General features: G+C 43.2%; 44 protein-coding genes (1 of these 44 running past the window's edge). 10 read left to right on the top strand and 34 right to left on the bottom strand.

Annotation, left to right across the window (positions count from 1 at the left end; all coding sequences use genetic code 11):
• Positions 1-550, bottom strand: the 5' end (the start) of a protein-coding gene (locus AACQ83_RS10595) for a ShlB/FhaC/HecB family hemolysin secretion/activation protein (protein WP_112877569.1). 1,127 nt of this gene lie to the left of the window's left edge; 550 of the gene's 1,677 nt are visible here — the first part of the coding sequence; its start codon is at positions 548-550; its stop codon lies beyond the left edge, outside the window.
• A 304-nt stretch (positions 551-854) separates the two neighbouring features.
• Here AACQ83_RS10595 and tyrP point away from each other — a divergent pair, with 304 nt between their 5' ends.
• On the top strand, positions 855-2,060 hold the full coding sequence (tyrP, locus tag AACQ83_RS10590; protein WP_112877571.1) for a tyrosine transporter TyrP: 1,206 nt from the start codon (positions 855-857) through the stop codon (positions 2,058-2,060).
• Positions 2,061-2,116: 56 nt separating this feature from the next.
• Here the strand turns inward: tyrP and AACQ83_RS10585 are convergent, their stop codons facing one another.
• On the bottom strand, positions 2,117-2,659 hold the full coding sequence (locus AACQ83_RS10585) for a YfaZ family outer membrane protein (RefSeq protein WP_112877574.1): 543 nt from the start codon (positions 2,657-2,659) through the stop codon (positions 2,117-2,119).
• Between the two features lie 286 nt (positions 2,660-2,945).
• Between AACQ83_RS10585 and AACQ83_RS10580 the strand changes: the two genes are divergently transcribed.
• Positions 2,946-4,388, top strand: a complete 1,443-nt coding sequence (locus tag AACQ83_RS10580) for a catalase (RefSeq protein ID WP_112877576.1) — start codon at positions 2,946-2,948, stop codon at positions 4,386-4,388.
• Between the two features lie 148 nt (positions 4,389-4,536).
• Here the strand turns inward: AACQ83_RS10580 and menE are convergent, their stop codons facing one another.
• The 6 genes from menE to menF all read right to left on the bottom strand — a co-directional run bounded on the left by menE (position 4,537) and on the right by menF (position 11,659).
• A complete protein-coding gene (gene menE, locus AACQ83_RS10575) occupies positions 4,537-5,946 on the bottom strand; it encodes an o-succinylbenzoate--CoA ligase (protein ID WP_112877578.1) in 1,410 nt (469 codons plus the stop codon).
• The gene (gene menC, locus AACQ83_RS10570; RefSeq protein ID WP_112877580.1) at positions 5,934-6,905 is read right to left on the bottom strand and encodes an o-succinylbenzoate synthase; all 972 of its coding nucleotides are present in this window, start codon (positions 6,903-6,905) and stop codon (positions 5,934-5,936) included. Before menC ends, menE begins: the two co-directional genes overlap by 13 nt.
• Positions 6,905-7,762 carry a 1,4-dihydroxy-2-naphthoyl-CoA synthase gene (gene menB, locus AACQ83_RS10565; RefSeq protein WP_112877582.1) on the bottom strand — a complete coding sequence of 286 codons (858 nt, stop codon included), beginning with the start codon at positions 7,760-7,762 and terminating at the stop codon, positions 6,905-6,907. Before menB ends, menC begins: the two co-directional genes overlap by 1 nt.
• Positions 7,763-7,772: 10 nt before the next feature.
• Complete coding sequence (gene menH / locus AACQ83_RS10560; protein WP_192881010.1) at positions 7,773-8,543, bottom strand: 2-succinyl-6-hydroxy-2,4-cyclohexadiene-1-carboxylate synthase; 771 nt, start codon at positions 8,541-8,543, stop codon at positions 7,773-7,775.
• Positions 8,540-10,234, bottom strand: coding sequence for a 2-succinyl-5-enolpyruvyl-6-hydroxy-3-cyclohexene-1-carboxylic-acid synthase (gene menD / locus AACQ83_RS10555; RefSeq protein ID WP_112877584.1), 1,695 nt, complete (start codon positions 10,232-10,234; stop codon positions 8,540-8,542). The genes menH and menD overlap by 4 nt, the downstream gene beginning before the upstream one ends.
• A gap of 105 nt (positions 10,235-10,339) precedes the next feature.
• Positions 10,340-11,659, bottom strand: a complete 1,320-nt coding sequence (gene menF, locus AACQ83_RS10550; RefSeq protein ID WP_112877646.1) for an isochorismate synthase MenF — start codon at positions 11,657-11,659, stop codon at positions 10,340-10,342.
• A gap of 1,016 nt (positions 11,660-12,675) precedes the next feature.
• Here menF and AACQ83_RS10545 point away from each other — a divergent pair.
• Positions 12,676-13,902 carry an alpha-xenorhabdolysin family binary toxin subunit A gene (locus AACQ83_RS10545; RefSeq protein ID WP_112877587.1) on the top strand — a complete coding sequence of 409 codons (1,227 nt, stop codon included), beginning with the start codon at positions 12,676-12,678 and terminating at the stop codon, positions 13,900-13,902.
• Between the two features lie 45 nt (positions 13,903-13,947).
• Entirely contained in the window at positions 13,948-15,009 is a 1,062-nt protein-coding gene (locus AACQ83_RS10540; RefSeq protein ID WP_112877589.1) for an alpha-xenorhabdolysin family binary toxin subunit B, read from the top strand.
• A gap of 152 nt (positions 15,010-15,161) precedes the next feature.
• Here the strand turns inward: AACQ83_RS10540 and nuoN are convergent, their stop codons facing one another.
• The 14 genes from nuoN to hexA form a co-directional block, all read right to left on the bottom strand.
• Positions 15,162-16,619: an NADH-quinone oxidoreductase subunit NuoN gene (gene nuoN, locus AACQ83_RS10535; protein WP_112877591.1), complete on the bottom strand. Its 1,458-nt coding sequence runs from the start codon at positions 16,617-16,619 to the stop codon at positions 15,162-15,164.
• Between the two features lie 6 nt (positions 16,620-16,625).
• The gene (nuoM, locus tag AACQ83_RS10530) at positions 16,626-18,146 is read right to left on the bottom strand and encodes an NADH-quinone oxidoreductase subunit M (RefSeq protein ID WP_112877593.1); all 1,521 of its coding nucleotides are present in this window, start codon (positions 18,144-18,146) and stop codon (positions 16,626-16,628) included.
• A 20-nt stretch (positions 18,147-18,166) separates the two neighbouring features.
• Positions 18,167-20,014 (bottom strand): NADH-quinone oxidoreductase subunit L, encoded by a 1,848-nt coding sequence (nuoL, locus tag AACQ83_RS10525; protein ID WP_112877595.1) that lies wholly within the window; start codon positions 20,012-20,014, stop codon positions 18,167-18,169.
• The gene (gene nuoK / locus AACQ83_RS10520; protein ID WP_011147297.1) at positions 20,011-20,313 is read right to left on the bottom strand and encodes an NADH-quinone oxidoreductase subunit NuoK; all 303 of its coding nucleotides are present in this window, start codon (positions 20,311-20,313) and stop codon (positions 20,011-20,013) included. Before nuoK ends, nuoL begins: the two co-directional genes overlap by 4 nt.
• Positions 20,310-20,855, bottom strand: coding sequence for an NADH-quinone oxidoreductase subunit J (gene nuoJ / locus AACQ83_RS10515; RefSeq protein ID WP_011147298.1), 546 nt, complete (start codon positions 20,853-20,855; stop codon positions 20,310-20,312). The genes nuoK and nuoJ overlap by 4 nt, the downstream gene beginning before the upstream one ends.
• A 12-nt stretch (positions 20,856-20,867) precedes the next feature.
• Positions 20,868-21,410, bottom strand: a complete 543-nt coding sequence (nuoI, locus tag AACQ83_RS10510) for an NADH-quinone oxidoreductase subunit NuoI (protein WP_112877597.1) — start codon at positions 21,408-21,410, stop codon at positions 20,868-20,870.
• Positions 21,411-21,424: 14 nt separating this feature from the next.
• Entirely contained in the window at positions 21,425-22,402 is a 978-nt protein-coding gene (nuoH, locus tag AACQ83_RS10505) for an NADH-quinone oxidoreductase subunit NuoH (RefSeq protein WP_011147300.1), read from the bottom strand.
• Positions 22,399-25,125 carry an NADH-quinone oxidoreductase subunit NuoG gene (gene nuoG, locus AACQ83_RS10500; protein WP_112877648.1) on the bottom strand — a complete coding sequence of 909 codons (2,727 nt, stop codon included), beginning with the start codon at positions 25,123-25,125 and terminating at the stop codon, positions 22,399-22,401. Before nuoG ends, nuoH begins: the two co-directional genes overlap by 4 nt.
• A 75-nt stretch (positions 25,126-25,200) precedes the next feature.
• Complete coding sequence (gene nuoF, locus AACQ83_RS10495; protein ID WP_112877598.1) at positions 25,201-26,565, bottom strand: NADH-quinone oxidoreductase subunit NuoF; 1,365 nt, start codon at positions 26,563-26,565, stop codon at positions 25,201-25,203.
• Complete coding sequence (nuoE, locus tag AACQ83_RS10490) at positions 26,562-27,110, bottom strand: NADH-quinone oxidoreductase subunit NuoE (RefSeq protein ID WP_112877600.1); 549 nt, start codon at positions 27,108-27,110, stop codon at positions 26,562-26,564. Before nuoE ends, nuoF begins: the two co-directional genes overlap by 4 nt.
• Before the next feature lie 2 nt (positions 27,111-27,112).
• Entirely contained in the window at positions 27,113-28,912 is a 1,800-nt protein-coding gene (nuoC, locus tag AACQ83_RS10485) for an NADH-quinone oxidoreductase subunit C/D (RefSeq protein WP_112877602.1), read from the bottom strand.
• A 117-nt stretch (positions 28,913-29,029) separates the two neighbouring features.
• Positions 29,030-29,704, bottom strand: a complete 675-nt coding sequence (locus AACQ83_RS10480; protein ID WP_112877604.1) for a NuoB/complex I 20 kDa subunit family protein — start codon at positions 29,702-29,704, stop codon at positions 29,030-29,032.
• A gap of 17 nt (positions 29,705-29,721) precedes the next feature.
• On the bottom strand, positions 29,722-30,171 hold the full coding sequence (locus AACQ83_RS10475; protein ID WP_011147306.1) for an NADH-quinone oxidoreductase subunit A: 450 nt from the start codon (positions 30,169-30,171) through the stop codon (positions 29,722-29,724).
• Positions 30,172-30,876: 705 nt separating this feature from the next.
• The gene (hexA, locus tag AACQ83_RS10470) at positions 30,877-31,806 is read right to left on the bottom strand and encodes a transcriptional regulator HexA (protein WP_112877606.1); all 930 of its coding nucleotides are present in this window, start codon (positions 31,804-31,806) and stop codon (positions 30,877-30,879) included.
• 810 nt (positions 31,807-32,616) lie between these two features.
• Between hexA and AACQ83_RS10465 the strand changes: the two genes are divergently transcribed.
• Complete coding sequence (locus tag AACQ83_RS10465) at positions 32,617-33,831, top strand: pyridoxal phosphate-dependent aminotransferase (protein WP_011147308.1); 1,215 nt, start codon at positions 32,617-32,619, stop codon at positions 33,829-33,831.
• An 801-nt stretch (positions 33,832-34,632) separates the two neighbouring features.
• A complete protein-coding gene (yfbR, locus tag AACQ83_RS10460; RefSeq protein WP_041380177.1) occupies positions 34,633-35,226 on the top strand; it encodes a 5'-deoxynucleotidase in 594 nt (197 codons plus the stop codon).
• Here the strand turns inward: yfbR and AACQ83_RS10455 are convergent.
• Together AACQ83_RS10455 and yfbV are read right to left on the bottom strand one after the other, a co-directional pair.
• Positions 35,223-37,055, bottom strand: a complete 1,833-nt coding sequence (locus AACQ83_RS10455) for an SLC13 family permease (RefSeq protein ID WP_112877608.1) — start codon at positions 37,053-37,055, stop codon at positions 35,223-35,225. The two genes, yfbR and AACQ83_RS10455, sit on opposite strands and share 4 nt — an antisense overlap.
• Positions 37,056-37,232: 177 nt before the next feature.
• The gene (gene yfbV / locus AACQ83_RS10450; protein ID WP_112877610.1) at positions 37,233-37,688 is read right to left on the bottom strand and encodes a terminus macrodomain insulation protein YfbV; all 456 of its coding nucleotides are present in this window, start codon (positions 37,686-37,688) and stop codon (positions 37,233-37,235) included.
• A gap of 391 nt (positions 37,689-38,079) precedes the next feature.
• Between yfbV and ackA the strand changes: the two genes are divergently transcribed.
• The 3 genes from ackA to AACQ83_RS10435 all read left to right on the top strand — a co-directional run bounded on the left by ackA (position 38,080) and on the right by AACQ83_RS10435 (position 42,091).
• Positions 38,080-39,282, top strand: coding sequence for an acetate kinase (gene ackA / locus AACQ83_RS10445; RefSeq protein WP_112877612.1), 1,203 nt, complete (start codon positions 38,080-38,082; stop codon positions 39,280-39,282).
• A 71-nt stretch (positions 39,283-39,353) separates the two neighbouring features.
• Entirely contained in the window at positions 39,354-41,495 is a 2,142-nt protein-coding gene (pta, locus tag AACQ83_RS10440) for a phosphate acetyltransferase (RefSeq protein ID WP_112877614.1), read from the top strand.
• 182 nt (positions 41,496-41,677) lie between these two features.
• Entirely contained in the window at positions 41,678-42,091 is a 414-nt protein-coding gene (locus AACQ83_RS10435; protein ID WP_112877616.1) for a type II toxin-antitoxin system HicB family antitoxin, read from the top strand.
• Between the two features lie 90 nt (positions 42,092-42,181).
• On the opposite strand, the gene AACQ83_RS10430 is transcribed toward AACQ83_RS10435, so the two are convergent.
• From AACQ83_RS10430 to AACQ83_RS10385, 10 genes are all read right to left on the bottom strand, one after another.
• Positions 42,182-42,871, bottom strand: coding sequence for a hypothetical protein (locus tag AACQ83_RS10430; RefSeq protein WP_112877618.1), 690 nt, complete (start codon positions 42,869-42,871; stop codon positions 42,182-42,184).
• Between the two features lie 610 nt (positions 42,872-43,481).
• Complete coding sequence (locus AACQ83_RS10425; protein WP_112877620.1) at positions 43,482-44,132, bottom strand: hypothetical protein; 651 nt, start codon at positions 44,130-44,132, stop codon at positions 43,482-43,484.
• 412 nt (positions 44,133-44,544) lie between these two features.
• The gene (locus tag AACQ83_RS10420; protein ID WP_112877622.1) at positions 44,545-45,213 is read right to left on the bottom strand and encodes a hypothetical protein; all 669 of its coding nucleotides are present in this window, start codon (positions 45,211-45,213) and stop codon (positions 44,545-44,547) included.
• A 626-nt stretch (positions 45,214-45,839) separates the two neighbouring features.
• Positions 45,840-46,406, bottom strand: coding sequence for a methyltransferase domain-containing protein (locus AACQ83_RS10415; protein ID WP_240000768.1), 567 nt, complete (start codon positions 46,404-46,406; stop codon positions 45,840-45,842).
• Between the two features lie 486 nt (positions 46,407-46,892).
• The gene (locus AACQ83_RS10410; protein ID WP_112877624.1) at positions 46,893-48,347 is read right to left on the bottom strand and encodes an amino acid permease; all 1,455 of its coding nucleotides are present in this window, start codon (positions 48,345-48,347) and stop codon (positions 46,893-46,895) included.
• Between the two features lie 98 nt (positions 48,348-48,445).
• Positions 48,446-49,432, bottom strand: coding sequence for a succinylglutamate desuccinylase (gene astE / locus AACQ83_RS10405; protein ID WP_112877626.1), 987 nt, complete (start codon positions 49,430-49,432; stop codon positions 48,446-48,448).
• A gap of 12 nt (positions 49,433-49,444) precedes the next feature.
• On the bottom strand, positions 49,445-50,788 hold the full coding sequence (astB, locus tag AACQ83_RS10400) for an N-succinylarginine dihydrolase (protein ID WP_112877628.1): 1,344 nt from the start codon (positions 50,786-50,788) through the stop codon (positions 49,445-49,447).
• A 49-nt stretch (positions 50,789-50,837) separates the two neighbouring features.
• The gene (astD, locus tag AACQ83_RS10395; protein WP_112877630.1) at positions 50,838-52,313 is read right to left on the bottom strand and encodes a succinylglutamate-semialdehyde dehydrogenase; all 1,476 of its coding nucleotides are present in this window, start codon (positions 52,311-52,313) and stop codon (positions 50,838-50,840) included.
• Positions 52,314-52,315: 2 nt separating this feature from the next.
• Positions 52,316-53,347: an arginine N-succinyltransferase gene (astA, locus tag AACQ83_RS10390; RefSeq protein WP_112877632.1), complete on the bottom strand. Its 1,032-nt coding sequence runs from the start codon at positions 53,345-53,347 to the stop codon at positions 52,316-52,318.
• Positions 53,348-53,368: 21 nt separating this feature from the next.
• Positions 53,369-54,577, bottom strand: a complete 1,209-nt coding sequence (locus AACQ83_RS10385; protein WP_112877634.1) for an aspartate aminotransferase family protein — start codon at positions 54,575-54,577, stop codon at positions 53,369-53,371.
• Positions 54,578-56,316: 1,739 nt separating this feature from the next.
• Here AACQ83_RS10385 and AACQ83_RS10380 point away from each other — a divergent pair.
• The gene (locus tag AACQ83_RS10380) at positions 56,317-57,057 is read left to right on the top strand and encodes an SDR family NAD(P)-dependent oxidoreductase (RefSeq protein ID WP_112877638.1); all 741 of its coding nucleotides are present in this window, start codon (positions 56,317-56,319) and stop codon (positions 57,055-57,057) included.
• Positions 57,058-57,671: the final 614 nt, after the last annotated feature.

The raw sequence follows: 57,671 nt of genomic DNA, 5'->3' as shown, positions 1-57,671 counted from the left end.
TATCCCGAAGATTCAATGTCTTACCAACCATTCCCGGAAAGGCCATTTTCAATGAAAGTGGTGTCTCACCATCAAGTGTGATTGATTCAACTTTGCCTTCACTCACGGTAATAATGAGCATACCGGTGGATAAATCCTGTGCTCTGAGTCCAGCACGAGAAGTGACATAACCTCGCTCGATATAGGCATTCGATACTTTACGCACCAGTTCATTAATATCTGGCAAGGTTAAGCAACGGGATAAATAAGGCTGTATTAGCTTTTCCCGCGCTGACAGGGAAAGGCTCTCAGTGCCTTCAAATTGAATATGGTGAACGGTATGACAGACAGATTTAGCGCCATCAATTTCAGGCGCTAAATCTGGCGATAAAGTGATGTTGTTACGCAACGCCTCCCGTTGCTGCTGAGCCTGCTGCAATAACGCTTTTTGTTGTTGAGTGATAACCTCTTGATCCGCTGGGCTAATAAACGATGAAGCATAAGCTTCCCCTGATATAGCGAATAGAACGGATACAGCTAATTTCCTAAGACAAACAGATATTCTTTCCATTGATAATTTTTATTTCACAATACGTTTAATTGTTAAAAGAATGAACAATGTCTTAGTTTAACTGTAAATTTAGATTAAAATAAAAGTATATCTTACTTAAGTGTTGGTAAAATATTACTTTTTAAATACTTAATAGAATAAGTAACTTTTTATATTTAATTAAACACATAATTTAGGAACATGCAAAAACACAATTGTAATTATTTATTTACACTTAGTGTAACCGTAGTTTGACATAAATAAGTTAATCCTTTAGCCTGCCTTTCTATAACGATTTCAATCAGTTCAGAAACTAGGGGAAAGCGTGAAGAATCGTACTCTTGGCAGTATTTTTATCATAGCGGGCACGACAATTGGCGCAGGAATGCTGGCTATGCCGCTGGCAGCGGCCGGTGTCGGCTTTGGAACAACCTTTGTGATGTTAATCGCTCTTTGGGTTTTGATGAGCTATACCGCTTTATTGCTGGTGGAAGTTTATCAATACAGCCCGGCCGATACGGGTCTGGGAACAGTGGCAAAACGCTATCTGGGACGAGGAGGCCAATGGCTCACCGGTTTTAGTATGCTCTTTCTCATGTATGCCCTGACCACCGCTTATATCAGTGGCGCCGGTGAGTTGCTCTCAGGCAGCCTCTCTTCATGGCTGGATAAACCTATTTCTGTCTCATTTGGCGTGCTGATTTTCACCCTTGTCGCCGGTTGTGTTGTCACTATCGGTACTCAATCTGTCGATATGATTAACCGCCTGCTATTTACGGCAAAAATCATCTTTCTGGTTATTATGCTGACCGTCATGATGCCCCACATCAAAAGCACTAACCTGATGTCAATGCCTTTGGAACAAGGTTTGGTATTATCAGCTATTCCCGTGGTATTCACCTCTTTTGGTTTTCACGGTAGTGTGCCAAGTATCGTCAATTATATGGGAGGCGATACTCGCAAGTTACGTAAAATATTTGTTATCGGCAGTGCAATCCCATTAACTGCCTATATCCTATGGCAATTGGCAACATTGGGCGCCATCTCTTCCCATACTTTTGTCGGAATTTTAGCGGAACAATCAGGATTGAATGGGCTGTTAAAAGCGGTGAGAGAGGTTGTCGCGACGCCTCGTGTAGAACTTGCTGTCCGTCTGTTTGCTGATTTGGCGCTGGCAACCTCATTTCTTGGGGTCTCTTTAGGTTTGTTTGATTATATGGCAGATCTGTTCAAACGCCGTAACAACGCGACCGGTCGCCTGCAAACCGGAATCATTACTTTTGTTCCACCATTACTTTGTGCTTTGTATTATCCAAACTTTGTCATGGCGTTAACTTTCGCCGCAGTCGCACTGTCCATTCTCGCCCTGTTACTGCCTTCCATGCTGGCATGGCGTAGTCGTCAAATTGAGCAACGAGCCTATCGGGTAAAAGGCGGAAAACCCACTCTGATTCTGGTATTTCTTTGCGGAATTACGGTAATTGCTATCCAGATAGGTATTGTCAGTGGTTTACTGCCAAAAGTGGGTTAATTAAGAAGCCAAAACTGTCCGCATCAGCAATGGTGCGGACAAAATGCAAAAGTAAATTAGAAATTCAAACCAGCACCGATATAAAATCCATCAGCCAGTTTGTTATCCCTATTTCCCTCTTTCCCTCTCATGTTCATGATTCGATAACCTGCATCCACCGTCAGCGGTTTAAATACAGTGAAACGTAAGCCACCAGCAGCCTCAGCATAAGAATCAATACCCGAAGTTAATCTGGATGGAGCACCGTAAACTTCACCGTACAGAGCTAAAGAGGGCATAACTGTCCAACTCAACCCCACACCTGCCGCTAATGCCTCACCATTTTTCCCATCTTTAGGGGATAAATAGAGAGCCTTACCGCCAATGCTGGCCGTCAATGGACCAACAGGCAGGCTAAATGCGGTTCCCAAACTTCCCAACTGCCCATTATGATCACTGCGTGCCCAGTTGCCATTAAAGGATAATCCAGCACTGTTATCACCAATTGCCGCAGAAGTATGGGTGAAATGGCGGCCAGCCTGAACATTCACGGAAATTGCATTCGCTGATTCAGCAATCAACAACAAACCGGTTGCTACCGCGGCAAGATAAACCTTCATGATATTTCCTCTTTATTTACTTAATGTTAAACATCTTACGTAAATACAACTAAACCGATAGACAACAAAAAGAAATGAATCATCTATACTTACTAAATATGTGTGAATTTTTCATTTCATTTGCTTAATAATTAATTATGTAAATAGTTTTATTTTAAACAATAAATAAGAAAATAATAAATAAATTATAAAAAAACACAATATTTGCATTTCGCCATTTGACCAGAACATTTTTTCTTAATCAGCGATTCCGCTGTTTTTTTTCATGTAAAACAGGAGAAGTGTGATGAAAAAGAGAGGACTTACAACGAATGCTGGCGCCCCTGTCGTTGACAACAATAATGTCATGACCGCGGGTCAACGTGGTCCTATGTTGTTACAAGATGTTTGGTTCTTAGAAAAGCTTGCCCATTTTGATCGTGAAGTGATCCCAGAGCGCCGTATGCATGCCAAAGGTTCTGGCGCTCATGGCGTCTTTGTGGTGACTCACGATATTACTAAGTACACCCGCGCTAAGATTTTTTCTGAAATAGGCAAAAAAACCGAGATGTTTGCCCGTTTCTCAACCGTCGCCGGTGAGCGCGGCGCAGCAGATGCTGAACGTGACATTCGTGGTTTTGCGCTTAAGTTCTATACTGAAGAAGGGAACTGGGATTTAGTCGGCAACAATACCCCGATATTTTATCTTCGTGATCCGCTGAAGTTCCCAGATCTTAACCATGTTGTTAAACGCGATCCTCACACTAATTTACGTAATCCTGCCTATAAATGGGATTTTTTCTCTCATCAACCTGAATCACTGCACCAATTAACCATTGATTTCAGTGACCGTGGCGTACCTAAATCTTTCCGTCATATGCACGGTTTTGGTAGCCATGCTTTCAGCTTTATCAACGAAGATAATGAACGTTTCTGGGTGAAATTCCATTTCCGTTGTCAGCAAGGCATTAAAAACCTGATGGACGAAGAGGCAGAAGCGCTGGTAGGTAAAGATCGTGAAAGTTCTCAACGTGACTTGTTTGCAGCAATTGAGCAAGGAGATTATCCACGCTGGAAATTAAAAGTCCAAATCATGCCAGAGAAAGAAGCTAATCTGTTACCGTACAACCCATTTGATTTGACCAAAGTATGGCCTCACGGCGACTACCCGATGATTGATGTCGGTTATTTCGAGCTAAACCGTAACCCTGATAACTATTTCTCAGACGTTGAACAGGCTGCTTTCAACCCCGCTAATGTCGTACCAGGTATCAGTTTCTCTCCTGATAAGATGTTACAAGGCCGCCTGTTCTCTTATGGTGATGCTCAACGTTATCGTCTCGGCGTTAACCATCATCAAATTCCGGTCAATACACCTCGTTGTCCGTTCCATAATTACCACCGTGATGGAGCAATGCGTGTCGATGGTAACAGCGGAAACACAGTGACCTATGAACCAAACAATGCAGGATTGTTCCAGGAACAACCTGAATTCAAACACCCATCATTGTCTTTAGAAGGAGATGCCGATAACTGGAACCATCGTCAAGATGAAGATTATTTCAGTCAGCCGCGCGCACTGTATAACTTAATCAGCAGTAAAGAGCATCAGCGTATGTTCGACCGTATCGCCAGTGAACTGTCACAAGCACATGAAGAGACTCAACGCCGTCAGGTTGAGCTATTTAGAAAAGTTCACCCAGAATATGGCGCTGGTGTTGAAAACGCGCTGAAAAAAATCAAAGGCTAATGTCTAACAACACCATCTTTTAACCCTCTCTGCCCATTATTACACGATAAATAATGGGCAGTACGAAGTGTTTAATACCTCTTTCTCAACGGACAACTGTCTGAACATCAACACCGAACAAATTTAGATAAATGCTTTTGAAATAGATTCATTTCAACTCGTAAGAAACGAATTTTTTCTGTACCCATCTTTTAATTTGCTGGCGGGAAATTTTAATGCCGTTATTTTTAAACTGGTTAGGTAACAGATAGTAAGCTACCGGGCGCTGAAAAGAAGCCAGTTTATCAATCAACCATTCAGGTAATGCATCAATGACCTCAGATGAATTACTGTCTATCACCGCGACAGGGCGATAACCAAATTCAGGGTCGGGTACGGGAACAATAAAGTTTTGCGCGACCTGTGGATAGGTATTAATCACCCGTTCAATATCTTCCGGCTGAATCCCTTCTCCACCGCTGAAAAATTGATTATCCATCCGGCCAAGTATCTGCAACTCATCATTTTGTATCACTCCTCGATCACGGGTATGAAACCAGCCATCACGATCAGCTAACGGTTGTAATTTACCATCCAGCCAATATCCATTAGCAAGGCTGCCAGAACGAATCTGAATTTCCTCATTTATCAGACGAATTTCTTTGCCCGGTAAAGGATTGCCGACACCGGGAAGATCGTCTGCTCGTTTAATGCATACTGTTGAAGCCAATTCGGTCAAACCATAGCTACACCAACAGCAAATGCCTTGCTGCTCCGCTCTTTGAGTCAATTCAATGGGGATCATTGCTCCACCCAACAGCACTTGTTTCAAATTCAGTGTCTGATTTTGTGACTGTTCCAGTAACCGCCAAAGCTGAGTCGGAACCAATGAAGCGTGAGTACAATCTGCCAAAGCATGATCTAACAGATTGGTATTTCTGAGCACTAAAGAAGCCCCTTTGATTAGCCAGCGCCAAATGATCCCCTGACCCGATACATGAAACAACGGCAATGAGAGCAACCAGCTATCTTGTTGCTGAAATTCAATTACTGAAAGTACATCTTGCGCACTGGCAAGATGAGCATGAATTGAGTGAGCAGCCGCTTTAGGCAATCCAGAAGAGCCGGAGGTCAGTATCATACTGGCCGGGCGCATAGCATCCCAACCCACTGAATTATCATCAGAATTTAATGGTTCACTTTGCCAATCGAGGGATTTGGCATCCATCACAGGCAAGTTGTCACCACAAAAATCAGCCACAAAATCGATATTCAAATGTGGCAGTAATTTAGCCAAGAGCATTTCAGGCAGTTGAGGATTCAGTGGCAATACCCGCGCACCACACTGTAGCGCGGCAAGATAGCAAAACAACATCTCTTCACTGTTCTTCCCTCGCAGCATTACACCACTGCCTTCAACTATCCCCTGTTGGCGAAAATTGGCCGCTATCGTATCCAAAGAGATAACTAATTGATGCCAGGTTAGGGAACGATTACGCAACTTGACAGCAATATTTTCAGGGCTAAACGATGCCCAGTAGCGCCATGGCCACTGGGTAAATGAATTTAACTGCGCCATGCGATGTCTAACTCGTCCAATCTTGTTACTGGCATCGTGCTGCCCGGCCAACGGCGCACCAACTGAGACTGAACCAATTCCAGCGTATCCAGTCCAGGAATAGTCGCTGGCGTCAGCCAATGAGCAATACGGGCAAGCTGAGTCAAACCGAAGCTGGTTTCAATACTGGAGCTAATCACCGCCTCCAATCCAGCGTTGTGCGCGGCTGAAATCAACTGACAGCAACGGACAAGGCTTCCTATCAGAGTGGGTTTAATCACAATAGCAGTCACCCCTGCTTGTGCCTCTACGTTAAAACCTTCATCACGGACGCTTTCATCCCATGCAATGGCAATCCCTGTATCTCGGGCAAAAGCGAGCGATTGTTCCGGGGTTTGACAAGGTTCTTCCAAAAAGGCAATTCGGTTGCGGTAATCAGGATTGACATACTTAGCGAAACTGTCCGCTTTAGCACGGCTCCAACTACGGTTAGCATCCAGCCGCAAAGATAAATCCGGTACCGCTTCCAGTAAAACATTCACTACCATGCCGTCACGTACAGCTTCATACAGCCCGATTTTCACTTTGGCAACTTTTTGCCCACTCATGTCACTGAGACGAACAATCAACTCATCAGGATCACCGTTGCACAATAGCGCTTTCCGGTAATCAGCGTCTTCCGGTAAGTTACCCTGCAATTCAGCTAATGCACAGCTAATCCCAAATGCGACAGAAGGTAATTCACTTTCATCAGGTTCAGCACCAAGATGCCACTGTCTAAGCCATGCCATCGCTGCTTCACCTGCCTGTTCAACGGTTTCTTTGCTGAATTCCGGCAATGGTGCAATTTCACCCCATCCCTGTTGACCATTTTCCTGTAAGTGAACCAAAAAACCATCACGAGTTTTAAGCCGCTGATATCGCAGGATAACACCTGACTCCATTGGCAATCTGAACCGGTATAAAATTGCAGTACGCATTATGGGTTACGTTTAAATTTGCTGAAATCAGGGTGGCGTTTCTCAATGAATGCATTACGTCCCTCCTGACCCTCTTCTGTCATATAGAAAAGCATGGTGGCGTTACCTGCCAGTTCCTGCAATCCAGACTGACCATCACAATCCGCATTTAGAGCTGCTTTTAAGCAACGCAGGGCCATTGGGCTATTTTTCAGCATTTCACGACACCAGCGAACGGTCTCTTTTTCCAGATCCGCATAAGGTACAACGGTGTTAACCAGCCCCATTTCCAACGCTTGTTTAGCATCATACTGGCGGCACAAGAACCAGATTTCGCGGGCTTTTTTCTGACCAACAATTCGAGCCATATAAGATGCCCCCCAACCGCCGTCAAAAGAACCCACTTTAGGTCCGGTCTGACCGAAAATAGCGTTATCAGCCGCAATGGTCAGGTCACATACCAGATGCAGTACATGACCACCACCAATCGCATATCCAGCAACCATAGCAACGACGGGTTTTGGACAAGTGCGAATTTGGCGTTGGAAATCCAAGACATTCAGATGATGCATGCCGTTGTCATCCTTATAACCACCATGATCACCACGGACTTTTTGATCACCACCAGCACAAAAAGCTTTTTCACCCATTCCCGTCAGGATAATCACCCCGATATTGTCATCATAACGGGCATCATCCAATGCCTGCATCATCTCTTTAACCGTCAATGGCCGAAATGCGTTACGTACTTGTGGGCGATTGATGGTGATTTTAGCCATACCATCTGTGGATTTGTGATAAAAAATATCTTCAAACCCTTCAGAGCAGTCCTGCCATACAATTGGGGCATAGAGTTCTTCTTCGCTCGGGTAAATCATATTCGTATTCCTATACATTAAAGAGTGATAAAAAATGGTTTACTACCGCAGCAAACGCCGCCGTGTCCGCTCGGTGAGCATTATGCCCAACATGTGGAATAGTTTGCAGCGGCAAAGCGCAACGTTTCGCCAATTGTTGGAATTTCTTATCATTTTCGCCACACAGATAAACAAAAGGTAACGCCAGTTGTTGCAATACCGGTACTAACCAAGGTTGATGTCCAAGTGAAGTATTTTCCAGCATATTAGCCACACCATTGCCATTATTATGACGGCGTACTTTGATCAGTTGCTGACGCTGTGCAGGTAATAAATCAGAAAAAACCGGCTGCTGATACCAATCAGATAAAACCTGTTCCATCGGCTGAGAACGAAAACGTCCGGCCCAATTTCTATCGTGTTCGAGACGATTATTCCGCTCCTGTTGGGAAAATAACCCAGGATTTCCTCCTTCAACCAGCAATCCGCATAATCCCTGATTATCACCATAACAGGCATGATACATAGCAATACGGCCCCCTAAGGAGTAGCCAATCAGCCAGTATTTACTAATTTGCTGCTCTGCTAATGTTTCAGATAAAAGACAACTCATCTCCAGAAGATCTTTTACCCGCACGTCAGTGGAATCACCGTGACCAGGTAGATCGATAACCAATGAAGGATGATGATCACACAGATTCACTAATGGCAACCATTCATCACCACAGCCCAATAATCCATGCAACCAAACCAGCCACGGGCGGTCATTGTGACCGTTAAACTTACGATAAGCGAGGCTCACAACATAGCCACCTGTTTTAACAGTTGTTGCAAACACTCAGCTCCTTCTCTATCCGACACTTTTAGCTCAATCAGTGTGGTTTCATTTTGTTGCCATGCCTGTTCAATACTTTGTTGCAATTCCATCCAATTTTGTGGGCTGGCATATTTCAAGCCGAACATCGCCGCAGCATGATCAAAATTAACGTATTGAGGCATACAGTAAAAACGCTGCCTTGCTTCTTCCAGAGTGGGTAGTAAAGAGAAAATCTGCCCGCCGTTATTATTTACCACAATTAATACCATTGGAGCGGAAGGATGACGCAACAGAGCCAAGCTATTGAGATCATAAAGCGCCGATAAATCACCGATAATAGCCAAAGTGGGCTTTGCCGTTGCCCGTTGCACACCTGCCGTAGTGGAAATTAACCCATCAATGCCGCTAGCACCCCGGTTACTGTAAACCGGATATCCCGCCGGTAATTGCCCCAGTGCATCGATCAAACGAATAATCAGGCTGTTACCGACAAACAGCTGCCCGCGTTCAGGCAGTAATTCACACAATCGATAGGCCACCGTTGCTTCACCAAATTTCCCAGCCAATTCAGTTCTGACACAGTTAACTGCTTTTTCTGACCATACTTTGAGCTTTTCTGCCCACAATGTACACGATTGTGCCCACGGTATACGCGGCTGTGCCGGATGAGCCAGTAACCAGTCAGCAATATGACAGGTCAATTTTTTACCACGATGATTGGCAGGATCAAGCCGGCCTGGTATCGGATCAATAATCCAAAACTCCTGCGGCTGGCATTTCGCCTGCCACTGTAACAAGCGTTTCCCTATCAGGCTGGAACCAAACTGCACTACCAGTTGTGCTTGCGCTAAAATCTCCTGCACATGAGGATTATCCAACCATAAATCGGCACAAGGCAATGGCTGTCCAGTTTGTGAAAGCACATTGCCAATCAACGGCCAGCCCAATGCCTTTGCCCATTTAGCAACATTAACTCCCTCTTCGGCACTCATTCGACCAGCCAATACAACACCTTTTTTCTGTTGCCAACAGTCCCAATCCGCTACTTCTGCCACAACATTAGCTACTGGCTGGCTCAACCAAGGTGTTTTACTTTTCCACCAATCGCCTAACTGCTGCTGCCACTCATCATAAGCAGGCTCTTCATCACCATATAATGGTTCAGAAAATGGGCAATTAATATGCAAGGCCCCATGCCGCAAATTCGCCATACTATGATCGATGACAGAAGCCAGCCAGCTTGCCGGTATATCTATGGTCGGTCTTGGCAAAGAAATTGTTTGGCATGGATGAGAAGCAAAAATACCATTTTGACGGATAGCCTGATTCGCGCCACAATCCATCAATTCTGGTGGCCGATCAGCAGTAAGGAAAACCACTCGTTCACCCGTTAAACTGGCTTCAATTAATGAAGGGTAGAGATTGGCCACTGCGGTTCCAGAAGTAACGATAACGGCAACCGGCTCTCTACTTGCTTTGGATAACCCCAGTGCCAGATGCCCTAATCCACGCTCGTCAAAATGAGTATGACAAATCAGTTTGTTATTTGCCGCAGCAGCTATTGTCAAAGGCGTGGAACGTGAACCGGGTGCAATACAAACATGACGTAATCCATGACGAGTAAGTGCTTCCAATAAAAGTTCCGCCCAGCGGCGGTTAAATGCGCTGTTTGACATATTTTACTCAAAAAATTTCTATAAAAACTGGCTATTAGCCTAACGGTACCGATAATTATTTCTTTATCCTAGTTCAATGAATTGCCATTTAATCGGAGATTGTTTTCATTCACCTTTCAGCAAAGTGCGCAACCCGGCAGCTTTATTCTCTATCTCTATCCACTCCTGTTGTGGATCAGATCCCATCACAATCCCCGCACCGGCATACAGTGAAAGTAAGTTATTGTTAATTTGTGCGCAACGTAGCGAAACCGCAAACTCACTCTGTTCACAGGAAAGATATCCAGCGGACCCTGCATACCAATCACGACTGAATAACTCGCTATTACGAATAAAATCACGCGCCGCTTCACGAGGTAATCCAGCAACAGCGGCCGTTGGTTGTAAACGATGCAAGCAATCACTATCACTGGCATTCTTTAGTTCTCCCTGGATCCGGCGGCGCAAATGCTGAACCTTTCGCAGACGAATCACATCTGGCGGAGCAACATCGACAGAAACCACGGCGCCTTGAAGACGCTGGCAAATATCATCAACAACTAGCAGGTTTTCATGTTGATTTTTTTTATCACCTAGCAACCATTGCCCCAATTTTTCAGCTTGCTGAGTATCATCTGAATTGGTAACCGTCCCCGCCAGCGCTTCTGTATAAAGCTGAGTCTGCTTGCGGTAGTAAAGCCGTTCTGGCGAAGACGCCAAAAAAGCCTCATGCTGATTAAAAGCCAACATAAAATGATAACAACAGTGATTTATCTGGCGACTCGCTGCCATAAACTGTCCAGTCGCTAAAGATTCACTCAGTATTATCTGCGTTTTACGCGCCATCACTACCTTTTCCATCTTGCGATGAGTAATAGTATCCAAAGCCTGCTCAATCAAATCACACCACCGGGCGCGTTCCGGCACATTCTCCTCGTTCACTACCACCGCCTGTAACGCAGAGAATTCTTGGTGCGGTACTAACTGTCGCAGAAATTCCTGTGCATTCCTCATATCCTGCCGACCAGCTATATTCAAATACAATCTGCTTTCGTCACGGTAGCGACGTAATTCGATGCGGGGCAAAAACAGATAACCTGTTTCCCCTGCTTCGGATTGCGTAATACGGGCTGGTTGAATCCGATCCCAAGCATTCAGCCCCCAGATCCGTATCTGTGGAAACTGACCGTTTCTCTGCAAAAAATTTTCGGCTAAAGCGATATCACTGAAAAGATGGATTTGCCCACAAGCAGCAACTTCTTCATGGCCCTCTCTGTGATGCCAGTAGAATTGTGGATAATGAGACTGCGCTGCCAGCCATTCCAGCCAGTAAGCGCTGCAACCTTCTGGCAGAGGAAATGAAATCTGTTGAATACCAACTTCGCTAACTTGTTCATTACTCAGTGTTTTACATATATCAGCGACAACATTAGCAATTTGACTCACCACTTTCTGCCCCAAAAGACGTGATAAAAAGTAGGATTATACGGGGCATTAATAATAATTAAAGCCCTGATTATTTATGTAATTATACTTGTCCAATTCCGTTAACAGAATGCTATTATCTCAATACTGAAACAGACTAAATCAGATGTTTTGTGCCTCAAATAACGAATATAAGAGCCTATCCCAAGTATGATCCTCACCATGCAATTTATAAAAAAACGACTCCATTACTTACTACGAAAAATCTACTAAATAAATACCGTTATTATAAACAAAGAAATAAACATTTATTCTTTGTAAAAATCCACCTATAAAAAACATATCTTATTTTCATAATAGCTAAATAGAATTATAAAAAAATCCTCCTTATTTGTTAATTTGAACTATCATATGAACAATTAAGACTTTAATTAAAATATAGATCTAAAAATAGCAAAAACTTTTATTCAACAACACATAAAATAGAGTTCTATCTTATCTATTATTTAAACATGCCATAAACGACAAATCAAAAAACATCCGACTTATTCTTTATAAAAACACCACATTACCTATTTTTTAAATTAACAATATAGAAATTATATAACCGCCACATCACGAAATCAACGTAACAAATTGTTTTAAAATGCATTTTATAAAAATAACATTAAAATATTTTATATTTATTATCTTAACATCAATTAAAAAATGAAATACCAAACCATATAAACAAGAAAGACAAAATATTATTTTTACATTTGATTACTAAAATAATAAAAATTCATACTATTTAATTTCATATATTAGATATAAAAAAATCATAAATAATTTCATTTAAGATTGATAAAAATATAGACAATTATTTAATAAAACTCATGAATTAAACTATTTTCACAACAATTAATCATGAAAATATATGTATTTTTAATTCAGATTATTCAATAAAAAATACAACATTAATTTAACAACATGAGTATTATGACGTTCGGTTGTGCCTTGATGTATTTAATAATTTTTCAATAAAGCAAGAACCATTAATGGAGAAATATATGTTATTAGCTCAACTTCCAGCGGAAAAAACACTAAATGAAACAGATATTCCCTCGGCTACCTTGCAATTACTGACTGGTAAACAAGAAGGTGTTGCACGCCCCGGAGGAATATTTACCAAAGAAGACTTGATTAATATCAAACTGTATATTAAAAAAGGTCTATCACTCCCTTTTAATCTTGAGGAAGTGAAAAACTACTTGGGTTACCAAAAGATCGATATCGCTGGATTAGAACCAGAAGATATTCACACTTTGTTTGAAGAAATCCGCACTCACTCGTTTAGCTGGAGCGATGTGGAAAACGATATTCTGCAACAGAGCATAGACCTGGAAGTTGTTGGCAAACAAATTACCGAAACGGGTGAAAACATCATTAGCATCATTAATGAAATGCCAATTATCACACGTATAAAAAGGAGATTAGGAGAAATATCGGACAGACAACTCGCCGAGATCACCTATACCTATGAAGACAGAGAAGTATCCTATGTTCTAGGGGAAATCCTTGACACCATGAAAAGTGATATTAAGAAACAACAGGAAAAAACTGAAAAGGTCAAAGCTGAAGTATCCGATTTCAAGCTAAAGCTGATTGGTGGCAGGTTATCAAACGGCAGCATTGCCTTGGGCTTACAACCACAAGTCGAAAATAAGAGAAAGCTGATGAAAGACAATAAGATGTCGGTCAACATCGGAGATCTGGATGAGAAAATCATTGAGAAAAAAGAGGACATTGTCCAACTCAAGAAAGACTACGATAAATTCGTCGGCCTGGCTTTCTCTGGTATCGCAGGAGGGCTTATCGGCCTCGCTATTACCGGTGGCATCTTTGGTTCCAAAGCAGAGGAAGTGCGAAAACGGAAAAATATGCTGATCGAAGAAGTGCGAAGCCTGGAAGAGAGCATCAAAGGTAAACGCGCACTGCAAAAGTCTATTACTAGTTTATCCCTTGATTTTAGCGACATCGATACCCGTTTGTTGGATGCAGAAGTCGCGCTGAACCATTTGGATTACATGTGGCAATCCATGCTGACCCAGATCAATGCTTCCAAAGATAAATTCAGCCAAATTAACGATGCTCTGAACCTGACCTCTTTTATGACTAAATTCCAGCAAGTCATAAACCCTTGGAAAGAAGTAGAAGGTTCCGCGAAACAATTGGTCAAGGTTTTCGATGAAGCATTGAAAGAATACAAATCTCGCTATAACTAATCATTCACGTATTACATAGGACTTACGGAAAAAAGGAGTATTAAAATGACTGACGTCATCACTTTCCCTCAGAAAACGATCATTTATCCAGAAATTAACGTAAAAACTTTGAGTCAAGCGGTGAAAAACATCTGGCGTTTAACGCATCAGCAAAAATCAGGCATTGAAATTATTCAAGAAAAAACTCTACGGATAAGCTTATATAGTCGTGATATCGACGAAGCCGCTCGCGCCTCTGTACCTCAACTACAAACTGTTCTGAGGCAACTCCCGCCGCAAGATTATTTCCAGACCATCATCGAAATTGATACCGCTTTGGAAAATACCGAATTGGATGACGAAACACGAAATACCCTGTTGGAAGCACGTTTAGAGCAAGTACGCAGTTTAAACAAAGATGTTAAAAACGTCATTTCCAGCTTACACGAAGAAGCTAACATAATGACCAGCAAAATTGCCGACGTTAGTAATGTCGTTATTTTAGAACGTCTGGAAGAGCGCCTGAAAGAAGAACAGGAAAGAAAAGAAGAGCTGCAAGCCGATATCACGCAGAAAGAGCAGGATAAGACCAAATTAATCCCAGATCGCGACAAGCTCATCGAAAGCCAAAATATTATCCGTCAATATAATCTGGCCGATATGTTTAAGGATTATATTCCCGATGTCAGTGAACTGGACAAACTGAATCTGGCTAGCCCCAAAAAAGAACTCATTAAACAAGCGATCAAACAAGGAATTGAGATCACTAAAAAGATTCTGAGTAATATCTCCACAGGACTAAAATATGTTGAGCTAGCTGATGCCAGAATCAAATTGGATAAACAAATCGCTCAATTAACCACAGATTGCGACGATTTAAAAACTCAGTTAAAAGGCGTGGAACAACGGATTACCGGTATAGCTGATGTGCATCAAATCGACAAAGAACGCACTACCCTATTACTCCAGGCAACTCAACTGGAACAAGTATGGAACATCTTTGCCAGACAATTACAGGAGACCATAGATGATCAAACCCGTCAGCAAAACCTGACTAAACTCATACACGATCAACTAGACTACCTTGACAATCTGGAATCACAATATAGCGGGCTTCTAGTGAAATAAATATGGCTTATCCCCTGATCTTTGATCTTCATCAGGCAATTGAAACACTGATCAGGGAGAAGAAAGCGTTATCAATAAATTGCAATAACCCGGTAAGGATGATCTTACCGGGTTTTTATATTCCAAATAATCCGTAACAACTGACTGGCTATTTAGAGAATAATTTTCGCTTGCTGTATCACATCAATCAGCGGTTGAGGCCAGATACCTAACGCTAACACCAATAATGCAGAAATCAGAACAACGATCCCGCCAGCAGTCGATGCCCAGTTCCTTGGCGTGTCACGGTTAAGGGCCTTCGGCGCAGGTAGATACAAACTGACCATGACCCGCAGGTAGTAATACAAACCGATAGCACTACCCACAACCACAGCCCCCGTCAGCCACCACAGTTCCGCTTTCACACCCAACACAATGACGTAGAACTTACCAATAAAACCGAACGTCATTGGGATCCCCGCCAGTGACAACATCATCACCGTCATCACCGCAGACAGAATAGGTTTATGCCAAAACAGGCCACGGTATGAGTAGAGGGAATCTGCATCCGGCCCTTTATATGGGCTGGACATGAGGCTAACAACGCCAAATGCACCAATACTGCTAAACAGATAACCTGCCAGATAGATACCGACCGTTTCTTCTGAAAGCTGGTGGTTCTGTACCGCCACCAGCGCCACCAGCAGATAACCCAAGTGAGCAATAGAAGAGTAACCAAGCAGCCGTTTGATATTTGTCTGGGTCAGCGCCATCAAGTTACCGAACAGCATAGAAGCAATTGCAATAACGGTTAATACCGTACGCAGTGCTTCACTATCCGCCATTGGTGCTTCAACAAACAAACGCACTACTACTGCGAAAATCGCTATCTTACTGGCTGTTGCCAGAAAGGTGGAGACCGGAGCAGGCGCTCCCTGATAAACATCCGGTGTCCAGAGATGGAAAGGCACCAGTGATAATTTAAAGCCAAGGCCAACAACCAGCATACCCAAGCCTGACAGTATCAAAGGTTGATAGATATAGCTGTCAGACAAACGATGCCCCAGTGCGGCAAAAGAGAGATCGCCTGATTCCGCATATAACAACGCTATACCAAACAGCATGAAAGAAGAGGCTGCCGCAGACAGCAGCATATACTTGATAGCCGCTTCCAGAGAGCGTTTCTGACGATATGCATAACCAATCAAGCCAAACAGCGGTAAAGTTAATAACTCAATACCGATAAACAATGATGCCAGGTGGTTTGCACACGCCAGAAGAATCCCGCCCACTGTCGCAATCAGCACCAGCAAATAAAACTCTTCTTTGTTATCTGGGTAATTTTCTAACCAAGAATAGGCGAAAGTCGTCGTTGCTAAGCTTGCAACCAGTACAAGACCGATATAGAGCATAGCATAGCGATCCACATGAACCAGTGGAGTGACATCCATCGCTTCTTGCTGTCCGACAAAATAGAGAGACAGCAGAGCCAGATTCAAACCTATCACGGTCAGAGTGGTATTAATAAAGTGATCGCGTCGCCACGCAATGGACAGCATCACAACGACTACCGTCAATCCGACGATCAACAGCGGTAACAGCGCGATCAGTTGTTGAGGAGTTATTGTCATGGCGAATTACGGCCTTGTAGTTGAAATTGAAGCTGAATACCAGGTCTGGATGTTATCCATCGCTGCCGCTGAAGTATCAAGGATAGGTTGTGGGTAGAAGCCCATCACCACCAGTAATATCAACAGCACCATTACAATGGATACTTCTCGCATATCCATTCGTCTTAGTGGTTCATCTGATTTTGATTCACCGTAGTAAGCACGCTGCATCATATACAGAGCATAGACAGAGGCAAAGACCAGACCAAACACAGAAATCGTTATAATTAACGGAAATTCACTAAAACTACCAAACAGGATCATAAATTCACCGACGAAGTTACCGGTCCCCGGCATCCCTAGTGTCGCCACAGCAAAAGAGAGCGATAACGCAGGCAAGAACTGCACACGTTTCCACAAACCACCCATAAGATTCATATCACGGGTATGTAAGCGCTCATAAAGCTGCCCACAGAGAATAAACAGACCTGCGGCTGACAGACCATGAGCAATCATCTGAATAATTGCCCCTTGGTAAGCAAGCTGGCTGCCAGAATAGATCGCGATTAACACAAACCCCATATGAGAGATACTGGTATAAGCAATCAAGCGTTTGATATCTGTCTGGCTGAATGCCATCCATGCGCCATAGAAGATCCCAAGCACACCGAACCACATCGCAATGGGAGTAAACTCATGAGAAGCTTCCGGGAACAGTGGCAAACCGAAACGCAACAGACCATAACCTGCGGTTTTCAGCAAGATACCCGCCAGGTCAACAGAACCCGCTGTTGGTGCCTGACTGTGCGCATCAGGTAACCACCCATGTAAAGGCACTACTGGCATTTTTACAGCAAAAGCAATGAAGAAACCGAGCATCAGCAAGTATTGAACGGTATGTGACATTGGTGTATTCAGCAGCTTTCCATAGCTGAATGTCCACTCACCTGTCCCGTCATAGTGAACCAGTACCAGCGCCATAATCGCAATTAACATCACCAAGCCACTCGCCTGGGTGTAAATGAAAAACTTGGTCGCTGCGGTGATACGGGTTTTACCGCCTGAGCCTCGGTGCCCCCACAGTGCAATCAAGAAGTACATCGGCACCAACATCATTTCCCAGAAAAAGAAGAATAGGAACATGTCGATAGCGAGGAACACCCCCATCACACCACCCAAGATCCACAGCAGGTTCAAGTGGAAAAAGCCCTGATATGGCTGATTTTCCGTCCATGAACAGAGAATAGCCATCAGCCCCAGTAGTGCGGTCAACACCACCATCAGCAACGATAAGCCATCCAGAGCAAGGTGAATACTGATACCAAAACGTGGGATCCATGGCATAAGAAATTCCTCTTGCCATTGAGGGATCCCTTGCGGATTCACCAAGGTATAGTCCCCCAGCAACCACAGTTGCAGAGAGAGCACCAGAGTCAACCCCATCGAAATTAACGCGATCCAACGCGGTACACGGGTACCGAAGCGTTCAGCCTGCCAACTCAACAGGCCACCGATGAAGGGCATAAGAATTAGCCAAGGTAATAGCATGGCGCAATGTATCCCTTAAATTAAACCAGTAGCAGCAGAGCTAAAACCAGCACTGCACCCAACCCCATAGAGGCAACGTACCAACGGACCTGTCCATTTTCACTCAGACTAAGACCTTTGTTACTCCAGCGTGATAACACCGCAGGAATATTCATCAATGAATTTAGCGGATCGTTTCGCAATACATGTGTAATGTTCTTGAACGGCTTAACAAATGCCCAATCATAGAGAACATCAAAACCCCAAGCATTAAACCACCATACGGAGAAGAAACGCCCCGGAGCACTTTGTGCCACACCATTCACTAACTGACGTTTACCCAAATACAGTGCCATTGCCAGCAAAATACCCGCGACAGCGATCACACCAGAAACCACTTCCAAGGTCATTTTTCCTGTGTGATCCGTTGCATGGCTTCCCGGTAATACACCCGCCAATGGTGGCACAATTAGTGCGCCCACAAAGGTGGAAAGCACCAGCAATACCAGTAACGGCAGGTGATGGGTGATACCCTTAACAGGATGAGCTTTTGTTTTCGCCTCACCGTGGAATACAATGAAAATCATACGGAAAGTATACAAAGAGGTCATAAATGCCCCCGCCAGACCAGCTAGCATAAGGTTGATATGACCATGTGACATTGCTCCCCACAGAATTTCATCTTTACTGTAGAAACCCGCAGTGACAATTGGCAACGCTGATAACGCCGCGCCACCTACCAGGAAGCAGGCATAAACCAACGGAATGGATTTACGCAATCCTCCCATTTTGAAAATATTCTGCTCGTGGTGACAGGCCAAGATGACGGAACCCGATGCTAGGAACAACAGCGCCTTAAAGAAAGCGTGAGTCATCAGGTGGAAGATTGCTGCATCCCACGCCTGAACCCCCAACGCCAAGAACATGTAACCAATCTGGCTCATGGTTGAGTAAGCCAATACACGCTTAATATCGGTTTGTACTAACGCGGCAAAACCTGCCAACACCAGCGTGACAGCACCGACAGTGCCAACCAGTTGCAGGATTTCCGGCGCCATCAAGAATAGGCCGTGACTACGTGCAACTAAGTAGACCCCGGCGGTTACCATCGTTGCAGCATGAATCAACGCAGAAACTGGCGTTGGACCGGCCATCGCATCGGCCAACCAAGTTTGTAACGGCAACTGGGCTGATTTACCTACTGCTCCCCCCAATAACATCAAAGTCGCCCAGGTAATCACCGAAGAACCGGCTTCCAGATGCTGTGGAGCTAAAATCGCCAACTCGCGGAAGTTCAACGTTCCCAGATTGTCATACAAAATGAACATGCCGATAGCCAGGAAGACGTCACCCACACGGGTAACGACAAAGGCTTTCATTGCTGCGGCGCCATTCGCCGGATTGGTATAGTAGAAGCCAATCAGCAAATAACTGCACAGCCCTACCCCTTCCCAACCGAGATACATCAGCATCATGTTATCTGCCAGAACCAGTATCACCATGCTGGCAATAAACAAGTTGGTATAAGCGAAGAAACGGGAATAGCCCTCTTCACCACGCATATACCACGAGGCATACATATGGATCAGGAAACCAACACCCGTTACCACACTCAACATGGTAAGTGATAAACCATCAAGAACCAGAGTGAACGGAATACTGAAATTCCCAACTTCCATCCAGTTCCACAGGTTCTGACTGTAAACCAGATCACCTGCGCCATTCTGACTGTTGAAATCGATAGCTACCCATAAGGTAACCAACGCAGCCAAACCAACAGAACTAATCCCGATGGTAGCTGATGTATTTTCAGACCAGCGGCCACGGGAAAATGCCAACAGCAAAAATCCCAGCAGTGGCAGCAGAATTGTTAAATAGAGTAAGTTCATCCGCGCATCTCACTGACTGTATCAATATTCAGATTCTGGCGACGACGATAGAGCTGCAATAACAGCGCCAAGCCAATACTCGCCTCTGCCGCCGCCAAGCTGATAGCCAAAATAAACATCACTTGACCATCTGGCTGGCCCCAATAGCTGCCTACCACAACAAAAGCCAGAGCCGCAGCATTAATCATCACTTCGAGCCCAATTAACATAAACAACAGATTACGGCGGATGATGAGTCCGGTCAGGCCCAACACAAATAGAATTGCCGCCAAAATCAGTCCATGTTGAAGAGGTATCATGGTTGTTCCTCCGCATTTCGGTTGCTGAGCACTTCACCCTGTTTGTGTTCACGGCCAATGTGATACGCCACCACCATACCGGCAAGCAACAGCAAAGAAGCCAGTTCAACGGCCAATACATACGGACCAAACAAACTGATACCCACTTCTTTGGCACTGACAACTTCACCCGTGATATTGTCGGCAATATCCCCATGAGAAACATTGATAATGGTATACACCAGCACAACAAGCAGCATTGTTGACAGTATTCCCGGACCAATCCACGTCCGCGGTTTCAACCAAACACGCTCCTGTTCAACAACAGATTTGCCAAGGTTAAGCATCATCACCACGAAAACGAACAGCACCATAATAGCCCCGGCGTAAACGATGATCTCTAGCGCACCGGCAAAATAAGCGCCCAGCGAGAAAAACACCGCTGAAAGCGCCAGCAGAGAAACGATCAGATACAAAAGCGCATGTATCGGATTGGTATGGGTAATTACCCTGATAGTTGCCAATATGGCAATCAGCCCAGCGGTATAAAACGTAAATTCCATGAATATCGCTCCTTACGGCAACAGGCTTTTAACGTCGATAGGTTTCGCTTCATTGTCGGCTTCACCTTTTGATTTGCCGTCAATTGCCACACCTGTCTTACGGTAAAAGTTATAATCAGGATATTTACCCGGACCTGAAATCGTCAGGTCCTCTTTTTCATATACCAAATCCTGACGCTTAAATTCCCCCATTTCGAAATCAGGCGTTAATTGGATCGCAGTAGTCGGGCAAGCTTCTTCACATAAGCCACAGAAAATACAACGTGAGAAGTTGATGCGGAAAAATTCTGGATACCAACGACCATCTTCATGTTCAGCCTTTTGCAGTGAGATACATCCCACCGGGCAAACAGCCGCACACAGGTTACAGGCAACACAACGCTCTTCACCGTCCGGATCGCGCGTCAACACAATACGGCCACGGTAACGGGGTGGCAGATAAACCGGTTCCTCTGGATACATTTGGGTTTCGCGCTTATGAAAGGCATGCAAGCCAATCATCCAAATACTGCGTACCTGGGTGGCAAAACCAACCACTAACTCTTTCAATGTCATGGTTCATTCCCCCCTTATTGAGCGTTGTACAAAATCACTGCCGCAGTCGCCAGCAGGTTAAGTAAAGTCAGCGGCAGACAGATTTTCCAGCCAAACGCCATCACCTGGTCATAACGCGGACGCGGTAAAGAGGCACGTATCAGGATGAACATCACCATGAAGAATGCCGTTTTCAACGCAAACCAGACAAACGGCGGCAGGAACGGACCATGCCAACCACCAAAGAACATTGTCACAATCAGGGCAGAAACCGTGACAATACCGATATATTCACCAACGAAGAACAGACCGAATTTCATACCGGAATATTCAATATGATAGCCATCAGCCAGCTCCTGTTCTGCTTCCGGCTGGTCAAATGGATGACGGTGACACACCGCCACACCCGCGATAGCAAAAGTCAAGAAACCAAAGAACTGAGGAATGACATTCCACATATGCTCTTGTGCATTGACGATATCCACCATATTGAAGGAGTCCGCCTGCGCAACAACACCCATAAAAGAGAGACCAATAAACACTTCGTAACTCAGTGTCTGCGCAGAAGCGCGCATTGCCCCCAGTAACGAGTATTTGTTGTTACTTGACCATCCAGCAAACAGCACCGCATAGACAGCCAGACCCGCCATCATCATGAAGAACAAAATGCCGATGTTCAGATCAGCGGCCATCCAAGTCGGCGTGATCGGCACAATGGCAAATGCCAGCAACAGAGAAACGAAACCAATCACCGGTGCCAAGGTAAAGATCATTCTGTCCGCAAAACGGGGTACCCAGTCCTCTTTGAAGAACATTTTGATCATGTCAGCGACGATCTGTAACGATCCGCCCCAACCTACGCGGTTAGGCCCATAACGGTTTTGAAACAGCCCTAGCAAACGACGTTCACCAAAGCTCATCAATGCCCCACAGACAACAACCACTACCAGTATCACCACTGCCTTCAGAACAGCGATCAGCACATCAATAATTTCGGGGGTTAACCAACTCATTGTGCAACCTCCCGCAGATTATTCACGGAAACACCGGCCAATACCGGAGGAATACCCGGCATTCCCATTGGCAAACCGATCTGCCCTTGAGCAAGATTTTCACTCAGACGAACTGCCAGACGCAGTTGCTGACCAAAACAATCAAACTCCAGAACAGAACCCGTTTTCACACCTAATTGATCCGCATCTTTGCTATTGAGCATCACATAAGGCTCCGGCATGCGTTCCTGAATCACATCGGAACGTTGAGTTAACTCTTCACTACCAAACAAATGATGGTAAGGAGCCACTGTCCATTGGTTATTTTGTGCAGTAAATGCTGTCGGAATCTGATCAAAATAGTTCAAACCGCCATCAGTGGTTTCAATCAGACGCACACCAGGATCGCCAAAGCGCAGATGACCACCTACCTCCGCCTGGAATTTGTTCCAAGCCTGTGGTGAGTTCCAGCCCGGCGCCCATGCAAATGGCACCTGCTGACGATGGGCATTAGGACTATTGTTACCTTCCATTGAGAAAGCAAATGGCGAATCGACATCCTGCGGCTGACGTTGCTCATGTACGCTGAGATTCGCCAACATAGCAGTACGACCACTGTAACGGTGTGGTGAACGAGCCAGTCTCTGACCACGGATGCGGAACGTAGAATCAGGCGCGGCATCAACAATGCCTTTAAGCTGTGGCATTGCTTCAACGCAGGCATCAATCACATGGTCAAGCTGCGTCCAATCCAAATGACGTTCAGCATACGTTGTATGCAAGGAGTGCAACCAACGCCAACTCTCCAGCATCACCACCGATTTGTCATAGAAAGAGGGTTCGAAAACTTGGAAATAACGCTGAGCCCGACCCTCCTGATTCACCAACGTGCCGTCACTTTCTGCAAAGCTGGAAGCTGGCAGAATCAAATGGGCTTTATCCATGATAGCAGTGCGTTGATGGTCAACCACAACCAGGTTTTTCAGATTGTTCAGTGCATCGTCTACCTTATCTGCTGCGGCATGCCGATAGAGATCATTTTCCATCACAATAGCCGTATCAGATTTACCACTACTTATACGTTGCAGAGCAACATCCAGTGGCTGAGCCTCCATCATTGCCAATCCAATACTATTCGCATAGATTGCAACAAACGACAAACCGACATCTGAACCTCGGTCTTTCAGTGCCCAGGCAATATTAGCAGCTGCTTGAATAATCGTATCACTGCCGACGTTACTGCCGCTGATAATTAATGGTTTCTTAGCGCCAATCAATGCTTGCGCAACCATATCCACTTTGGCTCTCAATTCGTCAGGCAAATTCTCGACGGCCGGCGCCGTGTTATCCAATGCATGAGCGACTGCAAAACCAAAACGAGCCTGATCATCAACCGGCGCACGATAATTCCACGCTGCGATATCATCCAGATGCGTATCATCCACGTTAGTTACAAACAGAGGATATTTGGCACGCTGACCAATATTCATCACAGCGGCAATCTGCCAATCAGCAACTTTCTGAGCAGCAGCCATTTCACGGGCTTTACCTTTCACAGCCTGACGAACCGCCAGTGCCATCCGGGCACCGGTTTGCGTTAAATCTTCGCCTAAAATCAATACCGCATCATAGCTTTCAATTTCACGCAGCGACGGTGTATAAACACCACCCTGTTGCAGAATTTCCAGCATCATATCAAGGCGTTGTTGTTCAGCCGCAGCAATCCCACTATAGAAGTTTTCCGCGCCAACCAGTTCACGTAGTGCAAAGTTGCTTTCCAGACTGGCGCGTGGAGAACCGATACCGATGGCATTTTTGGCCTGACGCAAAATATCCGCCCCACCCTGCATGGCCTGTTCAGCGTTAAGCGAGATCCAATGATCACCACGCAATTGCCGTGGCTGGCGAGGGCGATCTTTACGGTTGACATAACCGTAACCGAAACGACCACGGTCACACATAAAATAGTGGTTTACCGTACCGTTATAACGGTTCTCGATACGGCGTAATTCACCATAACGCTCCCCGGGGCTGGTATTACAGCCAATGCTACACTGTTGACAGATACTTGGCGCAAACTGCATATCCCATTTACGGTTATAACGTTCAGAATGGGTTTTATCAGTAAATACCCCGGTTGGACAGATTTCTACCAGGTTACCGGAGAACTCGCTTTCCAACGTGCCACTTTCAGGGCGACCAAAATAGATGTTATCGTGAGCGCCATAAACACCAAAATCAGTGCCGTCGGCATAATCTTTGTAGTAACGTACGCAACGATAACAAGCAATACAGCGGTTCATTTCATGAGAAATAAACGGCCCCAATTCCTGATTGTTATGAGTACGCTTAGTAAAACGGTATTTACGGAATGTATGACCGGTCATCACAGTCATATCCTGTAAGTGACAGTTGCCCCCTTCTTCACATACCGGGCAATCGTGCGGATGGTTAGTCATCAACCACTCAACCACACTCTCACGGAACTGTTTAGCCTCTTCATCATCAATAGAGATAAAAGTGCCATCCGTTGCCGGAGTCATACAGGACATTATCAGACGACCGCGCGTATCATCCGCATTTTGATATTGCTTCACCGCACACTGGCGGCAAGCGCCAACGCTTCCAAGCGCTGGATGCCAGCAAAAATAAGGAATATCTAACCCCAAAGAGAGGCAAGCTTGTAACAGGTTATCAGCCCCGTCTACATCATATTTTTTGCCGTCTACATGTATCGTAGCCATAGTCAGCATGCTTCCAAATGACCTGCTTTTCAGCAAGTGTTAATCAAAAATTCTGCTAATTTCGTGAAGAACCCATTACCAACGCTGCTTTAACAGGTTTGACTGGATACCCGCAATGAAATGGGTGTTCCCATAGTCTTTAGTCACAATTCCAGCTTCGAATTCATCACGGAAATATTTGATGGCACTCTGTAGTGGTTCCACGGCCCCTGGTGCGTGAGCACAGAACGTATTACCTGGCCCAAGGAAACGACAGAGCTGCTCCAACGTTTCAATATCCCCGGGTTGCCCTTCCCCACGTTCTATTGCACGCAGGATTTTTACGCTCCACGGCAACCCGTCACGACATGGAGTACACCAGCCGCAAGATTCACGGGCAAAGAATTCTTCGAGATTACGCGTCAACGAAACCATATTAATTTCATGGTCAACTGCCATTGCCAAGGCCGTGCCCAAACGGCTGCCCGCTTTAGCAATATTTTCGAAATCCATTGGCAGATCCAGATGTTCAGCAGTCAGGAAGTCAGTTCCTGCACCACCGGGCTGCCATGCTTTGAATTTCAAGCCGTCACGCATACCGCCAGCATAATCTTCAAGAATTTCACGAGCAGTCGTACCAAATGGCAGTTCCCACAAGCCCGGATTTTTCACCCGACCAGAGAAACCCATCAGTTTGGTACCGGCATCTTTACTCTTGCCTGCACTTAAACCGATATACCACTCTTTACCGTATTCGAGAATTGAAGGAACGTTGCACAAGGTTTCAACGTTGTTGACGCAAGTAGGTTTACCCCATGCGCCGGAAGTGGCTGGAAATGGCGGTTTTGAACGAGGATTCGCTCGGCGACCTTCCAATGAGTTAATCAGTGCGGTCTCTTCACCACAGATATAACGCCCCGCGCCGGTATGAACAAACAACTCAAAATCAAAGCCGCTGCCCATAATGTCTTTACCCAACAAACCCGCAGCCTTAGCTTCTTCGATGGCTTTACGCAGATGCACAGCCGCTTCCACATATTCACCACGCAGGAAGATATAGCCACGATAAGCTTTCAGGGCAAATGCACTGATCAACATCCCTTCCACCAGCAAATGAGGAAGTTGCTCCATCAGCAAGCGATCTTTGTAGGTACCTGGCTCCATTTCATCTGCGTTACATAGCAGATAACGGATATTCATGCTTTCATCTTTTGGCATCAGGCTCCACTTCAAACCAGTAGAGAAACCTGCACCGCCACGGCCTTTCAGCCCGGCGTCTTTTACCAGAGAAACCACTTCATTTGGGGACATGCTTTTCAGTGCTTTCTCAGCACCTCGATAACCATTTTTGCTACGGTACTCATCCAACCATACCGGTTGTTTGTCATCACGCAATCGCCAAGTAAGAGGATGGTTTTCCTCAGTACGAATAATTTCTTTTATTCCTGAATATGCTGTCATGGATACTGCTCCAGTAACTTTTCAATCTCTTCAGGTCTGACAGAACTGTGCGTATCGTCATCGATCATCATCGTCGGGCCTTTGTCACAGTTACCCAGACAACAGGTTGGCAACAGCGTAAAACGCCCATCTTTCGTCGTCTGTCCCGGACAGATATTTAGATGTTTTTCAATTGCAGCCTGAACATCTTGATAACCGGTAATATGACAAACCACGCTGTCACAATAACGAATAATATGGCGGCCCACAGGTTGACGGTAAATCTGGCTGTAGAATGTTGCCACACCTTCCACATCACTAGCGGGAATACCAAGCACATCAGCAATCGCGTAAATAGCGCCATCCGGTACCCAACCACGATGCTTCTGTACGATTTTCAATGCTTCTATCGAAGCGGCACGCGGATCTTCGTAGTGGTGTTTTTCATGCTCAATAGCATCGTGCTCTTCGGTGCTCAGCACAAAATCTGCTTTTGCCTGAGACTCTGCTACGTTAACCACATCAAGGCGCGCTTGTTGAGCACTCGCGTTAATTTCACTTTGCATAGTTAGCGATCCACATCAGACATAACAAAATCAATACTGCCCAGATACACGATCAGGTCAGAAACTAAGCTACCGCGAATTACCGATGGGATCTGCTGCAAATGCGGATAACTCGGTGTACGGACGCGGGTACGGTAACTGACAGTACTGCCGTCGCTGGTGAGATAATAGCTGTTGATGCCCTTAGTGGCCTCAATCATTTGGAAAGATTCATTTGCTGGCATTACCGGTCCCCATGACACTTGCAAAAAGTGGTTAATCATAGTCTCAATATGCTGCAAAGTACGCTCTTTCGGTGGTGGCGTCGTCAGTGGATGATCTGCTTTGAATGGACCTTCAGGCATATTATTCAGACACTGTTTCAAGATTCGCAAGCTCTGACGCACTTCTTCCACTTTCAACATCACGCGGTCATAACAGTCGCCGTTATTACCAATCGGCACGTCGAAATCGAAATTTTCATAGCCGGAGTATGGACGCCATTTACGCACATCAAACGCGATACCCGTTGCCCGCAAACCCGCTCCAGTGGTGCCCCATTCAAGAGCTTGTTTGGAATTATAAGCAGCAACTCCAATAGAACGGCCTTTCAGGATGCTGTTTTTCAGCGCCACTTTCACGTAGGAATCAAGACGTTTGGGCATCCAGTTGAGGAAATCGCGCAATAATCTATCCCAACCACGCGGCAAATCATGAGCAACGCCGCCAATGCGGAACCACGCTGGGTGCATACGGAAACCGGTAATCGCCTCCACCAGATCATACACTTTCTGACGGTCAGTAAAGGCGAAGAACACCGGTGTCATCCCGCCAACGTCCTGAATGAAAGTCGAGATGTAGAGTAGGTGGCTGTTAATGCGGAACAATTCCGACAACATAACGCGAATGGTTTTTACCCGGTCAGGCACGTCAATTCCCGCCAGTTTCTCCACCGCCAGCACATAAGGCATTTCGTTAACACAACCGCCTAAGTATTCAATACGGTCTGTATAGGGAATATAACTGTGCCAAGATTGTCGCTCTCCCATCTTCTCCGCGCCACGATGGTGATAACCAATATCCGGGACACAATCAACAATCTCTTCACCATCCAGTTGCAGAATGATACGAAATGCCCCATGAGAAGAGGGATGGTTAGGACCAAGGTTAAGGAACATAAAGTCCTCATTCTCGGTACCCCGCTTCATTCCCCACTCTTCTGGTTTGAAAGTCAGTGCTTCCATTTCCAGATCTTCTTTCTGTCTGGTCAATTCGAAAGGATCAAATTCTGTCGCACGAGCAGGATAATCCTTCCGCAACGGATGCCCTTCCCAAGTCGGCGGCAACATAATGCGGCGCAGATTTGGATGGCCGTTAAAGACAATACCAAACATTTCCCATGTTTCACGCTCATACCAGTTGGCATTTGGGAACAGAGGAGTTGCAGTCGGGAGATTCAGGTCTTTTTCACTGAGGGCAACCTTCAACATGATATCGCGGTTACGCTCAATAGAAAGCAGGTGATAAAACACAGAAAAATCTGCCTCTGGCAGACCCTGGCGATAAGTACGCTGGCGTTCATCCATGCCATGCAAATCAAATAACATGACATAAGGTTTAGGCAGCTTCTTCAGGAAAGTCATTACTTCCAGTAATTGTTCACGCTTCACCCAGACAACGGGTATACCTGTACGGGTTGGCTGAACAGTAAAGGCATCCGGGCCAAAGTGGTTACGCAGCTCACTCATGACCGGATCATCAAGATGATCATGAGTTTGCCACGCAGGCCGGGCGCTTTCTTGCGCTATCTGATCTATCATCATTTTTCACCACAACGCTTTGATCAGTGTTCGTTTTGATCAGGATTAGTATCGCAACACATTGCTCTGGTTACATTCATTAGGCTACTTTAGTAATGCCTACTGTCTAAAGACAAATTCTTAAACTTCGTCTGGCGTACGCAGATTTTTCACTGCGATACGTTCCCCGTGCTTACGTTCTCTTTCTGACTGCATATTGGCACGGTAAACCCCTTGCTCTCCCACTACCCAAGACAACGGACGACGCTCTTTGCCGATTGACTCTTGTAACAACAACAGAGCTTGCATATAAGCTTCAGGACGGGGAGGACAGCCAGGAATATAAACATCAACAGGGATAAACTTATCGACACCTTGAACGACAGAGTAAATATCGTACATACCGCCAGAGTTGGCACAAGCTCCCATAGAGATAACCCACTTCGGCTCAAGCATCTGGTCATACAGGCGCTGAATAACCGGCGCCATTTTGGTAAAACAGGTTCCAGCGACCACCATAAAATCCGCTTGGCGGGGTGATGCACGTAAAACTTCAGCGCCAAAACGAGCGACATCATGAACAGCGGTAAATGATGTCGCCATTTCCACATAACAGCAGGAAAGACCAAAGTTGTAGGGCCACAGGGAGTTTTTACGTCCCCAATTCACCATATCATGCAGAGCATGCTCCAGTTTGCCCATGTAAACACTACGGTGAACATGCTGCTCCAATGGGTCTGCGACAATTTCCTGTTTTTGCAGGGGATAACGGTCATTCTCACCGTTCGGATCTATGCGGGTGAGCGTATAATCCATCTTTAAATGCCTCGCTATTACTGCGGATGACTATTGTTAATGTTAATCACAACACTTGGTTTACTTACCTGGCGGCTTGAACGAGATGGCGTCCAATTCAGCGCCCCAATACGCACCAGATAAAACAAGCCTGCAAGTAACACCAAAATGAAAATGCTTGCTTCGATAAAGCCTAACCAGCCACTCTCTTTGATAGAGACTGACCATGCATATAAAAACAGAGCTTCAACATCGAAGATGACAAAGAACATAGCGACCAGATAGAACTTGGCCGACATACGGAGACGAGCACTACCGACAGAATCAATACCAGATTCATAAGGGACATGTTTTGCCCGGGCTTTCGCTCTTCCGCCCAAGAAAAATGCCCCTAACAGCATCAAAGCACACAGACCGAAAGCACCTAAAAGAAATACCGCGAATGCCCAGTGATGGGCAAAGAGTTCAGTGGATGTTGACATACTCATTGCTTACTCATCAAAAGTGGTGTCAAAAGTGTCTGCTCTTTTGTCTGGCAGTGTTGCACCACATCGATTCAAGGGAAGGGGTAACAACCAAATCTGAAACACTGTTAATCAATGATTGATGGAGTGAATCTTCTTGGTTTTTACTCCTCTCAACAATATTTTGTCTGTTATGACAAAATTAATCTAACATTTATTTACAAACAACAAACTTAGTCTTAACGAATCGTGCTGCCGCACTGCTAAAACGTGTCAGTCAACTGGCATGCGAACAGTGGCGGCAACTAGTTTAACCGATAATTCGCTTTTACCACATCATTATCTCAGGAAAAACCTGCCTTTCCACTGCTACATAGGGAGTATTTCTTTGATCAAGTACACAATTTGACAGAAAAAAATTTTACTACTGATGATAATTCATTCAAATCTGAAGAAATTATATTTTTTATCCATTCGCGACGAGAAAAGTTCCCGTTCACTACAGAAATACTTATTTTATCAATTCAGCAAATTATTACCTTGTTAACAATATAACAATTTGTTAACCAAATCAGGGGGTGTTAAGAAAAATGCTACCGTATATTTAATGATTACGATAACAACAGAATAAGGTGAATTTAGTTGATGATTACTTATAAATATATTCGAGGAGCTAATACCTCCTTCCATCCATAATGGAGGTATTAGCAAAGGGAAGTGTTTCAGATATTACTCATCAATAATATCGTCATCATCAGGAAGTTCCTCAGAAACACTCGTTACCACGTATGGCGTTTTCTTATTCTCTATTGCACTAAAAACCGTAAGAACAGATTCATTTTGTTCATTACTATGTCTATACAGAGAGAACTGGGTTTCAGGTAAACGAGGAAGCCCTTCACTCTCCCCTAAAATACGCAGATCAGCATTTTGCATTTCCAAAGGACGAGCAGTAATACCGACTTCTGCATTCACTGCCGTGCGAACTGCCGACAGAGAAGCGGCTTCATAAGCAATCCGCCACGATACTCCCACCTCATCCAGCGTATCCAACGCTAACTGACGGAATGGGTTGGTTTCATCCATCACAACCAGTGGCACAGGTTCATTTGACTGTAGCTGGAAATCAGGAGCACAATGCCATAATACTGGTGTTGAACGCAGAACAGTCCTTGGATGATGACTGATTTTTGCGGTTGTGAGCGCCAAATCGATCTCATGGCTATCCAGCATACTTTCAATAAACTGAGTACGCTTTATCCGGACGTCTATTGCCATCCGTGGATAAACGGAAGCGATGCGATTTAACAAAAAAGGGAGCAGTGTATCCACCGTATCATCGGATGCACCGATTCTTAGTTCACCTTCTGCATCGCTATAGGTTAATGATGCGCTGGCATCATCGTTAGCGCGCAGAATTTGTCTTGCATAACCAAGAAGTTGAAGACCATGCTCTGTAAGAAGCTTATTACGGCCATGACGGGCAAACAACTCTCTGCCCACCAACTGCTCCAAACGTTGCATTTGCTGACTTACAGCCGATTGCGTTCTGCATACTGCTGCTGCTGCTGCTGCAAAAGTATTTAAATCAGCAACAGCAACAAAAGTTCTTAGCAGATCGAGATCGAGATTCATTATCGGACGATTTGCATTTATCATTGTTTATTCATCACTTTTTTTTGATTTTAATTACTAACTAACCTGGTGTTTTTACGTAAGCACTATCAAATTAAATTAACATCGCTTAGACAGTACTCTACTCTATTAAATAGGGCAAAGATTTACTGCTGTTTTTTTACCTATTGAACCCATTGCGGGTTTTATTTTCTCCTCTTCTTAGCAAAAGTTACTCGGATTCCTAAATAAAATTGAGGACAATCCCTATTTACAACACCCTATATGTGATTTCTAGTTTGGTTATTTTGTTTTCTGACTCACGTCAAAGAATAACATAAGTTATATCAGAAAAACTAAATATAAAGTAAAAATCTACAATATCACTAATGTTTAATAATCCTATTCAGATAAATTTACAACTAGTTTCCAGAAATGATCAAAAATATTGTTTGATCTTTCTAAAATATATAGTTCCAAATTGCCAATTCAAGCCAAATCTTATACATAAGAATAAATTATACAAACACAACAATTTTTATTGGCAAATTGCGCTATGCTCACTTTCTCTCCACAATGGCCCGGCCATGCCGTTATCACGCTAAAAACACCCCCATTTCCACACTAAAAAACAACAACAATCCAGATTATAAATTTGATATCATCAGTAAATTCAGGATTTAACGCTGACATAATTTACATAAAAAGATACTCAAATAACAACTCCCCTACTAAAACAACCATTTTAACCAAATATATCAATGCATCTTCAAAACATTCAGAGGGAGGAGTACATTAAATGTTACACGCTATATGCCAAGCGACTTTTTTTACCAAGATAAGGTAAGACTCTCTATGCTAGCAGTTAAAAAATCCAGCAAATTGGATAATGTTTGTTATGATATCCGCGGCCCCGTACTCAAGGAAGCTAAACGCCTTGAAGAAGAAGGCAATAAAGTCCTCAAATTAAATATTGGTAATCCAGCCCCCTTTGGTTTTGAAGCACCAGATGAAATCTTGGTAGATGTTATCCGTAACTTACCAACAGCACAGGGTTATTCAGATTCGAAAGGTCTGTATTCTGCACGCAAAGCTATCATGCAACATTATCAAGCCCGGAATATGATGGACGTGACCGTTGAAGATATTTATATCGGCAATGGTGTTTCTGAATTAATCGTTCAGGCAATGCAAGCATTACTGAATACCGGTGATGAAATGCTTGTTCCCGCACCTGATTATCCTCTCTGGACTGCGGCAGTTTCACTTTCCAGTGGCAAAGCCGTACATTATATGTGTGATGAAGGGTCAGATTGGTTCCCTGACTTAAATGATATCCGCAACAAAATTACGCCCCGCACACGTGGGATTGTGATTATTAACCCTAATAATCCAACGGGTGCTGTATATAGTAAAGAATTGCTATTGGAAGTTGTTGAAATAGCTCGGCAACACAATTTGATTATTTTTGCTGATGAAATTTACGACAAAATCTTATATGACGATGCAGAACATCATTCAATTGCTGCCCTCGCGCCTGATCTGTTAACGGTAACATTTAATGGATTATCCAAAACATATCGGGTTGCAGGTTTTCGTCAAGGCTGGATGGTATTAAATGGCCCGAAGAAACACGCTAAGAGCTACATTGAAGGCTTGGAGATGCTGGCATCAATGCGTTTATGTGCCAATGTGCCAATGCAACACGCTATTCAAACTGCTTTAGGCGGTTACCAAAGTATCAGTGAATTCATTTTACCTGGTGGCCGCTTGTATGAGCAGCGTAACCGAGCATGGGAATTAATTAATCAAATCCCCGGCGTTTCCTGCGTGAAACCTAAAGGCGCTTTATATATGTTTCCAAAAATTGATGCGAAACGTTTTAATGTTCACGATGACCAGAAGATGGTGCTTGACCTTTTATTACAAGAGAAGGTCTTGTTAGTGCAGGGAACCGCATTTAACTGGCCGGAACCTGACCATCTCCGCATCGTGACCCTACCAAGGCTTGATGAACTAGAGATGGCAATTCAGAAATTCGCCCGATTTATTGGCAAATATCATCAGTAAAAATAAGAACCGTTTATATACCCTATGGATTTCAAGATGCATCACGACGGCAAGGGAGTGAAGCCCCGGGAGCATAGGTAACTATGTGACCGGGGTGAGCGTGACCGGGGTGAACGAGTGCAGCCAACTAAAGAGGCAACTTGAAGGATAACGGGTATAGAAAAATATCGCTGATAACGGACATTATTCATACCATGCGTTCTATCGGAATAGGCGAAAACTTATTTCTTCTATTCCGATAAGTCTCGCCTACCCACTTTTTCTTCACTGGTGAAAACCTCACCTGTCAGATAGAAATCCTTGATAACCACGTCCATAACTCTCTTTATTGATATCCAATAACCACTCTCTGCAAAATAAGGTCAATAAATTTTCATTTTTTACCGGTAACACAGACTAATTTTTTTATTTTTATGGACGATTTTTGCAGCGATTATATAAGGCATTAGCAAGATATAAAAGAATTAAACATTGCATTTATTAAACTTAATAAAAGAGAACGCCTGGATGAATAACAAACTATTGTAAATTATATGAAATTTTTGTATATAAACTGTATGCAAAATGGAGTAAAAACATAAATTTCCTTTAAAAAAGATATCTATTACGATTATAACATTGCCAGTTAATAATAAATTTAAATTAATCATATCAACCTTGCTATACAGTCTGGATACCCGTTTAGATAAATAGCAGATTTCCCTATGAAAATAAGGTATAAAAACAAGAAACGATTTTAAGGTTTACTTTACCCCTATCCACCGCTCACAATAAAAACAATATTTACTGTAAGAGATGATTATGAGCCACTTTTTTGCCCACCTTTCCCGTTTGAAACTGATTAACCGTTGGCCTCTGATGCGTAATGTACGTACAGAAAATGTATCGGAACATAGCTTACAAGTGGCCTTTGTCGCACACGCCTTAGCCATTATCAAAAACCGCAAATTTGGTGGCAATGTGAATGCTGAACGCATTGCGTTGCTGGCTATGTATCACGATGCCAGCGAAGTTATTACCGGAGATTTACCCACTCCGGTCAAATATCACAATCCACATATTGCACGGGAATACAAAAAAATAGAAAAAATCGCGCAGAAAAAATTACTGGAAATGCTGCCAACAGAGCTACAAGAGGATTTCCGTCCAATCCTAGATGACAGCCAGCATACAACAGAAGAAACTTTTATCATTAAACAGGCCGATTCCCTGTGTGCTTACCTCAAATGTCTGGAAGAGTTATCGGCAGGTAACCATGAATTCAATCTGGCGATAGCCCGACTTGAAAAAACCCTGGCTGATCGTCACAGCCAGGAGATGGATTACTTTATGAAAGTTTTTGTACCGGGATTCAGCCTGTCATTGGACGAAATTAGCCTTGATATTCCACATTAAAATGGAAACAACCAAGGGATGACCAGCACACTTATTACCATCACCAGTAGGGTAAATGGCACGCCCAAACGGACAAAATCGGAAAACTTATAACCACCGGGGCCAAGAACCAGCGTATTCACTGGGGACGAAACCGGGGTCATAAATGCGGCGGAAGCTGCCACACCAATAATCATGGCAAATGGCATGGGCGATACTGCCATTTCACGTGCAGCAGCAATAGCTATCGGCGCCATTAATACCGCCGTTGCCGTATTAGAAATAAACAAGCCGATTACGGCACAAAGTATAAACAGACATACCAGCATCACCCTCGGCCCCATATCACCCGCAATATCCATCAAGCCACGGACAATCAGCTCAATCCCGCCCGTTTTCTGTAATGCCAGAGCAAACGGCATCATCCCGACAATCAGGATAATACTGGGCCAATGAATAGAGCGGTACGCACTTTCCATATCAATACAACGGAATTTTCCCATCAACAGGCAAGCTATCAATGCGGCAATCACATTGGGTACTTCATCGGTAAGCATCATGGCTACCATCAGTGCCAAGCTAAAAAGCGCATGTGGCGCTTGAGACGTTGCCGGAGCCACCTCTTCGATCTCAACCGGCAGATTAAGGACAATAAAATCGCGCATTTTGGTTTGCAGGATACGTATCAGTTTCCAGTCACCAATAACCAGCAAAATATCGCCAAGTTGCAGTGGCGCATCAACCAGTTTACCCGACAACGATTCACCATCACGTCGAATACCAACAACATTCAAACCATAGCAGGTACGAAAACCTATTTCCCGCAGTGACTTACCCAATAAATCCGACTCCGGGATCAGAGAGACTTCAGCCATACCTACGTTACGAGATTGTTCAGAGAAATACTCCCCGCGCAGTACCATCGGTTCTAATAATTGCTCACTGCAAAATTGACGCAGATCCACCTCACTGTCTGACATATCAACCAGCAACACATCCCGTTCTCTCAATTCTGTATTGCCCATCGCACTGACCATAACGCGCCGGAAACGCCGCCAACGCTCGATACCAACGACATTAGCCCCGTAGCGAGCACGCAAATTTGACTCATCAAGAGAGAGACCTATCAGCGGGGAACCTGGGCGGATCGCCAGGCGACGTGCGCGACCTGATAATTTATAGTCGCGGATAAGGTCACGGAAAGTACGACGATGCCATTTATCATGGCCTTTATCTGATTGATTATTGCCCAACCAATGGCGAGCGATCAGCATATAACCAATACCGGCAAACAGAATCAAAATACCAATAGGTGTAATAGAGAAGAATTTAAAACCGGGAAGCCCTTCCCGTATCAACTCACTGTTAACCACCATATTGGGTGGCGTCGCTACCAATGTCATCATGCCACTGATAAGCCCGGCAAAACTCAAGGGCATCATCAACCGCCCCGGCGAAATTTTCATCCTTACCGCAACACTGAGCACCACCGGAATGAAAATCGCGACCACCCCCGTAGAGCTCATAAAAGCACCAAGCCCTGCAACAGTCATCATCAGTAATGCCAACATTTTGGTTTCACTGTTTCCGGCGGCTCTTACCAGCCAATCCCCCATTTGATAAGCAACGCCAGTTCTTACCAATCCTTCACCAATAACAAACAAGGCAGCTATCAGCAACACATTGGGATCACTAAAACCGCTGGTCGCTTCACCGAGCGTCAACGTTCCACTCATGACAAACGCGATAATTACCAATAATGCAACAATATCCATGCGCAGTTTATTGGTAGTAAAAAGAACAATAGCTATCAGTAGCAGGGTCAACACCCACAAGAGCTCGCTATTCAAAATGGCCTCTATCAACAAAAAAGAAGATATTAGTGTCAAAAGCTTGGCTAGTAGACCATTTTATTAAAAGAAAATCCCCGGTTGCGATCAACAATGTGTCCACTTTTCGTCATGAACCATCATCTCTGATTTTCCAGTACATTGACTGCAATAATCTAGCAACAGGTTTCTCCTGGTTCAAATATCATCAAGAAACGAACGATCGAGTTGTTTAAATGCGCGTTTCAGCAGTTCTGCGAGAGATTGATAAGTTGGCGTTTGCTGCAAAGGTGCCATTGCGATACCCGCTGCGGCAAATTTATCACGGATTTCATGAAACCATTTCAGCAATGCCGCGGGTAACGGGGTTGATGCCCGTTTCCCCAACCACCATAACCCTTGCATCGGTAAACTACACGCGAACAGTGCCGTCGCCACCGCTGGACCAAGCTGACCACCCAGTGCGATTTGCCACGTCAGAGTAAAAATAGCCAACGGCGGCATAAACCGGATACCAAAGCGGGTTGCCTTAATAATCCGATTTTCAGGAAACATGGGTGCCAACTGTTTCTCAATCGGCCAAGTTTTCATGTATTGCTGTCCCAGTTGCATCTTTCTCAGCCATCCGTTACTGGTGGGAGGTATTGCGCTCATCATGACCTCAATCAATTAAAAACACATTTTTTAAAAAAACATTGTAACTGATAAAATATTTTTTGTAGGATTAAGTATATTTTGTCTTTGCTGCTAGCTATCGGTATCCTACATTCACTTTTATGTTATACACAGCAGCAAAGCGGCATATTTTACCTTTTTTACTGCACTTAGGCTCATTTTGTTAACAAATCACGCTATCCCTTAACATCAGAGCAGACAAAAAAGGGGTTTTGAAAATTTAAACCTTATCATCATGCTCTTTGCACTTAGCATGATGTTAATCATTTAATGTCATCACTATATGCTCTACGCTGATGAGTAATTGACGTTTTATTAATCACATGTCTTATCTGTAAGACTCAATGACAAACACGATATAGGTACTTCCATGTCAAGTAAGCTGGTACTGGTCCTCAATTGCGGTAGCTCTTCTCTGAAATTTGCTATCATCGATCCTGCTAACGGTGAAGAATATCTTTCTGGTCTAGCTGAATGTTTTAACCTGCCTGAAGCCCGCATTAAGTGGAAAATGGATGGCGCAAAACATGAAGCCGCTTTAGGTGCTGGTGCAGCCCACAGTGAAGCATTGAACTTTATTGTTAATACGATTCTGGTCGAAAAACCAGAACTTTCTGATCAAATCGCCGCAATCGGCCACCGCATTGTTCACGGCGGTGAAAAATTCACGGCATCCGTTACCATCAATGATGAAGTCATTCAAGGGATTAAAGATGCGGTTCCATTCGCACCATTGCATAACCCTGCTCACCTGATTGGCATTGAAGAAGCGAAAAAAGGATTCCCGCACCTGGCTGACAAAAACGTTGCCGTATTCGACACCGCTTTCCATCAAACCATGCCAGAAGAGGCTTACCTCTATGCCCTGCCATACAACCTGTATAAAGAGCACGGCATTCGTCGCTATGGCGCTCATGGAACCAGCCACTTCTTCGTTTCCCGTGAAGCCGCAAAAACGCTCAACAAACCGGTTGAAGAGCTGAATGTTATCGTCTGCCACTTGGGTAATGGTGGCTCTATCTCGGCTATCGTTAATGGTCAGTGTGTTGACACCTCTATGGGATTGACACCATTGGAAGGTCTGGTAATGGGTACCCGCAGTGGTGACATCGACCCAGCGATCATTTTCCATCTGCATGATTCACTGGGCATGAGCGTTGAACAAATCAACAAACTGTTGACCAAAGAATCTGGCTTGCTAGGTCTGACCGAAGTCACCAGTGATTGCCGTTATATAGAAGATAACTATGAAACCAAAGCCGATGCTAAACGCGCTATGGATGTCTACTGCCACCGTCTGGCTAAATACGTTGGTGCTTATTCCGCACTGATGGAAAGCCGTTTGGATGCCATTATCTTTACCGGTGGGATTGGTGAAAACTCCGCACTGGTTCGTGAACAGGTGATGAAAAAACTGGCCCTGTTAGGTTTCGAATACGATCACGACCGTAACCTGGCGGCCCGCTTCGGTAAATCCGGTGCTATCACTACTGACAACAGCCGTCCTGCTTTAGTGATCCCAACCAATGAAGAATTGGTGATCGCTCAAGATGCAGCGCGCCTGACCGCGTAGTAACTTTACCAACCGCCAGCCACTGCTGGCGGTACTATTTTTGACCAACGAGCAACCGTAAAGAGGTTTCCGTGTCCCGTACAATTATGTTAATCCCTACTAGCACCAGCGTCGGCTTGACCAGTGTTAGTTTAGGTGTAATCCGCTCAATGGAGCAAAAAGGCGTCAGCCTGAGTGTTTTCAAACCTATCGCCCAACCCCGTTGCTGTGGCACCCAAGATCAAACCACCATCATCATCCGCTCTCATTCCAGCATAAAGACCGCTGAACCGCTGGACATGGCGCATGTGGAATCTTTGCTGACAACCAATCAGAAAGATGTGCTGATGGAAAAGATCGTGGCTCTTTACCACGAAAACACCAAAAACGCAGAAGTCATTCTGATTGAAGGTCTGGTTCCAACCCGCAAACATTCATTCGCCCAGTCTCTCAACTATGAAATTGCCAAGACCCTGAACGCTGAAATCGTATTCGTATTGGCGCTAGGTAACGATTCCCCTAAGCAGTTGAAAGAACGTGTTGAACTGGCTCGTGCTGAATTTGGCGGCAGCAAAAACCAGAACATTACCGGTGTTATTATTAACAAACTGAATGCGCCGGTTGATGATCAAGGCCGTACCCGTCCGGATCTGTCAGAAATCTTTGACGAATCCTCAAAAGCCATCGTATCCAACATTGATCCGAACACGCTGTTCAAAAATAGCCCATTGCCAATCCTGGGTTGCATTCCGTGGAGTTTTGACCTGATTGCAACCCGAGCAATTGATATGGCAAAACACCTCAACGCCCGTATTATCAACGAAGGCGCAATCAAAACCCGCCGTGTGAAATCTGTGACTTTCTGTGCACGCAGCATTCCACACATGTTAGAGCACTTCCGTCCCGGTTCTCTGCTGGTCACTTCGGCTGATCGTCCAGACGTTCTGGTTTCAGCCTGTCTGGCGGCTATGAATGGGGTTGAAATCGGTGCAATTCTGCTGACCGGTGGCTATGCCATCGACGAGCCGATTAAGCAATTGTGTGAACGTGCCTTCAGCACTGGCCTACCCGTCTTTATGGTTGATACCAACACTTGGCAGACTTCCCTGAGCCTGCAAAGTTTCAGCTTGGAAGTCCCGACAGATGACCGTGAACGCATCGAAAAACTGCAAAACTACGTCGCACACCATATCAACAAAGAGTGGATCGACTCCCTGACAGCAAACTCTGAGCGCCCACACCGCCTCTCTCCACCCGCATTCCGTTATCAATTAACCGAACTGGCGCGCAAAGCGGGCAAACGCGTCGTTCTGCCGGAAGGTGACGAACCTCGTACTGTGAAAGCAGCATCTATCTGTGCTGATCGCGGTATCGCGCAATGCGTTCTATTGGGTGCTCCAGAAGAGATCCGTCGTGTTGCCGCGGCTCAAGGCGTAGAACTGGGTGCAGGTATTGAAATTGTTGATCCAGTTGCTGTACGTGAGCGTTATGTCTCACGTCTGGTTGAATTGCGTAAAAACAAAGGCATGACCGAAGTCGTTGCGCGTGAACAACTGGAAGACAACGTTGTTCTGGGTACGTTGATGCTGGAACAGGGCGAAGTTGATGGTTTGGTTTCCGGTGCGGTACACACCACGGCAAACACAATCCGTCCACCATTGCAGTTAATCAAAACTGCACCGGGTAGCTCGCTGGTATCATCCGTATTCTTTATGCTATTGCCAGAACAAGTTCTGGTTTACGGAGACTGTGCAATCAACCCAGATCCGACTGCTGAACAACTGTCTGAAATCGCCATTCAATCGGCGGATTCAGCTAAAGCATTCGGTATTGAACCGCGTGTTGCCATGATCTCCTACTCTACCGGCAACTCCGGTGCAGGCAGTGATGTTGAGAAAGTTCGCGAAGCGACCCGTTTGGCACAGGAAAAACGTCCAGACCTGATCATTGATGGCCCATTGCAATACGACGCCGCTATTATGGCAGACGTGGCGAAATCCAAAGCACCAAACTCACCGGTTGCCGGTCAAGCTACCGTGTTCATCTTCCCTGATCTGAACACTGGCAACACCACCTACAAAGCGGTACAACGTTCTGCGGATCTGGTTTCAATCGGACCAATGCTGCAAGGTATGCGTAAGCCGGTGAACGATTTGTCCCGTGGCGCTTTGGTAGACGATATTGTTTACACGGTTGCACTAACTGCGATTCAATCAGCACAGGGTGAAGCGTAACCGTTTCTTATTCCATAGCAGATTAATGACTGATAAAGGCTGAATCCTGTACTTCACTGGATTTGGCCCTTTTATTTTCTTTTTATCCCCGGAAAGATATAAGATTGGAAAATCATGCCAACTTATTAAATATCGTGTTCCCAAATGAAGTAACCAGAAACACTCAAATCAGGAGAAAAAACATGTTATATCCCGCTCTTATCGAAGTTGACACAGACGGCAGTGCAAGCGGCTGGTTTCCTGATGTAGCTGGCTGTTATTTTGCTGGCGATACACTCGAAGAAGCCTGGCAAGATGCTAAAAGTGCTATTGAGGTACATTTTGAATTATTAACGCAAAATGAATCAGAGCTGCCTAAGGCCAAAACGATGCAAGAACATCTGGCTGAAAATATTGGCAAATATATTGATGGTCAATGGATCTTAGTCGACATCAATATGGATAAATTCGATGGCAGAGCAGAACGAATCAATATTACCTTGCCACATCGTTTATTACATCGTATTGATACCATTGTACATGACCATCCTGAATATGGCAGCAGAAGTGGTTTTCTGGTTCAGGCTGCACGTAATGAACCGCAAAAAACAATTTAATCGTGCCGCATATTGCGGCACTTTATATTTATCTGCACAAATTTAAGGTTGATAATTATATGGTAACAGAACAGAGGTTAAACCTTATTTTTATGGCTTTTTCGGTAACAATACATAAGCAACTTTATGTTGTATTCTTTTTTCTGATAACCATTGATTAAATTCATCACCTACCTTATATTTATCAGGCTTACAGCTACTCACTTTATCACCCGATGTTCCTGTTCTACCAAGCCCATATGACCCTCCACCTTCCGCTTTAATTTTACACCCATGTCCTCCTTCTTTTATTGGTGTACTGAATTCTTTATATAACCAACCAGCTCCTTCTGTAGTGAATTCTATAGTAATTTTTGGCTTTTCATCCTTATTTTTATCTTTCGGAAATTTTTTTGCATAAGTATATTCAGGTGCAATTCCACAATAGCTTTCTTCTTTAACACAAGGGATTGCATTATATCCACTTTTGTCTAATGATATATATTCATTTTTGCCCATCCCTCTATACCAATACTTTGCTGTTGCTGCCTCATCATCCTGATTATGAGTGGAAGTATTATTTAATTCAACATCATTTCTCTTTTCAAAACCGCTTAATTTCGCTCTAAGTTCGCACTTTTCATACAGCGACATCACTTCAGTATTTTGCAGGCCATTGCTTCTTATTACTTTTTTTACCGCAGTTCTAACTTCCTCCGTATCTTTCTCACAGGCCATACTGAAACTACTAATCGCTAATAAAAATGGAGAAATAAAGAAAACCTTTTTATTCAAATTCATATTTCTTTCCTTGCTTGATTTATGGTTTTAGCACTAAATGGAACAAAAATAAATTTCATCATTATTAAGTTGAAATATAATTTAAGACATAAATAATAATTTAAATCACAATTCAGGCATAAATAAGAAATTAATAACAATAGAATATTACAATATAAATCATTTAATTCAATTAGTTATTATTTCCTTTCTAAAGTAAGTATAGATTATTAGATCAAAAAACACAAATTACAAAATCATTAAATTAAAAAAATATCTTGCTTAAACATATAAAATAAATAAAGAAAATTTCAACAATATATAAAATAAAAAATTTATCAACATTCACATGTTATATATACAACATAATAACTACTGATTTTTCATATCATAACAATCTAAATAACCTCACAAGATTGCAATTACACTCGACCATAAAATTTATAAAAAACCACATGATCATTTATAACTATTGTAAAATATTTTTCAATGAAAACACTTATACTATCTAACTGCACACAATGAACTACAAAAAACAAATTAATCGTGCCGCATATATGCGGCACCTCACCTTTATATTTATCTACGTATATTCAAGATTGATAATTGCATAGTTTCAGCACAAATAAGCTTATTTTTTCTGTTTCTTTAATAATACATACGCGACTTGGGCTTGTACTTTATTCTTTGATAACCACTCATTAAATATATTTCCTATTCCGCGTTGTTTATATGCAGAATCACAACTTGCCGATGTTCCTGTTACACCAAGCCCATACGTTCCTCCACCTTCGGCTTTAGTCTTACACTTATGTTTAGTTGTAAAGTCATTATATAACCAGCCAGCCTTTTCCGTCTTAAATTCAATAACAACACCTGGTTTTTTATTCGTTAGATAACTTTGTGAGTAAGTGAATTGAGGCGCAATTCCACAGAAACTGTTTTCTTGAACGCAAGAAATTTTCTCGTTCCTATTCTTATCAAATGTTTGATATTCCTTTATCTCCATTCCTCGATACCAGTACATCGATTTTTCTGCCTCATTATCACTATTTGCGGTTTTACTACTCTTTAGCGTAAGTTTATTTGGTGTGTTGTCTTTCACTCTAAGAACACAATTTGTGTATAAAGACATTACTTTGGTTTTTGCCAATCCATTTGCAGTTATTGTATCTTTTACCTGATTTCTAATGTTCTCCGGATCTTTCATACATGCCATACTAAAACTACTAATCGCTAATAAAAATGGGGAAATAAGGAAAACCTTTTTATTAAAACTCATATTTCTATCCTTGCTTTATTTTTTTAATATCTAATTAAATGAAAATAGATTTCATCATTATATGTTGATTTAAAAACACTATTACAGACAATATATAACAAACTAATCAATATATTAATCTTCATTGTTATTATCTGTCGCAAATAAGGTAGATTATCTAACTGTAAAAAACAAAAACAAATTCCAATATAATTAAATTAAAAAATATTTAATTAGAATATATGAAAAAAAATACAGTAATGAAATAAGAGAAAAAACAAATAGTTACATGACAATATGCCTTTTGAAAAACATTTCACAATGAAAATTTTCTTTTCCACCTAATAGAGTTCCTCCTGTAATCAAGAAAAAGCACCAAAGCCAGCCAGACATTCGGTGCTAAAAAGAGAGTTTAAAGCCGATAATGACATGATTATATAACAGATATTAAGGATGAGTTCGGTATAGGTAATTGCACATAAGAAATTGTAGCCTCTATTTTAGCTGGCTTTTCTGATAGCCACTTATTAAACTCATCCCCTACCTTATAACCTTTAGGCTGACAATTTGACTTATCTTTTTTCAACGCGCCTATTCCACCCAACCCATATGATTCTCCTCTTGATTCAACATCAATTTTGCAGTTATGTTTAATCGTAAATTCATTATATAGCCAGCCAGGTTCTACTGTACTAAATTCTATAACGAATTTTTTATCTTCTCTCATCGGATAGCTCTTGGCGTAAGTATACTCAGGAGAAATTCCGCAAAAACGATTCGGAATGTTAGCACAGGGAACTCTTTTAAAGTTATTACTATCAAATAATTTATATTCCTCTATTCCCATTCCTCGATACCAGTATATCGCTATCTCTGCACGTTCATCCCTATTTTGGGATTTATTATTAATTAATATAATTCTATTTCCGGTATTCACCACATCCAATTCGCAATTTTTATACATAGACATCAATTTAGTTTCTTGTAGCCCATAGCTTTTTATTATATTGCCCACCGTTGGATCAATATTACATGCCATACTAACGTGACTCATAGCGAATAAAAAAGGGGAAATAAAGAAAGATTTTTTATTTAAACTCATATTTTTCTCCTTGCTTAAATTATGATTTCGGTATCCAATGAAACGAGAATAAACCTCATTATTATCATTAATATACCCACATAGTCTTTAACGTAAATAATAACTTAATTCACAATCCTGCTATAAATAAAAACTTAGCAACAAAATAATATTACAATATAAATCATTTGATCTAATGAGTTTATATTATTATTTTCCAACTTAAATAAAAGTAGATTACTAAACCAAAAAAGACAAACTCAGACAAAATTAATAAAACTTTAATTTAAACATCAGAATAAGATAGCAAAGAGACAAAAATAAAATAATTTCAATCACCTATATAATTGACAACCTGAGAATTATTACCATATTACACATGCAATTAAACAATCATTATATTTTTATTCCATAATAATCTAAATAATATTATTTCATCATTGCAATAATATCTCAATAATTCATAAAATCTCCATTGACAATAAAGACCAATAATTATTTATTTAAGGAAATCTGGAGAATAGCAGACATGATGTGTTGTCTAACCAGAAACAGTGAAGTTGAGAGCTGACCGAAGGTTAACACCATTATTCAGATAAAATGTGTAAGATACCTCCCTGCCCAATAGGGCAAAGAGGTAAAAGATATCACGGGCGATAACCAATAAAGGCCACGCGCGACAGCCTTCTTTCGATTGAGACTAACTGTGTGGTGGACAAGAAATTCTGCATCCGCTCAAACATTTCTTCACCCTCCATTGCAATGAATTGCTCCCTGCGCTTCTCGCGCCCGGCATGCCAGCGCTCACTAAGCTCAACAACGCTTTGGGTAAGATCCACCTGCCTTTCGAGGCAAAGACCCGCCTCGCTGATTAAACGCTCGTTCAATCCGATCGGAGTGTAGAGAAAATAACCTGGCATACCACGTACCACGATCTCGTCTTTACTAAGCATGCCTGTTACCAAAGTAGGATCAGTATACAAAAACCGTCCTCCGGGCTTAAGTAGTCGGCACCACTCACGCAACAAGGCCAACCGATCCGGAATATGAATTACAGAGTCGATGCACCATAGCGCGTCAAAGGTACCGTCGGGAAATGGCAAAGGTTGACGAACATCACTATCGACGAAGTTACTTCGGTCTTCCAGTCCAAAATCCGCCGCAAGTTGTCGGGCGGTAAGAAGACCATCAGGATGAATGTCAACCACCGTCATCCGACAGCCACCGGTCCTAGCCAAGAACAGGTCCCCCGGACCCACTGCATATATCCAGCACATGCGAGCGATCGGACAATTGAAGCCATTGGGAAAACTTTCTAAATTCGTCAACAGGGGACCAGTTGTTCTGCCCCAAGTCTTCGCCATAGGTTTCTTTGCGTACCTCAGATACCGCTTCCGCTAGAGAAATCACGTAACATGAAAGCCTGTTTGGTAGCGAAATGGCTAAACATTTTGTAGGTGCAAGCCATTCGGCTTAGCTAATGGCTCAATCGGGAGTGAAATCAAAAGAAATAACGCAACTTTGACTAAAATATCTGCAAAGGCAAGCCCCGGCCCGCCAAACGATTTGATTATCACCTGAGTTAATTGTTTGGCATCCGTTGAATATCGTACAATCAAATGAGCCGTTTCGGCTAATATGAGATCGCCATTGAAGCTATTTTTCTATCTGCTTCAATTTATTATTTCTCAGTTAGCTGCCTATGAACGAAAACTCTCTTTTGATATCTGATAACGTTGTTCTTCCTGTGCCTCATTTCTCTTTTTTACGCGCCATAAAATACTTAACATAATAAACCATAAAGGCGTGCCACAGAGCGCGACCAGGGTATCTGGGTCAAAAACCATTACCACTATAGTAAAGATGAAAAAAATCAGGGTCAGCCAAGTCATTAACATCCCCAAAGGCATCTTAAATATTGAACGTTTATGCACATCAGGGCAATTCTTACGATAAACCAAATAGGCAACCAAAATCACACACCAGCTATAAATCACCATAATCGAAGCAACGGTTGATACAATAGTAAATAACTGCATGACATTCGGTACAATAAACAAAAGTGACGTACCAACCACCATACAGAAACAAGAAAATATCAGACTATGTACAGGAATCGCTGTATTGCGAGAAAGAATTTTAAATTTCTGGTGTGCATTTTTTTCCGTTGATAAGCCATAAAGCATACGTGTACAAGCATATAATCCACTATTAGCAGAGGACATTGCTGACGTTAATGCAACAAAATTAACCACTGCGGCAGCGGCAGGCAGACCCGCCAAGGCAAATAGTGTCACAAAAGGGCTGGTTTCAGCTGAGATCCGTCCCCAAGAAGTGACGGCAATGATGCTCAACATGGAGAAAATATAGAAAATCATAATTCTCATCGGGATATAATTAATTGCTTTCGGCAATATCTTTTCCGGATCTTTTGTTTCTGCCGTCATCGTGCCAACTAACTCAACACCGGTAAAAGAAAAAATCGCTATTTGAAAACCAGCAAAAAAACCAAAAATACCATTTGGCAAAAATACCGATGGATCAGTCAAATTATTCACAGAGGCGATCATACCATCCGGTGATTGCCAGCCTACCATCACCATACCAACACCAATAATAATTAGCGCTAAAATCGCAATGACCTTAATCATGGCGAACCAGAATTCAGTTTCACCAAATAAGCGGACAGAAAGAAGATTACATGTACCCAGTAAACCTAGCGTTATAAATGCGGGCACCCAAAGAGAAACACCGGGAAACCAATATTGAATGTAGCCGCCACATACAACAACATCAGCAATACAAGAGACAATCCAACTCATCCAATAAGTCCAGCCGAGAAAAAAACTGGCTTTGGTACCTAAATAATCCGATACAAAATCAGCAAAAGAGCGATAATTCAGTTTAGTCAGCAGCAATTCTCCCATTGCCCGCATCACCATATAGACAAAAAAACCAACAATCGCATAGGTAATAATGATCGATGTACCCGATACAGCAATGGTTTTTCCTGACCCCATAAATAAACCTGTACCAATAGCACCACCAATGGAAATCAATTGAATATGACGTGCACTCAGCCCTCTATGAAGCGTTTGTGTATCAGCAAATTTCTCTGCCGAAAGGTTTTGTTTAGTTTTATTATTTTTTATCATGATAATACCCGTCCGTCATTAAAGAAGCAGTTGACTGCTAAATCTTTCTGAAGAAGAAGTTTTTACGGCTTCAGGAAGAAAATGGAATAATGTCTTATTTATTTAATTATTTTTTCATTTAAAGCAAGTAACAATCCTGCCCGTAATCCATTAGCAACCTCAGCATTAGGAAATAAAATAAACTTCGCCGGAAATTTAATTTTCCAATGGCGATCATGTTGGCTGGCGATTTCAAATCCTTCTGGCAATTCAGTAAAGTTCAAGGTATCTGCGGGGATATGAAGTTGAAAACTGTCGTGACTCTTAATAATGGAATTAATTACCTGGTAATGTTTCAGCTCAGATTTAATGCGTGCTGTTATTGGCGATAAAGACATTAAACCATAAAGCGCATCCGTAATTTTTTGAAATCTGGTTAAATCATTTTCCCCAAAAGACATTGCTTTACCCATCTCCATTGTACAACTATCCGCCCCAAACTTTTCACTCAGAAAATGGCTGAAAGTCCCAGCTTTCTCACGATGATAAACCAGCGCATCAATATCGCTGTCATGCAACCATTGCATAAATTCAGCAGAAAAGGGGCGATTCTGAGCAGGTAACAAGGCAAATTGCTCATGGTGAGAAGCGCGTATAGCGGTATGCAGATCAATATGCCAGCGAATATTTGCCGACGACACCGAAGGTTCAGCAAAAAAGCGACTCACAACGTCTTCAAGTTCAGCCGCACGTGATCGCTCATTTCCTAGCGGAAAATTCAGGTAACGGCCACCAAACATGCGATTCAAATCATGATGTAAATAACGTCGATTCGCACGCATCGCAGGCAAATTACCGAAGATGATCAACAAGTTATTTTTTAGTGTTAACGTGCCATCCGCCAACTGTACAAGTAACTGAATCAATATTTCAATAGGCGCGGTTTCATTACCGTGAATACCGGCAGAAATCACCAAAGACCGATTTCTTCCTTCATGGAGAATCAGTTGCAATACCCCTTCTGCCAACCAATGCGCATTTATTGTTTCCGGAAATATCAGGTGGTCGGCAAGTTTTTTTTCAAGCAATAACGCTAACAGATCCATATCTGCTCCAATTTAGCGCTGAAATTCATAGATCGATCCTAAATTCAGGATCTGCGTAAGCTCATCCAGCGCGGTATAAACTTCGCGAAGTAATTGGGGATCGGCCAGATCACTAGCACATAATTCATCACGATAATGGTGCGCTATCCATTTGGTCAGGCGCTGGTGAAGTTGTGTATTCATCAATGTTGCGGGATTAACAGCACGAAATTCAGCATCGTTGAGTACCACCCTCAGACGCAAACAGGCCGGGCCGCCGCCATTACGCATACTTTCCCGCAAATCAAAAACACGGACTTCATTAATAGGCGAAGAGGTTTGTGCACTCAGCGATTGCAAATAATCCCAGACAGCGGAATGTTGGCGGCACTCTTCAGGAACAACGATCACCATTTTCCCATCAGTTTTACTCAGTAACTGACTATTAAAAAGATAAGAATCAACCGCATCTTTGATGCTGATCTGCTCAGCAGGCACCTCAATCGTGACAAAATTCTGTCCCAATATTGCCATTTTCTCTTTAATTTCGGTCAGAACCTGAGACTGATTAAGATAAGCGTATTGATGGTGAAAAAGGACATTTCGGTTGCTGACCGCAATCACATCGTTGTGAAAAACCCCACTATCAATAGCAACCGGGTTTTGCTGGACAAAAACGGTTTGTGCCGAATTAAGCTGATGCAACCGCGCAATCGCTTCGCTGGCTTCCAATGTTTGCCGGGCAGGATAACGTTTAGGTGCCGGGCCGCCGCGAAATGCGCTACGGCCATAGACAAACACCTGCACGCCCGGCGTATCATAATCACCGCCAAGGCGATTATGGTTTGCTGCCCCTTCATCACCAAAATCTTCATGTTGTGGAAGCGCGTGATGATGGACAAAATAGTTTTGATCAGCAAACGTGGCTTTTAACGCGGCTGCCGTCGTTTCTATTTCCAGCGAACGGTGCAATTTATTGTTTAAATTAGCTACCGTGAAATGAACTCGCTGATCAGCGCTATCCGCCGAAGGCGACACGGTTGCCGCATTTGCGGTCCACATTGATGAAGCAGAACTCAGTTTTGATAATAACACCGGAGAATATTTGGCTGCTTTATGCAGTATCTGCTCATCACTGCCCACAAAACCTAAATTACGCAAGGCTGGAATATTAGGGCGTTGTTGAGGAGGAAGCACTCCTTGAATAAACCCCTCATCAGCCAGCGCTTTCATTTTCATCAACCCTTGCAGCGCGGCTTTACGCGGGTTAGATATGCTGTCCTTATTATTAATCGAAGCCTTATTACCCACAGAAAGCCCCGCATAGTGATGGGTCAGGCCGACCAACCCATCAAAATTTGCTTCAAAACCAGCCATAAATCCCTCTGGAAAAATTGTATAAATTGAAACCTATCCCGTTAAACGGTTATTCAGGGAAATGAAGCCCCGGCGCAAGCGTTTCAGGTAAAGTGAGTTCGTCGGCAACCAGAGATGCCATCGGCCAGGCACAGTAATCAGCAGCATAATAAGCACTAGGTCGGTAATTTCCTGACGCACCAATGCCACCGAAAGGCGCTTTACTGGAAGCCCCAGTCAACGGCTTATTCCAGTTCACAATGCCCGCTCTGGCATCTTCCGACAGACGTTGGAACAGAGCAGCATCCGGCGAAATTAAACCGGTAGCCAATCCGAATCGGGTGTTATTGGCAATTGCCAGCGCCTCATCAAATGTGTCATAACGCATAAGCATGAGCAGCGGCCCGAAATACTCCTCATCAGGAACATCAGCGACTTGGCTAACATCAATAATCCCTGGGGTCAACAACGTTGATTGCGGCTGGCATTGCTCCAGCGAAACCAAAGAGATACCACCCAGTTTTTGTAGCCGATCTTGCGCTTCCAACAGATTCTGCACCGCCTGTAGAGAAATGACTCCACCAATGAACGGTTGAGGTTGGGCATCCCAATGGGATGGTATGATCCGCTCTGTCACCTCCACCAGACGCTTAATCACCGCATCTCCGTGCGCACCATTTTTGACCAACAATCTACGGGCACAGGTGCAACGTTGACCAGCAGAGATAAACGCTGACTGCACAATAGTGTAAACAGCGGCATCAATATCGTCGCAAGCATCGACGATCAATGCATTGTTTCCCCCCATTTCAAGTGCCAACATTTTCTCTGGCTGACCGCTAAGCACTCGGTGAAAGTGAAAGCCAGTATTGGCACTTCCCGTAAACAGCACGCCATCAATCTGCTTATCCTCCAGCAATGCTGTCCCGGTATTGCGTGCTCCCTGAACCAGATTGAGCACACCTGCGGGCAAACCGGCTTTTTCCCATAGTTTCACCGTCTCTTCTGCAGTCATCGGTGTCAATTCACTCGGTTTAAACACCAGTGTATTACCCGCAATAAGCGCGGGAATAATATGACCATTAGGCAAATGTCCGGGAAAGTTATACGGACCAAAAACCGCCATCACGCCGTGAGGACGGTGACGCAGTAAGGCACGGCCGTCTGGCATAATCGTTTCTGATTCACCGGTACGCTGTTCCCACGCTTCGATAGAAATAGCCGCTTTACCTATCATGGATTGTATTTCAGTCCGAGTTTCCCATAACGGTTTACTGGTTTCCTGACTGATAACACGAGCAAGCGTCTCTTTCTCCTCATTCAGCAAAGCCGCAAACGTCTGAACGACCTTAATCCGTTCACTGGCGGGCAAATGTGACCAGCCATAAAACGCTTCGCGGGCAGCACGACAAGCGGCTCTGACTTGCGAAGCATCGGCGCTGTTAGCTTGCCACAGAATCTGTTGATCTATTGGGGAAAATTTAGTTATCGACTCACCCTGCCCCTCAATCCATCTTCCCCCAATGTAATGTGCTTTATAATTCATGCTTAATTTTCCTTTGGAAAGAGACTAACCCGTCGCACCTGATCCCCATCGCTTACTCGAAGTGCATCCATCTCTGCGGCTGTTAAAAAAAGTTCATTACTGTCACACGCCACATTCAATAAAAGCGCTCGAAATTCACTAAACTGCTGATTGGCAACGATACAAGGAACACCATCATCTCTGGTCACTGATTCGGCTTTACTGACAGAAACGAGACGACTCTCTTTTACCGCACGTATCCGGTCAATCTCAGCCTGTAATAAAGCGCCGCCATCAAAAATATCGATATGACCTTGATAAATAAGACCTTCTTTTTCAAGAATTGCCCGCGCGGGTACTGTTTTCTCATGGACCTGCCCAATCACCTTCTGTGCCTCAGCAGATAATAAGGAGATATAAATAGGATGAAGGGGCATGAGTTCGGCAATAAAGGTTTTCGACCCAATACCGGTTAAGTAATCTGCCTGGGAAAAAGGAATGCCAAAAAAATGTTGCCCCAGTGAATTCCAGAAAGGGGAATTTCCTTGCTCATCTGCAACCCCTCGCATTTCAGCGAATATAATTTTAGAAAAAATATCCCTAAATGCGGCGATAAAAAGAAAACGTGCTTTGGAGAGAAATACCCCATTTCTTCCCTTCTGATATTCCGGATCAAGGAACAAAGTACACAATTCACTGTTACCAGTCTGATCTTGTTCCAAAGTCAACGCTTCAATAGCTTTATAAATTCCCAATTCACGTGATGAACGAATGGTTTTTTGTACCCGAAAGTTATAAAACGGCTCCTCCAGCCCAACCGCCACTTCGATAGCACTGACACCCGCCACACGATTCACGCTGATATCTTCCAGCACAAAAAGGAATCCCTGCTGAGCCCTGGTCAGTTTTCCCTCAAAAGTATCAACGCTACGTGCAATGCGTGAGCGTAATTGCTCCAGGTTATTGGGAAAAGATGTCAAACCTATACCCGCGCGTTGAGATAAAGACTGAACCCCATTTAAGTCACTATGCCGGACAGCTCGGAAAAGCATCATAACGTCACCTTCAATTTACTATTAACCTACAAACCGCATGATGGCACTTTCAAGACGAACCAGACCTTCATCAATATCAGCAAATTCGATATTTAATGCTGGCGCAAAGCGCAACACATCTGGACCCGCGATCAAAGCAATTAATCCCTCCTCTGCTGCCAAGTTAGTTAATTGCTTCGCCTTACCTTGCCAAGCCTTATCCAATTCAGCACCTAAAAGCAGCCCTTTACCTCGCAAGCAACTGAATATTTGGTAACGCTGATTCAGTTTCGATAATTTATCCATGAAGTAATCATGACGTTGCAAAACGCCGGTGAGCAGCTCCGCCTGATTAACAATAGAAAGCACCTTATTGGCAACTGCCGCCGCCAGAGGATTACCGCCAAACGTGGTACCGTGCGTTCCAGGTTGAAAAACTGCTGCAATATGTTGTTTTGTTAACATAACGCCGATAGGAAAACCGCCACCGAGACCTTTAGCACTGGTAAGAATATCAGGCTTAACATCATATTCCTGATAAGCATAAAGGTATCCTGTACGGCCCACCCCAGTTTGAATTTCATCAAAAATAAGCAGCGCTTGAAAACGATCACATAAGGTACGTAATTCCTGCAAGAATGCAGGATCTGCGGGAATAACACCGCCCTCACCGATAATAGGTTCGACAATAACCGCACAGGTATTTTCAGAAATGTGTTCTCTGATCGCCGCTAAATTATTATAAGGAAGATGCGTAATTTCTTGCGGGAGAGGGGCATAATCTTGTGAATATTTTGGCTGCCCTCCTACTGTAACGGTAAATAATGTTCTACCATGAAAAGAGTCTTTAAATGAAATAATCTCATTCTTATTTTTTCCATATTTATCAGCGGCATATTTTCTGGCTAACTTTAATGCTGCTTCGTTAGCCTCCGCCCCTGAATTACAGAAAAACGCTTTATCAGCAAAAGTATTTTCCACGAGTCTTTTTGCTAATTTTAGGACAGGTTCATTGGTGTAACCATTACCTATATGCCATATTTTATCAATCTGAGAAATTAACGCATCCTTTAATTCAGGATGTGCATGCCCTAATGAATTAACGGCAATTCCACCGGCAAAATCGATATATTCCTTGCCATCTTGATCCCATACTTTCGAACCTTTGGCCCGAACAGGTATGAACTTAGCAGGAGAGAAACAGGGCACCATATAGTGTTCAAACCAACTTCTCTGAATATTTTCTAACATAGATCATTTCCCCTTAAAATAGAGAGTACACGGATGAGAGAAAGTAATATGCCCCGCATCATTTTTCGTCTCACACTTACACAACTTATTTAATGTATGCCAAGTAAAAGGTTTACCAAACTGAAACCTAAAAAGCCTTAAAAATAATAATATTACAGGATCTATTTAATATTATTCTTATTAATCCCATGACTATTTCCTAAAACATAGTTGCTCAGCCATTAGACAGATACTGTTGCCCATACTTAACAAAGTCAACACAAGTTGTACACAAAAAAAATACTTTTTGATCTTGTTCAAAATTCCAAAAAGTATTTTTATGCACAATTTATGCACTTTATGTGAATAAAAATCGAATAAAAAGTGCATAAATTAAATCTACTACATATAGATAAAACGAATAAATAAATAATTATTCATTAATAACGCTAGAAATTTATCTACTTAAATGTAAAATAAGATTTGACCGAGTTTAATTTTCAAAAATCAGAGTAAACCGATAACCAAAACAACAAAAGAGGTGAACAATCTGACAATAACTTAATATAAAATTAACTATCCAGTTAAGAAAATTGACTATAATCTAAATGCTCTTAAATTTCAGCTCCCTCCTGCCTATTGAGATTATTTGTAACAAATTGACCGTATTGTTCCCTACCTCAATGATTTACTTAGATTAGAGAAACAAGTAAAGTCTTTTCAAGTGAAAACGATTCAATAGCGATTATCACTTTCCTCAATCTTGTTTTTACATAGGAAAAACCGATAACCCATTCATACCGAATGATAACACCATCGCCAAATAATTAATTATTTCTTAATATATTAGCATTAAAGAAACATCTCCACCACAACTGATTACCAACTTCCTATTTAGGTGCTTAAACTTACTACTTTGTGGCTGAAATAATGTAAATCATCTTTACCATCAATTTACCATTCCAAATCAGAAATTTCATTTTCTCCTATTTTTAAAATAATATCATTTAATTTACTAAACTTTATTATTAAAAGCAGAACCATTATCTGCATTTACTATGCATAAATGCTAAATAACATTATATTTTATTTTCTCTCTATTAGTACCAAATAAAATTATTAGAAAACATAAAATACTTTTAAACATAAACCAAAAAAATTAGCGGCAATTATAAAAATTTTATTTTGACAACCTATGAAAAACACTCTATACATTCTAAATAACAGGTATGATATTAATTCAAAATGCGACTTATTATTTACAAAATCATCCAATATAACAACTTATAAAAAAATATAATATTAAGTGAAAGAATAATTTATTAAGCGTTATCTTACGACAACAAAATAATATCTTTAAAATAAATAAAAAAAGATCAACGTAAACTAAAACTAATTTTATCACCTATTAAACCTATTAAAAACATTGGATTATCTAATAGACCAGAATATGCCACGGGCTGGTATAGAAAGATATTCACAGACGCAGAAAACATATATATCCTATGGATTTCAAGATGCATCGCGGCGGCAAGGGAGCGAATCCCCGGGAGCATAGATAACGATGTGACTGGGGTGAGTGAGTGCAGCCAACAAAGAGGCAACTTGAAAGATGACGGGTATATTCCTTATTCTATACCACAGAAGATGTTCTATACCGCAGAATAAGAAAAAACTATTTGCCGTCAATCCCAAGCTCATACTACCGACGCTTAAGGATAGTATGAACTTAGTTTGTATCATTTATAGGAGTAGAATATATGACTTTAGATTTTAACGATAAGGTGGCAATCGTTACCGGCGGTGCAATGGGTATTGGTGCTGCAATATGCCGCCGACTAGCGGCAAACGGCGCGAAAGTTGTTGTGGCTGATCTTGACGGCAACGCGGCTCAAGCCCTCGCCAATGACCTTGATAAGGCTATTGCCATTCAGCTTGACGTCACCCAAGCGTCCGCGGTGGAGCGCTTAGTGGCCCAAACGGTAGAGACCTTCGGAGCGCTGCATCTGGCAGTCAACAACGCAGGGATAGCCGGCTCGTTTCATCGGACCGTGGACTATCCGTTGGATGACTGGCATCAGGTCATCAACGTCAATCTGCACAGTGTGCTGTACTCAATGAAGTACGAGATTCCCGCGATGTTGGCTTCTGGCGGTGGTGCGATTGTTAACATGGCCTCGGCCGTAAGTAGTGTTGGTCTCGCCAACTCAATTGCATACGTAGCAGCTAAACACGCATTGCTAGGCATGACAAAAACTGCTGCGCTGGAGTATGCAAAACAAGGGATCCGAATTAACGCCGTCGGGCCCGGCTGCATCGACACACCATTGATGTCTAGGATCGACACCGATGCAGTCCAAAAAATGATCAAACATCATCCTGTCGAACGCCTCGGAACACCAGATGAAGTCGCTGCACTAGCTTGCTTCCTATTATCTCAGAATGCGTCTTTCATTACCGGTAGTTACCACCTCGTTGATGGTGGATATACCGCACATTAACCTCCTCAATATCTTAGATTTTAACGGAGCATCATCATTCAATTCTGAGCCATATTAAAACGGCCAAGATGAGTATCGCTTTTTCCTGTCGGAGCCGGTATTTTTCTGCCGGGCTTAAACCCTTGATCTGATGCTCTACTCGGTAAAGTGACTAAATTAGGCTCAGCGCGATATCGGCTTTGCCCGTTTTGTTTTTTCCTTGTGCCTGCTTTGCGCCCATAAATTTCGGTCTGGCGGCTGAGCTAAAAGTCATCATCCAACCTAATCAGAAAAGATAATACTGCATCACAAATTTACGACAATCATCACTTTGTCAGTGATTTCACCCTGAAATAAAACATCATAAACGTGATACGCATCACATAATTGACACAAAAAATGAAATTAATTTGAAATTATTAGTATTGGTTATTAAATGATTAATATTAATCTGTTTTTTATACAATATTGTCACAAAATAATCACATTGGCCTGTTTTTTGCCTTAAAATATAACCCCTTGTTTTTGCTGCTAACTTAACCAATCCCCTATTTTAGATGCCCGGTTGATCATCAATCCTAAATATTGATCGCTAAGTTAAATTCGTGGTTAATACCGCTCTGGCATTGTGGAAT

The organism is Photorhabdus sp. S10-54 (genome assembly GCF_963878145.1).
GTDB lineage: Bacteria > Pseudomonadota > Gammaproteobacteria > Enterobacterales > Enterobacteriaceae > Photorhabdus > Photorhabdus kayaii.
Note: the sequence above shows the minus strand (reverse complement) of the source record. Positions and strands in the feature narration are given on the sequence as shown.

Bases quoted from the DNA above. Each gene is read 5' to 3' on its own strand.
- nuoN (WP_112877591.1), bottom strand. From the start codon at position 16,619: ATGACAATAACTCCTCAACAACTGATCGCGCTGTTACCGCTGTTGATC.
- menE (WP_112877578.1), bottom strand. From the start codon at position 5,946: ATGGCGCAGTTAAATTCATTTACCCAGTGGCCATGGCGCTACTGGGCA.
- nuoC (WP_112877602.1), bottom strand. From the start codon at position 28,912: ATGATGATAGATCAGATAGCGCAAGAAAGCGCCCGGCCTGCGTGGCAA.
- AACQ83_RS10415 (WP_240000768.1), bottom strand. From the start codon at position 46,406: ATGACGGTGGTTGACATTCATCCTGATGGTCTTCTTACCGCCCGACAA.
- ackA (WP_112877612.1), top strand. From the start codon at position 38,080: ATGTCAAGTAAGCTGGTACTGGTCCTCAATTGCGGTAGCTCTTCTCTG.
- hexA (WP_112877606.1), bottom strand. From the start codon at position 31,806: ATGATAAATGCAAATCGTCCGATAATGAATCTCGATCTCGATCTGCTA.
- AACQ83_RS10385 (WP_112877634.1), bottom strand. From the start codon at position 54,577: ATGTTAGAAAATATTCAGAGAAGTTGGTTTGAACACTATATGGTGCCC.
- nuoF (WP_112877598.1), bottom strand. From the start codon at position 26,565: ATGACAGCATATTCAGGAATAAAAGAAATTATTCGTACTGAGGAAAAC.
- nuoJ (WP_011147298.1), bottom strand. From the start codon at position 20,855: ATGGAATTTACGTTTTATACCGCTGGGCTGATTGCCATATTGGCAACT.
- nuoL (WP_112877595.1), bottom strand. From the start codon at position 20,014: ATGAACTTACTCTATTTAACAATTCTGCTGCCACTGCTGGGATTTTTG.
- menC (WP_112877580.1), bottom strand. From the start codon at position 6,905: ATGCGTACTGCAATTTTATACCGGTTCAGATTGCCAATGGAGTCAGGT.
- yfbV (WP_112877610.1), bottom strand. From the start codon at position 37,688: ATGAGCGCAATACCTCCCACCAGTAACGGATGGCTGAGAAAGATGCAA.
- AACQ83_RS10425 (WP_112877620.1), bottom strand. From the start codon at position 44,132: ATGAGTTTTAATAAAAAGGTTTTCCTTATTTCCCCATTTTTATTAGCG.
- nuoG (WP_112877648.1), bottom strand. From the start codon at position 25,125: ATGGCTACGATACATGTAGACGGCAAAAAATATGATGTAGACGGGGCT.
- astA (WP_112877632.1), bottom strand. From the start codon at position 53,347: ATGATGCTTTTCCGAGCTGTCCGGCATAGTGACTTAAATGGGGTTCAG.
- AACQ83_RS10480 (WP_112877604.1), bottom strand. From the start codon at position 29,704: ATGGATTATACGCTCACCCGCATAGATCCGAACGGTGAGAATGACCGT.
- nuoE (WP_112877600.1), bottom strand. From the start codon at position 27,110: ATGCAAAGTGAAATTAACGCGAGTGCTCAACAAGCGCGCCTTGATGTG.
- AACQ83_RS10410 (WP_112877624.1), bottom strand. From the start codon at position 48,347: ATGATAAAAAATAATAAAACTAAACAAAACCTTTCGGCAGAGAAATTT.
- AACQ83_RS10420 (WP_112877622.1), bottom strand. From the start codon at position 45,213: ATGAGTTTAAATAAAAAATCTTTCTTTATTTCCCCTTTTTTATTCGCT.
- yfbR (WP_041380177.1), top strand. From the start codon at position 34,633: ATGAGCCACTTTTTTGCCCACCTTTCCCGTTTGAAACTGATTAACCGT.
- AACQ83_RS10545 (WP_112877587.1), top strand. From the start codon at position 12,676: ATGGAGAAATATATGTTATTAGCTCAACTTCCAGCGGAAAAAACACTA.
- nuoH (WP_011147300.1), bottom strand. From the start codon at position 22,402: ATGAGTTGGTTAACCCCCGAAATTATTGATGTGCTGATCGCTGTTCTG.
- AACQ83_RS10580 (WP_112877576.1), top strand. From the start codon at position 2,946: ATGAAAAAGAGAGGACTTACAACGAATGCTGGCGCCCCTGTCGTTGAC.
- menB (WP_112877582.1), bottom strand. From the start codon at position 7,762: ATGATTTACCCGAGCGAAGAAGAACTCTATGCCCCAATTGTATGGCAG.
- AACQ83_RS10540 (WP_112877589.1), top strand. From the start codon at position 13,948: ATGACTGACGTCATCACTTTCCCTCAGAAAACGATCATTTATCCAGAA.
- nuoM (WP_112877593.1), bottom strand. From the start codon at position 18,146: ATGCTATTACCTTGGCTAATTCTTATGCCCTTCATCGGTGGCCTGTTG.
- AACQ83_RS10475 (WP_011147306.1), bottom strand. From the start codon at position 30,171: ATGAGTATGTCAACATCCACTGAACTCTTTGCCCATCACTGGGCATTC.
- AACQ83_RS10430 (WP_112877618.1), bottom strand. From the start codon at position 42,871: ATGAATTTGAATAAAAAGGTTTTCTTTATTTCTCCATTTTTATTAGCG.
- AACQ83_RS10585 (WP_112877574.1), bottom strand. From the start codon at position 2,659: ATGAAGGTTTATCTTGCCGCGGTAGCAACCGGTTTGTTGTTGATTGCT.
- astB (WP_112877628.1), bottom strand. From the start codon at position 50,788: ATGGCTGGTTTTGAAGCAAATTTTGATGGGTTGGTCGGCCTGACCCAT.
- astD (WP_112877630.1), bottom strand. From the start codon at position 52,313: ATGAATTATAAAGCACATTACATTGGGGGAAGATGGATTGAGGGGCAG.
- AACQ83_RS10435 (WP_112877616.1), top strand. From the start codon at position 41,678: ATGTTATATCCCGCTCTTATCGAAGTTGACACAGACGGCAGTGCAAGC.
- astE (WP_112877626.1), bottom strand. From the start codon at position 49,432: ATGGATCTGTTAGCGTTATTGCTTGAAAAAAAACTTGCCGACCACCTG.
- nuoI (WP_112877597.1), bottom strand. From the start codon at position 21,410: ATGACATTGAAAGAGTTAGTGGTTGGTTTTGCCACCCAGGTACGCAGT.
- AACQ83_RS10380 (WP_112877638.1), top strand. From the start codon at position 56,317: ATGACTTTAGATTTTAACGATAAGGTGGCAATCGTTACCGGCGGTGCA.
- AACQ83_RS10465 (WP_011147308.1), top strand. From the start codon at position 32,617: ATGCTAGCAGTTAAAAAATCCAGCAAATTGGATAATGTTTGTTATGAT.
- menD (WP_112877584.1), bottom strand. From the start codon at position 10,234: ATGTCAAACAGCGCATTTAACCGCCGCTGGGCGGAACTTTTATTGGAA.
- nuoK (WP_011147297.1), bottom strand. From the start codon at position 20,313: ATGATACCTCTTCAACATGGACTGATTTTGGCGGCAATTCTATTTGTG.